The organism is Vibrio sp. FF266, from assembly GCF_041439695.1.
Taxonomy (GTDB): Bacteria; Pseudomonadota; Gammaproteobacteria; order Enterobacterales; family Vibrionaceae; genus Vibrio; species Vibrio tasmaniensis_A.
In genome coordinates this window covers 1-57,671 of the sequence record NZ_JBGOOO010000016.1, presented here as the reverse complement: position 1 = coordinate 57,671, position 57,671 = coordinate 1, and the positions used below count along the sequence as shown (strand labels likewise).

At 42.6% G+C, this 57,671-nt stretch carries 57 protein-coding genes and 2 pseudogenes; 44 read left to right on the top strand and 15 right to left on the bottom strand.

The annotated features are described in order from the left end of the window. The first annotated feature begins 17 nt into the window (after positions 1-17). The 3 genes from ACED59_RS13615 to ACED59_RS13605 all read left to right on the top strand — a co-directional run bounded on the left by ACED59_RS13615 (position 18) and on the right by ACED59_RS13605 (position 1,913). Positions 18-911 carry a helix-turn-helix domain-containing protein gene (locus ACED59_RS13615; RefSeq protein WP_017097624.1) on the top strand — a complete coding sequence of 298 codons (894 nt, stop codon included), beginning with the start codon at positions 18-20 and terminating at the stop codon, positions 909-911. 321 nt (positions 912-1,232) lie between these two features. Continuing rightward, positions 1,233-1,406, top strand: coding sequence for a winged helix-turn-helix domain-containing protein (locus ACED59_RS13610; RefSeq protein WP_240798054.1), 174 nt, complete (start codon positions 1,233-1,235; stop codon positions 1,404-1,406). A 171-nt stretch (positions 1,407-1,577) separates the two neighbouring features. Further along, a complete protein-coding gene (locus ACED59_RS13605; protein WP_012600601.1) occupies positions 1,578-1,913 on the top strand; it encodes a winged helix-turn-helix domain-containing protein in 336 nt (111 codons plus the stop codon). A 153-nt stretch (positions 1,914-2,066) separates the two neighbouring features. Here the strand turns inward: ACED59_RS13605 and ACED59_RS13600 are convergent, their stop codons facing one another. Then, positions 2,067-3,218: an MFS transporter gene (locus ACED59_RS13600; RefSeq protein ID WP_017097622.1), complete on the bottom strand. Its 1,152-nt coding sequence runs from the start codon at positions 3,216-3,218 to the stop codon at positions 2,067-2,069. Between ACED59_RS13600 and ACED59_RS13595 the strand changes: the two are divergent. Together ACED59_RS13595 and ACED59_RS13590 are read left to right on the top strand one after the other, a co-directional pair. Then, positions 3,218-3,426 (top strand): annotated as a pseudogene (locus tag ACED59_RS13595) (hypothetical protein). The gene ACED59_RS13600 and the pseudogene ACED59_RS13595 sit on opposite strands and share 1 nt — an antisense overlap. A gap of 241 nt (positions 3,427-3,667) precedes the next feature. After that, a complete protein-coding gene (locus ACED59_RS13590; RefSeq protein WP_017097620.1) occupies positions 3,668-5,317 on the top strand; it encodes a GMC family oxidoreductase in 1,650 nt (549 codons plus the stop codon). A 145-nt stretch (positions 5,318-5,462) separates the two neighbouring features. Here ACED59_RS13590 and trxC read toward each other — a convergent pair whose 3' ends face one another. Continuing rightward, entirely contained in the window at positions 5,463-5,897 is a 435-nt protein-coding gene (gene trxC, locus ACED59_RS13585) for a thioredoxin TrxC (protein WP_017097619.1), read from the bottom strand. A gap of 122 nt (positions 5,898-6,019) precedes the next feature. Here trxC and ACED59_RS13580 point away from each other — a divergent pair, with 122 nt between their 5' ends. From ACED59_RS13580 to ACED59_RS13560, 5 genes are all read left to right on the top strand, one after another. Further along, positions 6,020-7,117, top strand: a complete 1,098-nt coding sequence (locus ACED59_RS13580; protein ID WP_017097618.1) for a ketoacyl-ACP synthase III — start codon at positions 6,020-6,022, stop codon at positions 7,115-7,117. 22 nt (positions 7,118-7,139) lie between these two features. Next, positions 7,140-7,604 carry a GNAT family N-acetyltransferase gene (locus ACED59_RS13575; RefSeq protein WP_029223895.1) on the top strand — a complete coding sequence of 155 codons (465 nt, stop codon included), beginning with the start codon at positions 7,140-7,142 and terminating at the stop codon, positions 7,602-7,604. Positions 7,605-7,703: 99 nt separating this feature from the next. Beyond that, complete coding sequence (locus ACED59_RS13570; RefSeq protein ID WP_017097616.1) at positions 7,704-8,936, top strand: glycosyltransferase; 1,233 nt, start codon at positions 7,704-7,706, stop codon at positions 8,934-8,936. Between the two features lie 198 nt (positions 8,937-9,134). Continuing rightward, positions 9,135-9,611: a YeeE/YedE family protein gene (locus ACED59_RS13565; RefSeq protein ID WP_371705003.1), complete on the top strand. Its 477-nt coding sequence runs from the start codon at positions 9,135-9,137 to the stop codon at positions 9,609-9,611. Then, on the top strand, positions 9,611-10,042 hold the full coding sequence (locus tag ACED59_RS13560) for a YeeE/YedE family protein (protein ID WP_017097615.1): 432 nt from the start codon (positions 9,611-9,613) through the stop codon (positions 10,040-10,042). The genes ACED59_RS13565 and ACED59_RS13560 overlap by 1 nt, the downstream gene beginning before the upstream one ends. A 147-nt stretch (positions 10,043-10,189) precedes the next feature. On the opposite strand, the gene ACED59_RS13555 is transcribed toward ACED59_RS13560, so the two are convergent. Then, complete coding sequence (locus tag ACED59_RS13555; RefSeq protein WP_012600610.1) at positions 10,190-11,065, bottom strand: endonuclease/exonuclease/phosphatase family protein; 876 nt, start codon at positions 11,063-11,065, stop codon at positions 10,190-10,192. Between the two features lie 301 nt (positions 11,066-11,366). Here ACED59_RS13555 and nrdD point away from each other — a divergent pair, with 301 nt between their 5' ends. Together nrdD and nrdG are read left to right on the top strand one after the other, a co-directional pair. Further along, complete coding sequence (nrdD, locus tag ACED59_RS13550; RefSeq protein WP_371705004.1) at positions 11,367-13,487, top strand: anaerobic ribonucleoside-triphosphate reductase; 2,121 nt, start codon at positions 11,367-11,369, stop codon at positions 13,485-13,487. Positions 13,488-13,642: 155 nt separating this feature from the next. After that, positions 13,643-14,113 carry an anaerobic ribonucleoside-triphosphate reductase-activating protein gene (nrdG, locus tag ACED59_RS13545; RefSeq protein ID WP_012600613.1) on the top strand — a complete coding sequence of 157 codons (471 nt, stop codon included), beginning with the start codon at positions 13,643-13,645 and terminating at the stop codon, positions 14,111-14,113. A 114-nt stretch (positions 14,114-14,227) separates the two neighbouring features. On the opposite strand, the gene ACED59_RS13540 is transcribed toward nrdG, so the two are convergent. Next, positions 14,228-15,655 carry an MATE family efflux transporter gene (locus ACED59_RS13540; RefSeq protein ID WP_017098262.1) on the bottom strand — a complete coding sequence of 476 codons (1,428 nt, stop codon included), beginning with the start codon at positions 15,653-15,655 and terminating at the stop codon, positions 14,228-14,230. A 90-nt stretch (positions 15,656-15,745) separates the two neighbouring features. Between ACED59_RS13540 and ACED59_RS13535 the strand changes: the two genes are divergently transcribed. The 4 genes from ACED59_RS13535 (at position 15,746) to ACED59_RS13520 (ending at position 20,619) form a co-directional block, all read left to right on the top strand. Next, a complete protein-coding gene (locus tag ACED59_RS13535) occupies positions 15,746-16,585 on the top strand; it encodes an AraC family transcriptional regulator (protein ID WP_017098263.1) in 840 nt (279 codons plus the stop codon). A gap of 251 nt (positions 16,586-16,836) precedes the next feature. After that, positions 16,837-18,021 carry an amino acid aminotransferase gene (locus tag ACED59_RS13530; RefSeq protein WP_029223980.1) on the top strand — a complete coding sequence of 395 codons (1,185 nt, stop codon included), beginning with the start codon at positions 16,837-16,839 and terminating at the stop codon, positions 18,019-18,021. A gap of 11 nt (positions 18,022-18,032) precedes the next feature. Beyond that, on the top strand, positions 18,033-18,719 hold the full coding sequence (locus ACED59_RS13525; RefSeq protein ID WP_012600617.1) for a RimK/LysX family protein: 687 nt from the start codon (positions 18,033-18,035) through the stop codon (positions 18,717-18,719). A 292-nt stretch (positions 18,720-19,011) separates the two neighbouring features. Further along, positions 19,012-20,619, top strand: coding sequence for an ABC-F family ATPase (locus ACED59_RS13520; RefSeq protein ID WP_081326743.1), 1,608 nt, complete (start codon positions 19,012-19,014; stop codon positions 20,617-20,619). A gap of 232 nt (positions 20,620-20,851) precedes the next feature. Here the strand turns inward: ACED59_RS13520 and ACED59_RS13515 are convergent, their stop codons facing one another. The 3 genes from ACED59_RS13515 to ACED59_RS13505 form a co-directional block, all read right to left on the bottom strand. Continuing rightward, positions 20,852-22,738, bottom strand: a complete 1,887-nt coding sequence (locus ACED59_RS13515) for a methyl-accepting chemotaxis protein (protein ID WP_371705006.1) — start codon at positions 22,736-22,738, stop codon at positions 20,852-20,854. Positions 22,739-23,028: 290 nt separating this feature from the next. Continuing rightward, positions 23,029-23,553: a hypothetical protein gene (locus tag ACED59_RS13510; RefSeq protein WP_017098266.1), complete on the bottom strand. Its 525-nt coding sequence runs from the start codon at positions 23,551-23,553 to the stop codon at positions 23,029-23,031. A gap of 112 nt (positions 23,554-23,665) precedes the next feature. Then, positions 23,666-24,079, bottom strand: a complete 414-nt coding sequence (locus tag ACED59_RS13505; RefSeq protein ID WP_012600619.1) for a YgiW/YdeI family stress tolerance OB fold protein — start codon at positions 24,077-24,079, stop codon at positions 23,666-23,668. A 262-nt stretch (positions 24,080-24,341) separates the two neighbouring features. Here ACED59_RS13505 and ACED59_RS13500 point away from each other — a divergent pair, with 262 nt between their 5' ends. From ACED59_RS13500 to modC, 4 genes are read left to right on the top strand one after another with little or no spacing between them, the layout of a single operon-like run. Beyond that, positions 24,342-25,808, top strand: a complete 1,467-nt coding sequence (locus ACED59_RS13500) for a cobyric acid synthase (protein ID WP_017098267.1) — start codon at positions 24,342-24,344, stop codon at positions 25,806-25,808. 57 nt (positions 25,809-25,865) lie between these two features. Beyond that, positions 25,866-26,624 (top strand): molybdate ABC transporter substrate-binding protein, encoded by a 759-nt coding sequence (gene modA / locus ACED59_RS13495; protein ID WP_017098268.1) that lies wholly within the window; start codon positions 25,866-25,868, stop codon positions 26,622-26,624. Continuing rightward, entirely contained in the window at positions 26,625-27,323 is a 699-nt protein-coding gene (gene modB / locus ACED59_RS13490) for a molybdate ABC transporter permease subunit (RefSeq protein WP_017098269.1), read from the top strand. Positions 27,324-27,328: 5 nt separating this feature from the next. Next, positions 27,329-28,435 (top strand): molybdenum ABC transporter ATP-binding protein ModC, encoded by a 1,107-nt coding sequence (gene modC / locus ACED59_RS13485; RefSeq protein WP_029223981.1) that lies wholly within the window; start codon positions 27,329-27,331, stop codon positions 28,433-28,435. A gap of 447 nt (positions 28,436-28,882) precedes the next feature. Here the strand turns inward: modC and ACED59_RS13480 are convergent, their stop codons facing one another. Beyond that, entirely contained in the window at positions 28,883-29,320 is a 438-nt protein-coding gene (locus ACED59_RS13480) for a DUF3069 domain-containing protein (protein ID WP_017098271.1), read from the bottom strand. Between the two features lie 152 nt (positions 29,321-29,472). Here ACED59_RS13480 and ACED59_RS13475 point away from each other — a divergent pair, with 152 nt between their 5' ends. Continuing rightward, positions 29,473-30,423: a diguanylate cyclase gene (locus tag ACED59_RS13475; protein WP_032499905.1), complete on the top strand. Its 951-nt coding sequence runs from the start codon at positions 29,473-29,475 to the stop codon at positions 30,421-30,423. A 77-nt stretch (positions 30,424-30,500) separates the two neighbouring features. Continuing rightward, entirely contained in the window at positions 30,501-31,511 is a 1,011-nt protein-coding gene (locus ACED59_RS13470) for a Solitary outer membrane autotransporter beta-barrel domain (RefSeq protein WP_029223982.1), read from the top strand. A gap of 79 nt (positions 31,512-31,590) precedes the next feature. Here the strand turns inward: ACED59_RS13470 and ACED59_RS13465 are convergent, their stop codons facing one another. Continuing rightward, positions 31,591-32,832 carry a GGDEF domain-containing protein gene (locus ACED59_RS13465; RefSeq protein ID WP_012600626.1) on the bottom strand — a complete coding sequence of 414 codons (1,242 nt, stop codon included), beginning with the start codon at positions 32,830-32,832 and terminating at the stop codon, positions 31,591-31,593. A gap of 392 nt (positions 32,833-33,224) precedes the next feature. Between ACED59_RS13465 and ACED59_RS13460 the strand changes: the two genes are divergently transcribed. The 5 genes from ACED59_RS13460 (at position 33,225) to ACED59_RS13440 (ending at position 38,350) form a co-directional block, all read left to right on the top strand. Beyond that, the gene (locus ACED59_RS13460) at positions 33,225-33,593 is read left to right on the top strand and encodes a late competence development ComFB family protein (protein WP_009845358.1); all 369 of its coding nucleotides are present in this window, start codon (positions 33,225-33,227) and stop codon (positions 33,591-33,593) included. 38 nt (positions 33,594-33,631) lie between these two features. Next, a complete protein-coding gene (locus ACED59_RS13455) occupies positions 33,632-33,913 on the top strand; it encodes an HlyU family transcriptional regulator (protein ID WP_012600627.1) in 282 nt (93 codons plus the stop codon). Positions 33,914-34,212: 299 nt separating this feature from the next. Then, the gene (pntA, locus tag ACED59_RS13450) at positions 34,213-35,760 is read left to right on the top strand and encodes a Re/Si-specific NAD(P)(+) transhydrogenase subunit alpha (RefSeq protein ID WP_017098274.1); all 1,548 of its coding nucleotides are present in this window, start codon (positions 34,213-34,215) and stop codon (positions 35,758-35,760) included. 10 nt (positions 35,761-35,770) lie between these two features. Then, entirely contained in the window at positions 35,771-37,168 is a 1,398-nt protein-coding gene (pntB, locus tag ACED59_RS13445; RefSeq protein WP_017098275.1) for a Re/Si-specific NAD(P)(+) transhydrogenase subunit beta, read from the top strand. Positions 37,169-37,339: 171 nt separating this feature from the next. Then, complete coding sequence (locus ACED59_RS13440; protein ID WP_017098276.1) at positions 37,340-38,350, top strand: TIR domain-containing protein; 1,011 nt, start codon at positions 37,340-37,342, stop codon at positions 38,348-38,350. Positions 38,351-38,370: 20 nt separating this feature from the next. Here ACED59_RS13440 and ACED59_RS13435 read toward each other — a convergent pair whose 3' ends face one another. Beyond that, the gene (locus ACED59_RS13435) at positions 38,371-39,093 is read right to left on the bottom strand and encodes a helix-hairpin-helix domain-containing protein (RefSeq protein WP_017098277.1); all 723 of its coding nucleotides are present in this window, start codon (positions 39,091-39,093) and stop codon (positions 38,371-38,373) included. A 188-nt stretch (positions 39,094-39,281) separates the two neighbouring features. Between ACED59_RS13435 and ACED59_RS13430 the strand changes: the two genes are divergently transcribed. The 10 genes from ACED59_RS13430 to ACED59_RS13385 all read left to right on the top strand — a co-directional run bounded on the left by ACED59_RS13430 (position 39,282) and on the right by ACED59_RS13385 (position 45,311). Continuing rightward, positions 39,282-39,872, top strand: coding sequence for a recombinase family protein (locus tag ACED59_RS13430; RefSeq protein WP_017098278.1), 591 nt, complete (start codon positions 39,282-39,284; stop codon positions 39,870-39,872). Between the two features lie 127 nt (positions 39,873-39,999). Further along, entirely contained in the window at positions 40,000-40,299 is a 300-nt protein-coding gene (locus ACED59_RS13425) for a hypothetical protein (RefSeq protein ID WP_017098279.1), read from the top strand. Between the two features lie 294 nt (positions 40,300-40,593). After that, positions 40,594-41,325 (top strand): hypothetical protein, encoded by a 732-nt coding sequence (locus tag ACED59_RS13420; protein ID WP_017098280.1) that lies wholly within the window; start codon positions 40,594-40,596, stop codon positions 41,323-41,325. A gap of 864 nt (positions 41,326-42,189) precedes the next feature. Beyond that, entirely contained in the window at positions 42,190-42,537 is a 348-nt protein-coding gene (locus ACED59_RS13415; RefSeq protein WP_017097600.1) for a hypothetical protein, read from the top strand. Then, entirely contained in the window at positions 42,534-42,860 is a 327-nt protein-coding gene (locus ACED59_RS13410) for a hypothetical protein (protein ID WP_017097601.1), read from the top strand. The genes ACED59_RS13415 and ACED59_RS13410 overlap by 4 nt, the downstream gene beginning before the upstream one ends. Next, positions 42,790-43,206 (top strand): hypothetical protein, encoded by a 417-nt coding sequence (locus tag ACED59_RS13405; protein ID WP_241820646.1) that lies wholly within the window; start codon positions 42,790-42,792, stop codon positions 43,204-43,206. Before ACED59_RS13410 ends, ACED59_RS13405 begins: the two co-directional genes overlap by 71 nt. Then, positions 43,207-44,376 carry a hypothetical protein gene (locus ACED59_RS13400; protein WP_017097603.1) on the top strand — a complete coding sequence of 390 codons (1,170 nt, stop codon included), beginning with the start codon at positions 43,207-43,209 and terminating at the stop codon, positions 44,374-44,376. Beyond that, positions 44,366-44,602, top strand: a complete 237-nt coding sequence (locus ACED59_RS13395; RefSeq protein ID WP_017097604.1) for a hypothetical protein — start codon at positions 44,366-44,368, stop codon at positions 44,600-44,602. Before ACED59_RS13400 ends, ACED59_RS13395 begins: the two co-directional genes overlap by 11 nt. Continuing rightward, entirely contained in the window at positions 44,599-45,054 is a 456-nt protein-coding gene (locus ACED59_RS13390) for a hypothetical protein (RefSeq protein ID WP_371705007.1), read from the top strand. Before ACED59_RS13395 ends, ACED59_RS13390 begins: the two co-directional genes overlap by 4 nt. Further along, complete coding sequence (locus ACED59_RS13385; protein ID WP_017097885.1) at positions 45,051-45,311, top strand: hypothetical protein; 261 nt, start codon at positions 45,051-45,053, stop codon at positions 45,309-45,311. Before ACED59_RS13390 ends, ACED59_RS13385 begins: the two co-directional genes overlap by 4 nt. Positions 45,312-45,335: 24 nt before the next feature. Here the strand turns inward: ACED59_RS13385 and drt4 are convergent, their stop codons facing one another. Further along, on the bottom strand, positions 45,336-46,946 hold the full coding sequence (gene drt4 / locus ACED59_RS13380; RefSeq protein WP_017097886.1) for an antiviral reverse transcriptase Drt4: 1,611 nt from the start codon (positions 46,944-46,946) through the stop codon (positions 45,336-45,338). A gap of 135 nt (positions 46,947-47,081) precedes the next feature. Continuing rightward, entirely contained in the window at positions 47,082-48,548 is a 1,467-nt protein-coding gene (locus ACED59_RS13375; RefSeq protein ID WP_371705008.1) for a hypothetical protein, read from the bottom strand. A gap of 146 nt (positions 48,549-48,694) precedes the next feature. On the opposite strand from ACED59_RS13375, the gene ACED59_RS13370 reads away from it, so the two are divergent. Both ACED59_RS13370 and ACED59_RS13365 read left to right on the top strand, forming a co-directional pair. Continuing rightward, positions 48,695-49,114 carry a hypothetical protein gene (locus ACED59_RS13370; RefSeq protein WP_139137224.1) on the top strand — a complete coding sequence of 140 codons (420 nt, stop codon included), beginning with the start codon at positions 48,695-48,697 and terminating at the stop codon, positions 49,112-49,114. Positions 49,115-49,336: 222 nt separating this feature from the next. After that, the gene (locus ACED59_RS13365; protein ID WP_139137223.1) at positions 49,337-49,552 is read left to right on the top strand and encodes a hypothetical protein; all 216 of its coding nucleotides are present in this window, start codon (positions 49,337-49,339) and stop codon (positions 49,550-49,552) included. Positions 49,553-49,953: 401 nt separating this feature from the next. Here ACED59_RS13365 and ACED59_RS13360 read toward each other — a convergent pair whose 3' ends face one another. Beyond that, complete coding sequence (locus ACED59_RS13360) at positions 49,954-50,796, bottom strand: hypothetical protein (RefSeq protein ID WP_139137222.1); 843 nt, start codon at positions 50,794-50,796, stop codon at positions 49,954-49,956. Between the two features lie 190 nt (positions 50,797-50,986). After that, positions 50,987-51,841 carry a recombinase family protein gene (locus tag ACED59_RS13355; protein WP_081326744.1) on the bottom strand — a complete coding sequence of 285 codons (855 nt, stop codon included), beginning with the start codon at positions 51,839-51,841 and terminating at the stop codon, positions 50,987-50,989. 437 nt (positions 51,842-52,278) lie between these two features. Here ACED59_RS13355 and vxrA point away from each other — a divergent pair, with 437 nt between their 5' ends. The 5 genes from vxrA to ACED59_RS13330 are packed head-to-tail and all read left to right on the top strand — an operon-like array spanning position 52,279 to position 56,671. Continuing rightward, on the top strand, positions 52,279-53,751 hold the full coding sequence (gene vxrA, locus ACED59_RS13350; protein ID WP_009845362.1) for a sensor histidine kinase VxrA: 1,473 nt from the start codon (positions 52,279-52,281) through the stop codon (positions 53,749-53,751). Beyond that, positions 53,726-54,385, top strand: a complete 660-nt coding sequence (vxrB, locus tag ACED59_RS13345) for a response regulator transcription factor VxrB (protein WP_009845363.1) — start codon at positions 53,726-53,728, stop codon at positions 54,383-54,385. Before vxrA ends, vxrB begins: the two co-directional genes overlap by 26 nt. Further along, positions 54,385-55,263, top strand: a complete 879-nt coding sequence (locus ACED59_RS13340) for a DUF2861 family protein (RefSeq protein ID WP_017098137.1) — start codon at positions 54,385-54,387, stop codon at positions 55,261-55,263. The genes vxrB and ACED59_RS13340 overlap by 1 nt, the downstream gene beginning before the upstream one ends. Positions 55,264-55,322: 59 nt before the next feature. Further along, the gene (locus ACED59_RS13335) at positions 55,323-56,477 is read left to right on the top strand and encodes a conjugal transfer protein TraF (RefSeq protein WP_012600631.1); all 1,155 of its coding nucleotides are present in this window, start codon (positions 55,323-55,325) and stop codon (positions 56,475-56,477) included. A gap of 41 nt (positions 56,478-56,518) precedes the next feature. Continuing rightward, positions 56,519-56,671, top strand: coding sequence for a YoaH family protein (locus tag ACED59_RS13330; protein WP_004731009.1), 153 nt, complete (start codon positions 56,519-56,521; stop codon positions 56,669-56,671). A 764-nt stretch (positions 56,672-57,435) separates the two neighbouring features. On the opposite strand, the pseudogene ACED59_RS13325 reads toward ACED59_RS13330, so the two are convergent. Next, positions 57,436-57,615: pseudogene (locus ACED59_RS13325) on the bottom strand (diguanylate cyclase domain-containing protein); the annotation flags it as partial. Positions 57,616-57,671: the final 56 nt, after the last annotated feature.

The window sequence follows — 57,671 nt, the reverse complement described above, 5'->3', positions numbered from 1 at the left end:
TTGAGCGAAGTAACAACATGTTTAAAAAACAACAAAACCTGTGCGAATCCGTCATTGATACCATGGAGCCTAAATCAACGTGGCAAGATGATGTTTTTCTCGCGGAACATTGCAAAGAACGTTTTTTGACCGTTGAAGATATCCCAGAGATGAAAAGCTTTGGTGTCTATATGGGCGGTATGGCAAAACTATACGATGGTTATTGGGTTGAGCGAGAATCCGTTAATGTTCATACGTTGATTTTCACTATGGAAGGTGGCGGCATTCTAACAACCACGACATCAGTACAAGCGATTACACCGTATACGCTGGTGGTTCTTCCTGCCGGAACCCCATTTCGTTTTGAACTCGATCCGCAATATAACTATTGGAAAATGGCGTGGATGTTGACCCCCGATACTAAGCAGTGGCAGCACATAGCAAGTTTAGGTCAGGGGATTGTGCCTTTTGGAGAGTGTGAGCAGATCTGGTCATTAATGAACTTGGTTTACTTTGAGATAGGGGGCCGAGCCAGTTACCGTAAGTTACTCTTGAGTGAAATAGTCCGAACGTTGACGGGGTTTGAACCCAAATCAACAAGCACCACCGCTCGTGTTCAAGCGCTCTATAATGAGATTGAAAGTAGTCTGCATCAACCATGGACAGTAGCAGGTATGGCTCAAAGGGTGTTTATCAGTGAAGAGCAGCTTAATCGAGTCACCAAAACGCTTTTCGACCTATCACCACGCAGCAAGTTGATTCAACTAAGAATGGATAAAGCGACCAGCTTGTTAAAATATCAAGATTGGTCGGTATCGATGATTGCCAACCGCTTGGGTTACAAAGATCCTTATAACTTCTCACATCGCTTTAAAAAGCATTTTGGTTTATCTCCAAGCCAATACCGTAAAAGCCATCGACTTACCGGGTAGTACTGGTTGTCCACTAAAAATTCGTTTCTTAGAACAATTCCACAAGATCAATTTTGCAGTAAATGTACGGTATTAAGTGATCTATCAATTTAGTATTTTTGTACCATTCGATAATATTGGAAATATCTTAAAAGACGACTGCTTATGAAGCGTGAGGAATCCATACCAAAAATAGCGAATCACGTAGACGATTTTAAACTTCCGTCTAAGTGGGTTCTAAATAAAAAAGAGTTTCAATCTGATACGAGGATCGTCCGAAAGCAGGAGTGTGGCTCGATAATAGGGACGCTTTCAGAGCCTCATCGTAAGGTTCTTTTTTACTTGTATCAAAATAAAGGACATGTGATCAGTAAGCGAGTTTTGAAGCGTGTAGGTTGGGCGGGTAAAGCCGTGACATCAGCTTCAGTATTGGTTGCTATCTACGAGATAAGAAGGATCTTAGACTGTCGTTGTATAAAAACGGTTTCCAACGAAGGTTATGTACTGGAGGATTAATTACCCTTTATTGATATCCTGTTCATATATTAATAATAAAAATTTAATCTCTTTACCGTATACGCTGCTTTCATTATCTTCGATTTTAAACGTCCACTTATAAGCGACGTTATACAAAAATGACGGAATTTAACTTTGTTGCTGGCTATATCGTAAGGGAATTGTATAAAAATGGACGCCTATCCTGTAATAGATACTCACCACTCTGAACACAACGTAATACTTGAACTCAACGGAAAAATAGTTGAACTCGACACCAAACTCATACGCAATGTTGAAAACGGCTATGTTCTGGCTACCATGCCTTTAGCGTATCGTAAGATCATTCTGTTTATGAATCAAAACCGAGGGAAATTGTTCAGTGTCGGGCAATTGAAGAAGATTGGCTGGGAGAATGGGTCAGTCACTAACTCGTCAGTGATTGTTGCGATATCTGAGATCAGATCACTATTCGGGGATGGCCTAATCATTACCATTACTGGTGAAGGCTACATATTTCAGCCTTAACCTGAAGAACACCTCTATTTCTAGTATTGATGCTTTTTGTCGACTTTTGCTCAGAAGTCATCAAACAAAAAGAGCTCTTCGTTAGACGGAAAGTCATAACTAAGAGCTCTAGAGGCAACTATCCTACCTGAGGAGGATAGTTGCCATTCGAGCTTACTCGCCTGCAATCTGTAGAGGAGAGCGTTTTAAGCTAGCAATCAACATGTAGATCGTTGTAGCGAGTAAAGACGCGAACAGGTAAGTGAATAATCCCGCTTGTGAATCCATAAAGCTATCCGCGACCAATGGGCCAGCGACTGAACCGATGCTGTAACACAACAGCATAACCTGAGTCACTGACACTAGATAGCTTGGGTCTAAGTTACGACAACCCAAGTTAATCGCGATTGGGTAAAGTGCAAAAGTCGCCATACCTAACACAAACAAGCTCATACCAAGAACATAAAAATCATGGTTAATCGTTAGTACACCAATGCTTGCAACCCCTAGTAGGCAGAACAGAGCCATTAATAACACTTGTCCTATGTGGTGAGATAACCATGTCACCATCGGCTGAACAGCCATACCACCCATAATCACTAACGCCATCAAACCGCCAATATCTTGATGTGCGATGTTGCGTTGAGCGAGCTCAACAGGCATCAGTCCGTAAATAGATCCAAGTGTTAATCCAGATACAATACAGCCAATCAAAGCGCTGTGGCTCAGTTTGCTGATTTGCTTTAATGATAAAGACTGCGCATCGTGAATTTGTGGTGCTGTCGCTTGTCCGTACATCAACACAATGATTGCACCAAACAACAAGGTGAACATTGCGATGAAAGGTACGCCACCTGTAATACCAAGGTAACCGATGCCGAGTTGGCCAACGGCAGAGCCGCCGTATAGCGAACACATGTAAACGCCTAAGCGTTTCGCGCGCTGAGATTCGTCACCGCTCATTAACCAAGACTCTACAATCACGAAGATACCTGCAACCGCTACACCAGCGACAAAGCGGGCTAATAACCATACCGCTTGATGTGGGATGAGTGGTAACACAAGGATCGTTGCGATAAAAATAGCCAGAGCGATAACAAACGCATCTCTGTGACCAACACGTGCGATCGCACGTTCAATCAATAACGTACCGGCTAAAAGCCCTGCATAGAATGCACTCGCCAACCAACTCGATAGATTTTTGTCTAAGCCATACTCAGACAACATTAATGGTAATGAACTCATTAAATAGCCTGAAGCGATCGCGTAAAAAGACAATGCAATAACCGGAACAGTTATGCGAGTTGTTTGTTGGATGTTGTCCAATGCAGGAGCCTCTAAATAGTGGAAGAAACGATGAATTTTCCGCGACTATGGGGGAGAAATTGAATTGGGTAAAACGAATAAAAATAGTCGTTAAGATAAAAGAAATTTATCGAGATCTTGAGCTAAAATACCATAGCGGAATTTACGATTTGGCGAGATTTTATGCGGTCAAAAAGCCACTAGGATTACGTTCATTATGGTTTTGTAAGCGATACAGTAATCCGCGTAGGTCATCCGTGATGGTTGTTGATCATAACGATAATTCAAGCGAAGAAAGTTAAGCTCATTGGTGCTTCATGAACATACGTAACGTCATAGATCAGGCCAGAGAGGAAAGGTGTTGTGTTCAACTTGATGATTACAAATACCCGCGTAAAATGTTCATTCGTATGGTGTTATCAATTATGGCAATAGCGTAAACGAGAGTTACACCCAATGGAGATAGGCAAATGGATAGTTATGATTTTATTGTTGTTGGCGGGGGCTCGGCAGGATGTGTAATGGCTGCAAGGCTGTCTGAAGATCCCAATGTCACGGTTTGCCTATTGGAAGCAGGTGGTAAAGACACAAGCCCATTAATCCATACACCCGTAGGTATAGCCGCGATGATGCCAACTAAGCTAAACAACTGGGCCTTTGAGACCGTTGAACAGCCGGGTTTGAATGGTCGTAAAGGTTATCAACCAAGAGGTAAGACACTTGGTGGGTCCAGTTCTATCAATGCGATGATGTACGCTCGTGGCCACCGTTACGACTACGACACTTGGGAAAGTTTGGGTAATGCAGGTTGGAGTTATGAATCATGCCTCCCTTACTTTAAGAAAGCCGAAAATAACGAAGTTCACCAAGATGAGTATCACGGCCAAGGTGGTCCTCTGAACGTGGCTAACCTTCGATCGCCAAGTGCGATGTTGGAACGTTACTTAACGGCGTGTGAGTCGATAGGGGTTCCCCGTAGTGAAGACATCAACGGTGCTGCTCAGTTTGGGGCGATGCCGACGCAGGTAACCCAGCTGAATGGCGAACGGTGCAGTGCTGCCAAGGCTTACTTAACGCCAAATCTTTCGAGACAGAATCTCACGGTCGTAACCAAAGCAACCACACATAAAGTTTTGTTCGAAGGTAAGAAAGCGGTCGGAGTCGAATATGGCTTTAACGGACAGCGTTATCAGATCCAATGCAACAAAGAAGTGATTCTATCCGCTGGCGCGTTTGGTTCTCCTCAACTGCTGTTATTGTCGGGTATCGGCGCGAAAGCTGAACTAGAGATGCATGGCATCGAACCGGTTCAAGAGCTACCAGGCGTCGGCAAGAACCTTCAAGACCATATCGACTTAGTACATTCGTACCAATGCAGCGAAAAGCGTGAAACTTTCGGTATCTCGTTGCAAATGGCGTCTGAAATAACCAAAGCTCTGCCGCTATGGCACAAAGAACGCCGTGGCAAGATGAGCAGTAATTTTGCAGAGGGGATAGGTTTTCTTTGTTCCCAAGATCATATCGCGGTGCCGGATTTAGAGTTTGTATTTGTGGTCGCTGTTGTCGATGACCATGCAAGAAAAATCCATACCAGTCATGGTTTTACGTCTCATGTCACCTTGTTGCGTCCGAAAAGCAACGGCAGCGTAACGCTCAATAGTAATGATCCTTATGATCCGCCTAAGATCGATCCTGCGTTTTTCAGTCATCCTGAAGATATGGAGATAATGATTAAGGACTGGAAGAAGCAGTATCAAATGTTAGAGAGTTCGGCGTTTGACGACATCCGTGGTAATGCTTTCTACCCAGTAGACGCCAGTGATGACGAGGCTATCGAGCAAGATATTCGCAACCGTGCAGACACTCAGTATCACCCAGTCGGGACCTGTAAAATGGGCCCTAACAGTGATTCATTAGCCGTGGTAGATAACAATCTGAAAGTCTATGGGTTGAATAACTTAAGAGTTATTGATGCTTCTGTGATGCCGACATTGATTGGGGCAAACACAAACGCGGCAACCATTATGATTGCCGAAAAAGTCGCAGATCAAATCAAAAAGGAATACAGACTAGGTAAGCAAGAGTCTAGTATTCGAGCGAAAGGCGAAGCTGTGGTTTAATTCAAGAAGTTAAGTGATAACCATAAATAAAACAGTAGGTTAGATAGTCTTTGGTTGATAAGACTCTCTAACCTATTTTTGTGTGCATACTTAGAATAAAGCAAAAGTTAATTCAATCGCTTAAACGATAGCTTAAATAATAGTGTTACTTGGTTAGAGCTTGATTAAGCCATTGATCAAATTGACCTTTTGGTAATGCACCGTTAATCGTATCGACACGTTTACCATCTTTAAACACCATCACGGTTGGAATGCTTCTGATTTGGTACATCGCGGCAAGCTGTTGCTGAGCTTCAGTATCAATCTTAACGAATCGAATATCTCCTGAACGCTCTTTAGCAACGTCACTGAACACTGGCGCAAAGCCAACACATGGGTTGCACCATGTTGCCCAGAAATCGACAACCACTGGCTGTGAACTATTCAAAATAGATTGGAAATTAAGTGACGTTCCCTCGATAGGAGCGCCATCGAGCAATGCTGTTTTGCATTTACCGCAGGTTGGGCTTTCTGAAATTCTTTCTGAAGGAACTCGGTTTACGCCATTACAAGAAGGGCAACGTGTGTTGAATGTAGACATAACTTTCTCTTTTTATTGTAACTCCGTGTCTAACGCGATTTACGAATCACGCACGGAGCGCTTATACTGTTTAAAACTAGAATACGATACTTAAATAAAAACAAACAATAAATAGGTAAATGATGACAAAATTTTACGCCGAGATTACGGGCTGGGGAAAGTGTCTGCCACCAGCCGTGTTGTCCAATGATGATCTAAGCACTTTCATTGATACGTCTGACGAGTGGATTCGAACTCGAACTGGTATCGAAAACCGTCGTATCAGTCATGTAAATACCTCTGAGTTAGCGACTGTTGCTGCTCAACACGCAATGGCGTGTGCTGGTCTTACTGCCGAAGATATCGACCTCGTGATCATCGCGACGTGCAGCCCAGATTCCCTTATTCCAAATACTGCGTCTAAAGTTCAACAGAACCTAGGCATCAAGAGCGCAGCGGCTTTCGACCTTAACGCAGCGTGTACTGGCTTCATCTATGGCGTTGAAACCGCAACTCGACTGATTCAAGCGGGCAACTACCGCAATGCCATTGTTGTGGGTGCAGAACGTCTTTCATTCTTCATCGACTGGACCAAGCGTGATACTGCGGTTCTATTTGGCGACGGCGCAGGTGCTGTGGTTCTATCTCGCACTGAAGAGCAGGTTGGCTTACAAGAAGCGCAAATCGGTTGTGACGCCGAAGGCCGTGACATTTTAGCGGTACCCAAATTCGGTACTTCTATGGATCGCTTTGCTGCAGATAATGGCTACTGGGACTTTGATTTCGTAGGTAAAGAAATCTTCAAGCGTGCAGTGAAAGGCATGGGCGCTGCGGCACACACAGTATTAAGCCGTACTGGCATCTCAACCGACAATATCGATGTTGTGATTCCGCACCAAGCCAACATCCGAATCATCCAGACCTTGTGTGATATGGCGGGTATTGAGCGCGAGAAAGCGTTTGTTAACATCCAAAACTACGGCAACACATCCGCAGCGACTGTGCCAATTGCACTGTGTGAATCATTAGAGCAAGGTTTTGTTAAACCTAACTCAAACATTCTTGTGGCGGCATTTGGTGCAGGTTTAACTTGGGGTGCTGGCCATATTAAGTGGGGCAGTCGTGTTGAACCGTTAGGTCAATCGGATGCGAAGCTTCCAGAAGCGGATAAATCTGCTTTGGAGCTTCTAGAAAGAGCCATTTTACACTGTAAAACGCGTCCTAATTCTGAAAACGAGTAGCAGCATTGTGCAAGTTCGTTTAATGACAGAAGCCGACCTCGATGGGGCGGCTTTAGTTCACCAAGCTACTTTTGTTCGACAGCAAAACTCAAAAAATTGGTTACAATGTAACTTAAATGCAGCACCACGCTTTCTTAACTTCGTTGCAGAGAACGAAGGTGAGATCGTGGGTTACATCATCTGGGTTCAGAAAAGCGGGTTTAGACCTGAAGCTGTTTTAGAACTAGAGCAACTTGCCGTGTTACCAAGCGCGCAGGGGCAAGGATTGGGTAAAACGCTGATTCTAGATTCCCTGCCGCAGGTAAAACAGCATTTGGCGGATCAAGGCTCGATGCTCAAACACGTGCTAGTGACCACCAGAGCAGACAACTTTGCACAAAAGCTTTATCAATCGACTTTGGGTGCAGAAGTCGAAACCACGATTTCAAACCTGTACTCTGCGGATGAAGTGCTTATGATAGCTCGCAATGTGGGTGAACGAATCTGATCGCTGAGTTCTTAGAACCAATTATAATCAGCGGTATAAATCGATTTACGTTTAATTAGGGACTTCTACAGTCCCTTTTGTTATTTCTTAGGAAGTGTTTTGAAGAAAGTTTTAGCAATTGGCTACGTTTGGCCAGAACCGAATTCATCGGCGGCTGGCAGCCATATGATGTCTCTTTTACGCCTGTTCAAGAGACAAGGTTGGTCCGTTGAATTTGCAACGCCAGCTCAAGAAACCGAGCACATGATCGATCTCTCTGAAGAGGGCATCACGAGCCAATCTATACAGTTAAATTGCGATAGCTTTGACCAGTACATTGAAGAGCTGCAACCCGATGTCGTGATGTTTGACCGTTTCATGATGGAAGAGCAGTTTGGTTGGCGCGTGGAAAAAGTATGTCCGAATGCCTTTAAGTTACTGGATACGGAAGACTTACAGTTCCTACGTAACGCGCGCCATGAAGCAGTTAAGAAAGAGACTGAACTGACCAAAGCGCATTTGTACAGTGACTTGGCTAAACGTGAAATTGCCGCAATCTTACGCTGTGATCTTTCGTTGATCATTTCAAGTTACGAGATGGATCTGCTTAAATCTGAGTTCAATATCGATCCAAAACTGCTTCATCACTTGCCGTTCATGGTTGATCTTAATACACTTCCTGAAAGCACGAAAAGCTTTGAAGAACGTAAGCATTTCATGACGATAGGTAACTTTAGACACGCACCGAACTGGGATGCTGTGCTTCAGTTACAGAAGATTTGGCCGAAGATTCGCAAGCAGTTACCTGAATCCGAACTTCATATTTACGGATCTTACCCGCCGCCGAAAGCAACGGCTTTGCACAACCCTAAAACCGGTTTTCATATAAAAGGTTGGGCTAAAGACGCTCAAGAAGTGATGGAGCAAGCTCGTGTGTGTGTTGCACCCCTACGATTTGGCGCGGGCATTAAAGGCAAGTTGCTTGATGCGATGAAGTTACAAACTCCGAACGTGACGAGTGAAATCGGCAGCGAAGGCATGTTACCACAAGGAGAATTGCAATGGCCGGGCGCAGTGGCTGATGACATCGACGAGTTTGTTGAACAAGCTGTCGGTTTATACAAAGATGAAGAGAAGTGGCTTAAAGCACAAAGCCAATGTCATTCAATCCTTGAAGCGCACTACGAGCAGAATCAACTCGGCGACACATTGATTGAGCGATTAACGGCGTTAGAGTCCGATCTTGAATCTCATCGACTGGATAACTTCTTTGGTTCGATGCTTAAGCACCACAGCATGGCGAGCACCAAGTATATGTCGCAGTGGATAGCTGAAAAGAACAAGACTAAGTAACTGACACAATAAACCGAATCAAATAATAAGCCCTTAGGTTAACGCCTAGGGGCTTTTTTCATGCAGGACGCTTATTAATTCCAGACTTACAAACCGAACATTCTAGTGTACATTAGCATTGACTAATTTATATTTATTAGTAAACTCTAATTTAAATTAAGGGTGATGAGTTAATCGACGTTATGAGAGAGGTCAGTGATGAGTTTAATACCTTGGAATGCATTGTTCGGTGGCATGTTGTTAGGCGCGTCGGCAATTATTCTTATGTTAGGAATAGGGCGAGTAGCAGGAATTAGCGGTATTGTTGGCCGCTTGTTACCGTCGAGAAAGAACAAAAGATTAGAATCAGGATCCGAATCGAACTCGGACTCCAGCATTGAGAAAACCGAAAAACATTGGCGACTTGCTTTTGTTGTCGGAATGGTCGTGAGCGGCTGGTTATTGATTCCAACAGGCTACCAACTTCCGCAATTAGAAGAGATCAACTTCGCAGTGGTTATCATAGCCGGATTATTGGTGGGCTTTGGTACCAAGATGGCGAATGGCTGTAATAGCGGCCATGGCATTGTGGGGATGGCTCGTTTGTCCAAGCGCTCAATTATCGCTACTTGTGTATTCATGGGTGTCGCGATGGCAACAGTGCTGGTTAAAAACCTGATTGGCTTGGGGGCATAATGAAAAACTCTTCATTTACTATCGTTATCGGTTTGCTCGCAGGTATTCTGTTTGGGTCAGGAATGATCATTTCAGGTATGGTTGATCCTAACAAGGTACTCGGCTTCTTAGACATTACCGGTAACTGGGACATTAGTTTGGCATTTGTTATGGGTGGCGCGCTATTGGTCTTCGCTCCGTTTTATCATCTGGTCATTAAAAAGCGCGCTCAAGCCGTCAATGGCGAACCGTTAGATAGCCGTAGCAATCCGTTGATAGACAGAAAGCTGATTCTAGGTTCTACAGCGTTTGGCTTAGGCTGGGGGATTGCAGGCTTTTGCCCGGGCCCTGCAGTAACCAGCCTTAGTGGGGGTAATCCCACGGTATGGCTGTTCGTCTTAAGCATGCTGGTGGGAATGTGGTTGGCGGTTCGTACGAACAAAACCTGTTAGTAGCAAGCTTACCGCTGATTACATTGGCTTTGACGTTATTCGTTCTGAACTGACCAAGCAGAGAGGTTGACTCGCTTTTAGCAAAAAAGCCAGTCAGCCTCTTTCTATATCTACCGTTAGCTATGATCTGCCGTTATCTAAAATCTACTATTTAATAGTCGTTGAAACTGGGCAATGGTCGCTAAGTTTGTAATCAAGCACATCTTGCGTTTCAAAGACCTTCTGTTTAGCAGGAGAGGCATCTAAGGATTTGCTCACTACAATATGATCAATCACAGAACGGAACTGGTGTGTGCGATGGTTATTGCGGTTAGAGCGTACCTTACAATCTGCTCGAGTTTTTCTTGTCGCCAACTGAGCATCGGCATTTTGAGTTAAGTCTTTCCACATCCAATCTCTTGAGTAAGAAAGGTTATGGTTGAAATCGCCTAATATTGCGTAATCCTGACCTTGGCGTTCTCTTTGCTGTATCCACTTATTAAGTTGTTGCGCTTGGTCTTTGAGCCTTGAACAGTCACGGTTCGACTTATAAGCGCCGCTGCAACCTGCCTTTAAATGCACAGACAGCATGTGAATTGGTTTTGTATCCGTTTCCACAACCATATAACTGGCAAATCTAAGCTTGCTGTTAGCGCCCGATTCGAGAGGAAAGTCAGCGTAGTCGGTGAGTATGATTCCTTTACGAACCGCGAAGCCTGTGTATTGGTTTACTTCTTTGAACTGATGGTTGCTGTTTTCTGGTAATGCTCGGTCAGACATCAATATCTTGTATTGATCGCCAGCGATGCGCTGAATGGCATTGATGTCATCGACTTCTTGGAAAGCCAGCACATCCGAATTTAAGGATTGGAAATACTGTTCGAGCTTATCGAAATCCGCTTGATCACGTTGGTCAGAAAACTTATTCACAGCCTCATTGGTTGATAACCATTCGATATTCCAACTGGATATGGTTAAAGGTTCGCCAAATGCTTGGCTACTGAGTAAGCAGCCTAACATTATCCACTTTTGAAGTCGTTTCATCCCAAATATCCCTAATTTTGGTGTGCAATATAGTTGAGCCGTTATCCTACAACACTTACCGAAAATTCAACTCTTTTTAGCAGTTTTTTTATTGTTACATTGTTTCTTTTCGACTTGAGATCTCACGTAATAATATTGGATTTATCTTGTTCGGCGTGCCTATTTTATTGATCCAAATCAATACTCAATGTTGGTGGTTCTCGTTAAATACGCCACAATATCTAGTGTTAGTTAAACGATAAATCGCTCTATAGTGTGTTTGTGGATAAGTCTGTGAATACCTCAAGAGTAAGGAGAAGTGGTGAAATCAATCGTAATCAAGCGTGATGGCTCAAGAGCTCCATTCAGTAGAGATCGCATCCAAGCTGCAGTGGAAGCAGCATCAGACAAAACCGATAAGGAAATTGCTATTTATGCTCTGAATGTGGCATTAGCAGTTGAGTTGAAGCTCGAAGACTACGATGAAGTTCATATCTCTGAAATTCAAACCATGGTCGAGAACGAGCTAATGCAGGGACCATACAAGTCTCTTGCTCGTGCCTACATTGAATATCGTCATGACCGTGACATCGCACGTGAAAAGCAAAGCGCTTTAACTCGCGAGATCGAAGGTCTGATCGAAGAAAGCAATGTTGATCTGATCAATGAGAATGCCAACAAAGATGGCAAAGTTATCCCAACTCAGCGTGATTTGCTGGCGGGTATCGTGGCTAAGCATTATGCTAAAACTCACATTTTGCCGCGTGATATCGTACAAGCTCACGAGTGTGGTGACATTCACTATCACGATTTAGACTACGCACCGTTCTTCCCAATGTTTAACTGTATGCTTATCGATCTTAAAGGCATGTTAACGCATGGCTTTAAGATGGGTAACGCGGAAATCGACACACCTAAATCGATCTCTACGGCGACAGCGGTAACCGCACAGATCATCGCGCAAGTGGCAAGCCACATATACGGCGGTACAACGATTAACCGTATCGACGAGGTTCTCGAACCTTACGTAATGGCGAGTTACGAGAAGCACCTATCACTAGCGAAAGAGTGGGACATTCACAGCCCAGAAGCTTTTGCTATCTCTCGTACAGAGAAAGAGTGTTACGACGCATTCCAGTCTTTGGAGTACGAAGTAAACACGCTACATACAGCTAATGGGCAAACACCATTCGTTACGTTTGGTTTTGGTCTAGGCGAAAGCTGGGGTTCAAAACTTATCCAGCAATCTATCTTGAAGAACCGCATTGCAGGTTTGGGTAAGAACCGCAAAACAGCCGTTTTCCCTAAGCTGGTCTTTGCAATCAAAGATGGTTTGAACCACCAGAAGCAAGATCCAAACTATGACATCAAGCAATTGGCGCTTGAGTGTGCATCTAAGCGTATGTATCCAGACATTCTTAACTACGACAAAGTGGTAGAAGTGACAGGGTCGTTCAAAACGCCTATGGGTTGCCGTAGCTTCTTGAATACTTACGAAGAAAATGGTGAGTTGATTCATGAAGGCCGTAACAACTTAGGTGTTGTGAGCCTGAACTTGCCACGTATTGCGATTAACGCAAAACAAGATATGGCTAAGTTCTACGAACTGCTTGATGAAAAATTGAAGCTAGCTCGTCGCGCTCTAGAAACTCGTATTTCGCGTCTAGAAAACGTGAAAGCGCGTGTTGCTCCAATCCTATACATGGAAGGTGCCTGTGGCGTGCGCTTGAAAGCAGACGATTCTATTGCCGATATCTTCAAGAATGGCCGTGCGTCTGTTTCTCTTGGTTACATTGGCATCCATGAAGCGATGACAGCACTTTACGGCACAGACGTTCACCTGTATGACGACGGCGAAATGCGTACTAAAGCGCTTGAGCTGGTGGAGTACATGAAGCGTGAAGTGGAATCTTGGACAAAAGAGACAGGTTACGCGTTCAGCTTATACGGCACACCCAGTGAAAACCTATGCAGCCGTTTCTGCAGCATCGATACCAAAGAGTTTGGTGTGATTGATGGTGTAACTGACCGTGGCTACTACACAAACAGCTTCCACTTAGACGTGCAAAAGAAAGTGAACCCATACGATAAGATCGATTTCGAGATGCCTTATCCTGAAATCTCTAGTGGCGGCTTCATCTGTTACGGTGAATTCCCGAACATGCAGAAGAACATCGAAGCACTAGAAAACGTGTGGGATTACAGCTACACACGTGTTCCTTACTACGGCACCAACACGCCGATTGATGAGTGCTACGAATGTGGCTACAACGGTGAGTTCGACTGTACAAGTAAAGGCTTTACGTGTCCTAAGTGTGGTAACCATGACTCAACCAAAGTATCGGTAACACGCCGCGTTTGTGGTTACCTTGGTAGCCCAGATGCACGACCATTTAACTTCGGTAAGCAAGAAGAAGTTAAACGCCGCGTGAAGCACCTGTAGTAAGCTCTAAGATCATTAGCTAGCTTACTAAGAAGAGCTACGTTTCAAGAAATAAGATTGGTATCGGCGTTATGTCGATACCAATTCTTTTATTCCAGCTCTTACAGCATTTCGCTTCAAACTATTAAGCAATAACGAGTTTTCAAAACTGCTTTATGAACTACCATCAATATCACCCAATCGACGTTGTAAACGGCCCGGGAACACGCTGCACTTTGTTTGTGTCGGGTTGTGTGCACCAGTGTCGCGGGTGTTATAACCAATCGACGCAAAGGTTGGACTCAGGGCACTTGTTCACTCAAGAACTGCAAGACCACATTATCGCTGATCTGAACGATCCGCGAATCAAGCGTCGTGGCTTGTCGCTTTCTGGTGGTGATCCTCTGCATCCTGCAAACGTGTCTGAAGTGCTTAAGCTCGTTCAGCGTGTAAAAGCGGAGTGCGAAGGTAAAGATATCTGGATGTGGACGGGTTACGAGCTCGACGAACTGGATGAAAAGCAGAAGCAAGTGCTTGAATACGTCGATACTTTGATTGATGGTCGCTTTGAACAAGATAAAGCGGATCCAATGTTGGATTGGCGTGGCAGTTCAAACCAAATCATTCATCGATTTACTGACATATAACAGTCGTCGTGGCTTAGCACACTCGTAAAACGAAAAAGGGCGTCATGGTTAGCGCAATGCAACCAATCGGCCCTTGGGTGTGAGTTCTTTTCGTTTATTCGCTCAAACTACCATTCAAGCAACGACCTGATCTGGCTCTTCTATTAAGTTGTTGATCCATTTCTTAGAGTGAATCCGCTGGCTAGTTAAAGCTATCTTCGCTAACTCTTCCAGCAGCACAATCATCAAAACCCATTCTAGCGGCCAACCCAACACCAACGCAGTAAAGTAGGCAAGGGGAATACCGATTGCCCATTGGCCAAACAGGTCGATGAAGATGCTGTAGTTGATGTCTCCACCACTTTTCAGCACTCCGCCTATACCAACCATATTGAAGACTCTTAGTACCATACCGAGTGCCATTACTAAGGTAACGTTAACGGCCGTACCTTTGAGCTCTAAGTGAGTAAGATCGATCATGTATACGATCGCGGGTTTGGCGACAAAGCACATTAACGCCAGTAAAGCAGCAAGCCCACAACTCACTAACACATAGCCCCAAGCTGTATTCTCGACACGTTGATAGTTCTTCGCACCGATCTCGTTACCTAGAATGATGGAAGCCGCAACCGCAAACCCCAAAAAAGCAGAGATCAAAATGCTTTCGACAGGCGATAACAAGGAAATGATCGCAAGTTCTCCAACCCCCATTTGGCCAACGATAACGTTGTAAATAAGAATCCCGCCCGCCCACGCAGTGTCGTGAACCAACATAGGTATAGCCACCGTAAAGTACTTCTTTCTATGCTTCGGTAATAACGCATCTCGCCAATTGCTTAACGTCGGGAATAGGTGCGGGTAATGTTTTCTTGCCATAACAAGCAATGCAATGGTTTGAAAGAATCGAGATACTGTGGTGCCAATAGCCGCACCAACCACACCCAGTTCTGGAAACCCAAACAAGCCGAAGATCAATAGGGCATTGAGAATTGCATTGACGATAATTGCCCAGATACTGATTTTGGTGGGCAGCTTGGCTTCGCCAACAGAACGAAGTGCACTCTCTAGCGGCACAACTACGGCAGTACCAATAAGGCTGGCTCCTGTTATCCAAAGGTAATCCGTTGCCAATCGGACGTAATCAGGGTCTGAGGCCACCACAGACACCACTGATTCAGGAGCCAATGTATAGATGAATACAAAGGGGATTATGGCAAAGATCGAAAGTGCCCATGATTGCGCTAGTGTGCGTCGAATTCCGTTGAAATCACCGGCACCGAAATATTGCGAAGCTAGCACGCTCACGGCTCCACTAATCCCCGATACCATGATCAAGTTGAAGAAGAAGATACGGTTGCCAACACCAACCGCGGCGGTTGCAGAATCACCAAGCTGATTGACCATAAAAATATCGACCACGCCAAGCAGTGAAAACAACATGGTTTGCAACGAGACTGGTAAACCGATGTGTAATAGTTTTTGCCAAAATTCTTTGTCTAAATGACGATATGTCGAGAGCATCGCATTTCCCCGGTAGTGATTATGCGAGAAGTTTATCGGCATTTGTTTTCGCTGTATTCTTCAGACTCATCACAAACTTTTGCCAAACTATCCACTTTGATAAGTTGGCCAATTGAATGAGTTAGCAGTGATATGAGTGATAAACAAGAAAGGTATGAGATCTCTGAAAAGACGCACCAAGAGTTTGTCGATCAAAGCCATGTTTTGGCATTTGAAGAGCTCGGTATCGTTCAATGTGGGACGGCGTCGTGTCGAGACTTCTTTTCGGTGTATCGTAAGAACCAACAGAAACACATGCTGTTGTATACCGTGAGAGGAAAAGGTTGGTTAGAAAGTGGGGCGTGTCGTTACATTTTAGAACCGGGTTCGTGCATTACTGTTCCAGCAGGAATAGAGAATGGTTTTGGTATTGAAGAGGAAACATGGCAGATCGCATGGATCTTTCTCTCGCCCGACAAGCTATGGGAAAATGTCGTCAATGATGAGGTGAGTTATACGCTGTCTCCGGCGGCAGAAGTCGTCTCGTCGTGCATTCATACTCTGTTGAGAAGTATTGCCTTACCCATAGATTTAGGTGGAGCGATTGCCACTCACAGCGTTGCCCAAATAGAGTTCATGATTAATGCGCCGGTTCCGCAGCAGCAATCGCGCAATTTGATCCGCTTAAGACGCGTTTTCGATAATGTACAAAAGCAGCTCCATAAAGAATGGAACGTTCATGAACTCGCGAGCTTATTCCCGTGCTCAGAGCCACACTTCCATCGTTTGTGTCAGCGCTATTACTCGCACAGCCCTATGACTCATATCATGCGTATGAGAATGGAATACGCTGCACGGCTACTTAGATCGAGTGATTGGTCGATTCAACACATTGGTGAGATAGTCGGATATCCAAATGCCGCTAACTTTAGCACTCGGTTTAAGGCGTGGTCAGGAATGACACCAAGACAATTCAAACAAAGTGCCCAATAGCGATCTTTATAGGCGCATGCAAACATAAGACACATAGAAGCATAAGATACATAGAAATACAGCGCTTTGAATTGTGCAATTGGTTATTAGGTGTTTGAAATTTGCACTATTTATCCGTTTGAAATGACCAATCTCTGATTACTTCTAATTACTAATGGTAACTAAGCGCTTCTATTAAAAAATGTTTCTGATTTGTCTACGATAATGTTAACGTGAAACTCATACTTGAATTTCAAAGGGTTGTGACTTTCATGTTTTCACATCTACCAAAACCAACTTTAGATCCAATTCTATCTCTGTCTGTCGCTTACCGCGGCGATACTCGCACTGATAAAGTCGACTTAGGCATTGGCGTTTACAAAAACGACCAAGGTGAAACACCGATCATGAAAGCCGTCTCTAAGGCTCAAGATATCGTTGTTGAAACACAGAAAACCAAAGCTTATGTTGGCCTAGCAGGCTGTGAAGAGTTTAATCAGAGCATGGTTGATCTGTTGCTTAAAGGGACTTCTGCAATAGGTCGCGTTGCTGCGATTCAAACACCAGGTGCAAGTGGAGCACTTCGCATGTTGGGTGACTTGATGAAAGTCTCTCAACCAGACACAACGGTTTGGATTTCAAACCCAAGCTACGTTAACCACAAACCGGTGATGGAAGCGGCAGGCTTAAAAGTTCGATACTACAATTACTTTAGTCCTGAAACGAAGCAAGTTGATACTGCAAGAATGTTGGATGACCTTTCAAAAGCAGGTCCATCAGACGTGGTACTTCTTCACGGTTGCTGTCATAACCCAACGGGTGCTGACATTGATTTTGAAGCGTGGCAGGAAATTACTAAGTTATCGCAAAAGAATGGTTTCTTACCGTTTGTTGATATTGCCTACCAAGGCTTTGGTGATGGCCTAGAAGAAGACGCAAAAGGTCTTCAACATATGGCGAACAACGTAGAAGAGATGTTGATTACGACGTCATGTTCGAAAAACTTCGGTTTGTACCGTGAAAGAACGGGTGCCGCGATTGTTATCGGTAAGAACAGCGAACACGTAGGCAATGCTAAAGGTAAGCTACTGACACTGGCTCGTTCAACTTACACAATGCCGCCAGATCATGGTGCCGCGTTGGTTAAAACAATTCTTCAGAATCAAGAGCTAACGACGATTTGGAAACAAGAGTTGAGTGAAATGCAGCAACGTTTGTTAAATCTGCGCCAAAGTTTATGTGATGAATTGCGAAATACTTACAACACGTCACAATTTGACTTCATCGAAAGCCATAAAGGCATGTTTAGTGTACTAGGCTTTAAAGAAACTCAAATGAATCAACTACGTGAAGAATATGGAGTCTATGGTGTTGGTGATGGACGCATCAATATCGCGGGCCTTTCTGAATCCCATATTCCTTATGTGGCTAAAGCGATAGCCAACGTTTCAAAATAGAAGGTGACTGAATGTATAATTGGAAAGCGATTGTAGTTTTAATGCTAAGTGGTGGCCTGTTTGCTTGTTCGACGACGACTCAAGTTCCTGTCGAGCCAGAGCAAAAGCCTCAAGTAGAACAACCTGTTGTGGATGACTCTTCTAAGACTGACACAACGGAAGGTGAGAAAGTAACGGAACCTACAGAGAAGCCTGAAGAAGTAAAACCAACGGAACCAGAAGCGAAACCAAAGCCTGAACAAAAACCGACTGCAAAACCAACCAAGACAAGCGATGGCAAACTGATTCTTGGCGAAGAGGAGTGGGTGTTTGTTCCTGGTCTTAAAGAAGCGTTTAAAGCACGAGTTGATACAGGTGCAACAACATCATCAATCAGTGCCGTTGATATTGTTGATTTCGAACGTGACGGTAAAGATTGGGTTAAGTTCAAAATTGAACATGATGGCATCACAACTGAAGAGATCAGCTTGCCGGTAGAGCGTTGGGTTAAGATCAAGCAGTCGAGCGCGGAAGGCACACAACGACGTGCTGTTGTTGTCGCTTCAATTCAAATCGGCGATCTAAAAGATAAGACTGAATTTACGCTAGCAGATCGAACGCATCTTTCTTTCCCAATTCTGTTGGGGAGAAGCTTCTTTAGAGATGTTGCCGTTGTCGATGTTGGTCAAAAATACGTTCAGAAAAAAGTAACTAAATAGCGTCAATCGGTATTCATTCGAATTAGAGTCTGATGCTTTTATTGATGGGAAATGAAATCCCTACTAATGGAATTAGTGGGGATTTTTTCTTTTTATGATGTAATAACCGACGAAATACACTTTATTGTGCGTTGTTCTTCATTCGTTCACTGTTTAACCTCGACAATGTGATCCTGATCTCTATATAATCCGCGCTTCGTTTTATGTTTAATCCATACTTTCGTACTTCTTATTTTGGCTGATTGAAATAGCCAAATAATTATCTGTCAGTACACGCTTAGGAATTAGTTCTTTGATATCTACCGCGAACATCACAATGCAATTTGGCGCAGAGCCGCTGTTTGAAAACATCTCTGCTAAATTTGGTAACGGAAACCGTTATGGTTTGATCGGCGCCAATGGTTGCGGAAAATCAACGTTCATGAAAATCCTAAGTGGCGCATTGACGCCAAGTTCGGGCAACGTTTCGATCACTCCTGGAGAAAAACTGGGTGTGCTAAGCCAAGATCAGTTCGCTTTTGAACAGTACAGCGTTATCGATGTAGTAATCATGGGTGACAAAAAACTGTGGGAAGTAAAACAAGAACGTGACCGTATTTACTCTTTGCCAGAAATGAGCGAAGACGATGGTATGAAAGTCGCGGAGCTTGAAAGTGAATTCGCGGAAATGGATGGCTACACGGCAGAAAGCCGTGCTGGTGATATCCTAATTCAAGCGGGTATCGAAGAAGAGTTTCATTTCGGCCTAATGCAACAAGTTGCTCCGGGTTGGAAACTGCGTGTGCTATTGGCACAGGCACTGTTTGCAAACCCAGATATCCTGCTTCTTGATGAACCAACCAACAACTTGGACATTCACACGATTAACTGGCTTGCTGAAGAGCTAAACCAGCGTAAATGTACAATGATCATCATTTCGCACGATAGACACTTCCTTAACTCTGTATGTACGCATATGGCGGATATCGACTACGGCGAGCTACGTGTTTACCCGGGTAACTACGAGTACTTCCTAGAAGCGTCTGGTTTGATTCGAGATCAACTTCTAGCGAGCAATGCTAAGAAAGCGGCAGAGATCAGCGAACTTCAAGATTTCGTAAACCGTTTTGGTGCGAACGCTTCTAAAGCGAAACAAGCAAGTTCTCGCGCTAAGAAGATGGACAAAATCACGCTTGATGAAGTGAAGTCATCAAGCCGTATGAGCCCATCCATTGATTTTGGTGAAGGCAAGAAACTGCACCGTCAAGCGCTTGAACTTCAAGACCTTGGTCACGGCTTCGATGGCGAAACACTGTTTACTGGTGGTAACTTGCTGCTTGAAGCGGGAACTCGTCTTGCCGTTATCGGTGAGAACGGTGTGGGTAAAACAACACTATTGAAATGCCTAGTTCAAGAGCTTGAGCAAAACGAAGGTATCGTTAAATGGTCTGAAAACGCATCAGTAGGCTACTGCCCACAAGATAGCACGTCTGACTTTGATAACGACCTGAGTATCTTCGATTGGATCTCACAATGGCGTACAGTGAAGCACGATGACCTTATGGTACGTGGTATTCTAGGTCGTCTATTGTTTACTGCTGATGATGCGAACAAGAAAGCGCGTAACTGTTCTGGTGGAGAGAAAAACCGTTTGTTATTCGGCAAGCTAATGATGCAAGACATCAACGTGCTTGTAATGGACGAGCCAACGAACCACATGGACATGGAAGCAATCCAAGCCCTGAACGACGCATTGAAGGTTTACACGGGGACGCTTATCTTTGTAAGCCATGACCGTGAGTTCGTTTCTTCGCTAGCAACACACATCATTGATGTAAAAGACCAACAATTAGTGAGCTTCCAAGGTACTTATGAAGAGTACTTGGATCATCAGAAAAAGATGCTGATGGTTAGCTTATAACAGTCTTAGTCGGTCTATAACCGTATTGGTTGACCTATAGTTGCATTAGTTATTTGCTAGCAGCTAAGCGTTTATTTGCTAACTATAATAAGAAACTAATGAGAATAAGAAAGCCCCCGAACACAATAGTGGTCGGGGGCTTTTTGTCATTCTGATGTTGGTTCTAATTTTAAACGCGGTTAAACAACATTGTTTAACCGCGCTCAAGAGCTAGAACGAATTATCCGTACGTCTAGTATTTAAACAATTGAACTTGAGTATTCAACTGTTGAGCAATACCGCGCAACTCTTCAGACAAATGACGAGAGTTATCAGCCTCAGTAGACATGTTTTCTGATACATCATTAACCAACTGAATATTCTTACTGACTTCGCCGGTAACCGATCTTTGCTCAGAAGCAGCATTCGAGATATGTGAAGCCATCTCTGAGATCTGTTGAATCGATGTCGCGATCTCTTCCAATGCAATAGTCGCATTGTTTGCATCATCGACACTTGATTGCGCCAAGTCTTGGCTACGTTGCATTGATTCAACCGCACTGACGCTGTTTTTCTGAAGAGTCTCGATCATTTCGCGAATCTCGTCTGTAGAACTGTGAGTACGTTGAGAAAGAACACGAACTTCATCTGCCACAACCGCAAAACCGCGACCTTGTTCACCCGCACGTGCTGCTTCAATCGCTGCGTTTAAGGCCAATAGGTTAGTTTGTTCTGCAATATCAGAAATGGTTGATAGAATAGTGTTGATGTCTAACGCATTCTTCTCAACTTCTTGAATGATTCCTGAAGCGTTCTCAACTTGTTGAGCAAGACTAGTGATGGAATCTTGGTTACGAATGATGACTTGCTTACCTTGTTCACAATTCTCTGTTGAACTGATCGCTGAATCAGCCGTCATTTGCGCGTTGTTTGCTACTTCTTCTGCTGTTGCCGACATTTCATGTACGGCTGTAGCAATCTGAGAAATTTCGTGAAGTTGGACTGATAGACCTTCACTTGTTTGACGAGCGACATTGGTACTAATTTCAGACTGCTGATTAAGTTGGTTCGAAGAGCCCGCAATATCACGCACTATCTCTTGAAGTTTTGCTATGAACGCGTTGACGTGATGCGCTAGGGTGCCAATCTCGTCTTTACTATGAACAGTCATACGCTGTGTTAAGTCGCCGTCACCTTTGGACAATGCTTCCATTGCCGAGCTTAGTGTCGTTAATGGCGACAGTGCTTTCTTGATGATAAACATCGCAACGAATGCGATTACAGCAAGTTGTATTAGACCAAATATTACCGACTGACGAACTAATGAATAGTAAGAAGCAAAAGAGTGGTCTTTATCGATAACAACAGTGAAATACCAGTCTGTATGAGGAACTTTCTGAGCAGAAAGAAGGGAGTCGGTACCTTTAATCGTTAGCTCTTCAAATTCTGGATTTTGCGCAAGTGATTTGATTTTCTGAGCAGAAAGGTTGTTTGAAATATTAGAAACAGGCTTTAGCGTTAGGCTGCGGTCTCTATGGGCAACAATGTTACCTTTACCATCGACAAGAAAAGCGTAAACACCAGGTTGCTCAATACTTACAATATCATTGATGAGGGTGTTTAAGTTCAGGTCTGCACCAATAACGCCAGAGAACCCGTTGGCATTGAATGGGCTTGCAATTGTTACCACTAGGTCATTCGTAGCCACATCAACATAGGGTTCAGTGACGACTGTTTGACCTGCAGCCATAGGCGCTTTGTACCAATCTCGACTACGTGGGTCGTAATCTTGCGGTACTGGCAAATCACCACCTAGAAGAAAGCGACCGTCAGAAAGTCCTGCGTAGGCAATTTGGAACTTACCAGCACTCGTACTTTGAGTTAAATAGCTGGTTGGGTCATCGGTAAAAGTAAACGAATTTTTCGCTGCATTTACAACGTTGATTCGGCCTTCAATCCATTTTTCTATACCCGATACCGTTGTATCAGTTAGTGTATTTGAATACTGCTGAATGGAACGATAGGTTTCGTTAAGAAGTTGCTTACCTGTTACATAAGTCTGAATCATAGTCATTGCGAAAATAATGACAACAAACATTAATGTTAATTTGTTCTTGATTGAAATATTGCTAACACCCATTTACGGTACTTCACTCTATTAGAAATTTGGAAGAGAGTAGCAGTACGCCGTATTACCGTAAAGATATTTTATTACTGATTTCTATCAATAAGTGAATAGTATAAAAATGAGTTATAAACGGAAGTAACGAGAAAGGGTGATTTTCGAGGATTTTAAGCTAAATGTTTAGTTTTTAGTTGCAAAATCAGCCATTAAGGCCAATAGGTCACGAGACTATTAGCCTTTAAGTTACCGTTTAAACAATCGAATTTAACATTTGATCACTGATGGATCATAAGTGTTGAATAGACTTAAAAGCCAAATCGAGCTGACATTAAGAACTGGTGTCCGTAAGTACCGTTATTTCGAAGGTCTATACCTACTGAAAGCTGTTCTGTTGAGTGGAAGCGAGCCCCTACACCGACAATTGAACTCGTGTCGTCGCTGTCGACGAGTTGACCAAGGCGGGAGTTAACTTCAATGTTTGCCAGCAACCAAGCTCTTAAACCAATATTGATTTCAGTTTTAATGTGGTTACCATCATTACGTTCGATGTTGTGCAGTAACATCTGTCCAGTAATATCAGCCAACTGATTAATTGGGCCGTTGAACCCCATACCTACAGCCGCATCCCAATCCCCTTCAAATTCAGAATCGATTCGAGCAACAAAGTGTGAGTTTTGAGTGAACATTGTTGTGACTTCGCCACCAAATGTACTAGGGCTAATACCTGTGCGTAGCTCAAATGTATTGTAGTTAAAGTTGTTTGCATACGCAGAGAATGAACACAGTGTAACCAACCCCAAAAGGACCGTCTTGTTTGCGCTACCTAGCATGGTGACTCCATATTAATTATATTTTTCGGCATTATAATGCAAAAAAGCCTGCAATATGCAGGCCATTTGTTATAAATCATGTCTTTGAAGTCGACGGTACGGAGTTCGTATCTTACAAAACTTGAATATGATCTACTTCGATCTCTGGCGTTTTACCACCTTCGTATTCGCCAAATATACGAACTTTTGTATCTGCGGTGAGCGGTTGCGCTAGAAGGATATCGTCATCCAGTTCGATCTGAATTTCACTCTGACCATCAGAGAATACGAACGTATCGTTCTTTAGTTGACGAACAATCTTGCCATCTACGATTGCTTCTTGCTCTGCGAACATGCTGGTGTCTGCTAGTAGAGTCGCAACTGAAACGGTTTCAATCGGTCCCGTGTACGCAATAGCGCTCTGATGCTTGTGGTTACTGTCGCTATTGTTGTGATTACTGTTACTGTCGCTGTGATGGTCACTAGCCATTGCGAAAGTAGGAGCGAGGATAATAGTAGATGCGATAGCTAATACAGTTTTTTTCATGGTGAATCCCTTAATGTTGTTTTTATTAGAAACGTTTTTCTTAATTTGAAACGTTTCTTTTCGTGAGTGCGCTTATTTTGTTTGTAAGCTTCGTTTCGATGGAGCTATTAAACAACACTGGGGTTGAATCCAGAGTGAGTAACACATTCATTTTCCATTCATTTTATTGAGCATCTACACGACAATGACGTTAAGATGGAGGCAGAGAAATATTGCCCACAGCTATAAATTGAAAATTAAGAAATAAAGGATTTAAGTACAGATGCGATCACCGTTAAACGCCCTTATGGTTCAAGGGACAACGTCAGATGCCGGAAAAAGTGTTTTGGTGGCAGGTTTATGCCGTGTTTTGGCAAGGAAAAGCATCAAAGTGGCACCTTTTAAGCCTCAAAATATGGCGCTAAATAGCGCAGTGACAAAAGATGGTGGCGAAATTGGTCGTGCTCAAGCGGTTCAGGCACAAGCTTGTAATATTGAGCCTACCGTCCATATGAATCCTGTATTGCTAAAACCCAATTCAGATACGGGTGCGCAAGTGATTCTACAAGGAAGAGCACTGACGAATATGGAAGCGACCGGATATCACGACTACAAGAAAGTTGCGATGAATTCGGTTATCGATTCGTTTGATCGACTTTCTGAAGAATACCAAAGCGTGATGATTGAAGGTGCGGGCAGTCCCGCAGAGATAAATCTTCGAGAAAACGATATCGCGAACATGGGCTTTGCTGAAAAGGCAGACATCCCAGTGATCATCGTTGCTGATATTGATCGTGGCGGCGTTTTTGCACACCTCTACGGCACATTAGCTCTATTATCTGAATCTGAACAAGCGCGCGTAAAAGGCTTTGTGATAAACCGTTTTAGAGGCGATATTGCGTTACTTCAATCTGGTTTAGATTGGCTAGAAGAGAAAACAGGTAAGCCTGTGATAGGGGTTTTGCCTTATCTGCATGGTTTTAACTTAGAAGCGGAAGATGCCATTACCTCAGCCCAAGAGTCTGATGGAGAAGCTAAACTTAAGGTTGTAGTGCCAGTACTAACTCGAATCAGTAACCATACAGACTTTGACGCTCTGCGACTTAACCCGTCGATTGATTTACGTTACGTAGGCAAAGGCGAGCGCCTGAACAACGCTGATTTGATTGTATTGCCGGGAACAAAATCGGTAAGAGCCGATTTGGAATACCTAAAACAGCAAGGTTGGGATAAAGATATTCAGCGTCATCTTCGCTTGGGCGGGAAAGTGATGGGTATTTGTGGCGGTTATCAGATGCTAGGGAATATCATCCACGACCCAGATGGCGTTGAAGGGAAATCTGGAAGCAGTGAAGGGTTGGGGTATCTTGATACTGAAACGACACTAACACAGCAGAAAACTTTAACCAATGTGTGTGGAACCATGACACTTGATGGCAAAACTGCACAAGTAAAAGGGTATGAAATCCACGTAGGTAGGACTGATGTCAATGAAACGGTATTACCGGTTCAGTTAGAATCTGGCAGTGTTGATGGTGCTGTGAATCAAGATAACTCAATTTTTGGTACTTACCTGCATGGCGTATTCGATAACAGTGATGCATTGTCGCTTATTTGCGAATGGGCAGGCGCCAATGATGTGACAGCGATTGACCATGAACAGCTTAAAGAGTTGGGTATCAATCGAATCGCTGATGCCATCGAAGATCACTTGAACCTTGACCTGCTTTGGCCTGAATTAACAGCTTAGGCCGCAACTTAGAAGTTAGCTCAAGAATTTAAACGAACAATAGATTAAATGAGAATAATGAAAAAACGAGTCATCCTTTTAACTATCGTCTTAGTTTCAGCACTGAGTTCTACTCATCTTTTGGCTGCTGAAAAACTACGAGTTTATGCTGCATCGTCGATGACGAACGCGGTTAACTTGTTGGTTGAAGAGTTTGAGAAAGATCATTCTGTCGATGTTATTCCAGTGTATGCGAGCACGTCGTCTTTGGTGCGCCAAATTGAACGAGGTGCGCCAGCAGACATTTTTATCTCGGCAAACGAAAAATGGATGACGCATTTAGTCGATCGTCAATTGGTTTCTAGTGACAATGTCACAAACTTGTGCGAAAACGAACTCGTGTTAATTTCCCCGAAAGAGACGCTAATATCTTTGGACCTCTCAAGCGGTGACCAATGGGCTAAACTTCTAATGAATGAAAGACTTGCAGTTGGCAACACCATGTCGGTTCCTGCGGGTCTCTATGCGAAAGAAGCGCTAGAAACGTTAGGTGTATGGGATGATGTGAAGACTCGATTGGCACCAAGTAACAATGTACGTATGGCATTGGCTTTGGTGGAGCGTAGTGAAGCTAAGCTTGGCATTGTCTACAAAACAGATGCGTTGCTTTCTAAAGAAGTGAACCTAGTGTCGACGTTCCCATCAGATTTACATACGTCAATACGTTACCCTGTAGCTAAATTGAGCGATAAAGTCGTCGCAGAACAGTTCTATACTTTCCTAAAGAGCGAAAAAGCGAAGGACACCTTGAACAGTTTTGGATTTGAAGTGCGTTAAATGATGTATCTATCGGAATACGAATACCAAGCCTTAATGCTGAGCTTGAAAGTCGCTGGTTTTGCCATCTTGTGGCTTATTCCTATCGGCATCGGCTTGGCATGGTTGCTTGCTAAGAAACAATTTGTGGGCAAAAGCATTGTAGAAAGTATTGTCCATTTGCCTTTGGTGCTTCCACCCGTGGTTATTGGTTATTTGTTGCTAGTGATGATGGGCAGACAAGGCGTCATTGGCTCTTGGCTTAATGACGTGTTTGGTATTGTATTCAGCTTTAGTTGGAAGGGCGCTGCTCTAGCGTGTGTGGTCGTAGCGTTGCCTCTGATGGTACGTTCTATACGACTGAGCTTAGAAACCGTAGACAGTAAACTTGAAGAGGCCGCTGCTACATTGGGCGCTTCACCTTTTCGTGTGTTCTTCACTATTACATTACCGCTGATGATCCCAGGGATCATTACTGGCACCATGCTTTCATTTGCAAGAAGTCTGGGTGAATTTGGTGCGACTATCAGCTTCGTTTCAAATATTCCCGGTGAAACTCAAACCATCCCTTTAGCCATGTATACCTTTATTGAAACCCCAGGAGCAGAAATGGAAGCCGCACGTTTGTGTGTCATTTCTATTGTGATCGCACTGAGTTCACTGATGCTTTCTGAATGGCTCAACAAAAAGTCAGCAAAACGTTTGGGGGGCAACGCATGAGTCGCATGAGCGCTTTAGTCCTCCAATATCAGCAACAGCTTGGTGAAACGTTTTTTGATATTGACTTAGAATTGCCAAGTACTGGTATTACGGCAATTTTCGGTCGTTCTGGTGCAGGTAAAACTTCACTTATCAATGCCATTAGTGGTCTCAAACAACTAGATAGTGGCTTGATCAGCGTATCTGGAACCATTCTGTTCGATAGTGAAAATGGCATCAACTTACCAACGCACAAACGCAACGTCGGCTATGTATTCCAAGAATCGCGATTGTTCCCACACATGAAAGTCGCGGCGAATCTTAAGTACGGCATGAAAGGTGCTGACAAAGCGCACTTTGAGCAAATAGTCTCGTTGCTATCGTTGGGCTCGCTGCTTGATCGCTATCCAGCCCGTCTGTCTGGCGGTGAGAAGCAACGTGTTGCGATTGGCCGCGCACTGTTGTCTAAGCCCAGCATTCTATTGATGGATGAGCCATTGGCGTCTCTGGACTTACCTCGTAAGCGTGAAGTAATGCCGTTTCTGGAAAACTTATCTGAAACCGTTCAAATACCGATTATCTATGTCACTCATAGCCTCAATGAAATATTACGCTTGGCAAATCACCTTGTGATCATTGAGCAAGGCAAAGTTATTTCATCGGGGATGACGGAAGAGGTATGGGCATCGAGAGCCATGCAACCGTGGCAATCTTTTTCAGAGCAAAGTTCGTTGTTTGAAGCGACATTAGCGGAACATAATGATGATTATGCGTTGTCACGTCTAACGTTAGGTAAATCAACGTCACTTTGGGTTCAAAAGGTGTCGAGCGAGCTTGGCACTACGGTAAGGCTGCAAGTGAGGGCAAATGATGTCTCTATCACGCTACAGCAGCCGCAAGGCACTTCGATACGTAATATCCTTCCTGTCACTATTAAAAGGGTAGAGACGCACCAGCAAGGCTCGAATAAGCAGAGTGTCGCTGTCGAGTTAGAACTTGAGGCCGGATGCTACCTATGGGCGACTATTACATTGTGGGCGCTGGATGAGCTGAATTTAGAAATTGGACAACGTGTCTACGCACAAATTAAAGGCGTGAGTGTTGCGCAAAGAGATATTACGATAACGCACTAAACTTATGCACTAAGTTCATGCCGCAAGCTCATGCGATAAGATATTCAGATCTAGCGGTAATACATTAAGGCCCAACGACGTACTTGGTTTCTGGTTTCATTTTAGAACGGGTAAAACTCGAACTTGATTCTGTGACTCGATCTTGATTCCATAAATGACTACATGCGTCATTTTATACGGTGTAACTGCCAGTTTTGCGTCATACTGTATGAGTGTTAATGCACACCTTCCGTGCGATGAGAAAAGTTAGAATTCTAAGAGCCACAATGAGAATCCCTGCACTAACAAGAACCCAGACGTTACATTCGAATAATAGAAGAAGCGAGCAGAAAAAGAACGTATAGAAAAAGCTGCTGGTACAAAAAAGCCGCATGTTTTAAATAACATACGGCTTAATCATTAAGTTTTCCTTAAGCATTCAACCTAAATTTAGGTGCTCTGAATAGCTTAGCGGATGAAAACTTCTTTGAAATCACGCTTCAAGATAGCATCACGGCGCGCTTTCTTGATTTGCTTAGCCATGTCTTTTACACAGTTATGTAAAATTTGGTCAAGTAGTTGAGCTCGGTACTCTTCTTTTTCTTCATCAGTCATGCCTTCTGGAAGTTTAAGAGTAGGGAACTCCTCCATCATGTTTACGCCAGCGAAAGCTTGGCTAACAGAGATTAGAGCGTGGAATTGCTCAAAGTTGTCCAAAACATTTTGTGCGCTTGCTGGAAGGCTGCTCCAAGTTTCACGCACTGCTTCTTCAGACACTTCGTGAATAGAAGTAACCATGTTGTGCATCTCTTTAGGCACTTCATCAAATTCGATAACTTGGCGAAGCTCTGGTGAGATAGTGGTTAAATCGATTTCTTGTACTTCGTTGTTTGTAGCGTCTGACATAGTATTTCTCTTTAAAAAGAAACAATGCTAAAAAGATCTGTAAAAAAGTCAATATAATATAGAGATTAGGGCATGATTTAAGCCCAAATTTGAGCTACTTTGAATATTCAACACTAGATAAAGGTGATGTGATGATAGAAAAGGGATCTTCGATGCGCATATTGCTAGTTGATGACGTTCAACTGGATAGAATGCAACTCGCTATTCGACTCAAGCAACTGGGTCATGTTGTAGAAGCTGTTGGTAGCGGAAAAGAAGCCCTGAATGTTTATTCTGATTTTGATCCTGAACTCGTGTTATTGGATATCAGCATGCCAGACATGGATGGTTTTGAGGTCGCTAACGAAGTTCGTCGGCAATTCCCAGAATGGGTTCCGATCATCTTTTTGAGCGGTCATGAAGAGCCTGAAATGATCGCAAAAGCGATAGATGCCGGCGGCGATGATTATTTGATCAAACCGGTAAACAAAGTTGTTTTGAACTCTAAGTTGATTGCGATGCAGCGTATTGCGCACATGAGACGAGAGTTAAAACAGAGTACCGCCAAACTCGAAGAACTGAATATTTTACTGCAACAACAAGCCAACGAAGACGGCCTAACCAAATTGTACAACCGACGATATATGGATACTAAGCTTGAAGAGAGCATTGCGTGGCACGGACGACGTAATATATCCATGACCGTCATACTACTCGATGTTGACTTCTTTAAGCCTTACAACGATAACTATGGCCATATTCAAGGGGATAAGTGCCTGCAAGGGCTTGCCAATACTTTGAAAGAGCTCTTTGTTCGAGCTGGAGAGTTTGTTGGACGTTACGGCGGTGAAGAGTTCGTCATCATTCTGAGTGATACCGATAGCTTAGGGGCTAATTTACAGGCCAATCGTGTAAAAGAAGCACTGCATCAAATGAACTACGTCCACGACTACTCAGCAGTGTCTGACAGAGTGACAGCGTCACAAGGCGTATTGTCATTCGTGCCTGAAGGTGGTGAGGCTATCGCTTCTATTTACGAAAAGGTTGACCAAGCACTGTATCAGGCCAAGCAAAGCGGAAGAAATACCTACATACAACGCGATATTATGGAGCTTGAGCAATAGTTGACGAGCTTCGGTAGTAACCTGAATTATACTTCTAGTAGCTTATAAGCCAGGAAGTGACTTAAGTGATAAAAGAAATGCAGCATTCCAAGTCATTCGTCATGACTAACTCAAACAAAGGTCTTGTATTAACTCTGTTTGTTTCCGTGTGTCCAACAGCTGTTAACGCAGCTTCGCTCTCTGAATTGGTCAGAAAAGACATTGAACAAACCTTCGCAACGAGTGTTTTGCTCAATGATACGGATGTGTTTACCTTTGGCATAAATAATTTTGATCCCAACAAAGTCTTTAGTTTGGACAATGAAGATATTGGCTCTAATGACTCAGTAAGTCGCCGACAAAATATCGCTTCCCTCAGCCTTCCTTATACCTTTGAAGTGCCAAGTTATATTGAAGACAACCATCAAGAAGTAACACTTCGTTTATCTGCGTTGCGGATAGAGAAGGATGTTCAATATGCCACTTCAACGATAAGCGACTTTCAAAAAGAGTCTGTTGTTTCTGGTTACGTTGAGTATGCAAACGTATCCCAGTTGAACGAATACTGGAGTTTTAGTTCTGCAATTGGTAACCATATTTCCTATTATCGAAACGATTTTGAATATCGTTCTTCGTTGCTTGCACCAATTCAAGGTCAGCTGGATGGTCTTTATCTGAACACGGATGCTTGGGCATACATAATAGAGCCTAAGATAAAGTTGATGTTTGAAGATAAGAATGACTGGGGTAAATATAAACTCAGTACCAGTTGGCATTACTTTAATGGTATAGGTTGGGGAGAAGCCAATAACGGTAACATTGGTCACCCAGAAGGTTGGTACATAGCAAATGAAGCTAAGATCTTCTATGACTTAGTTCGTTGGGACAAAAACATCACATCTATGTATTCGAGTATAAGAAGAATAGATATTGGTGGTGATACTGTCGCGTCTATGGGCACTACAGCTTACTACGAAGGTAGTGTAGGTTGGTTGCTTAACCCAAATCTGTTTAATGACTGGGTCGACAATGTAGGAATAGGGTTTACTATCAATTACGGAAGTAGTTTGAAAGGAGGGAGCTTAGTCATCTTCTTTAACCAAGACTAGTCTAAGCACCAACGCTTTCGATGTTCACACCGTTAAATTACGATGTTCAGAGCTTTACATTCCAAGACTTTCAACGTCTTTAACTATCGACACACAGCTTGTTTCGGCCAGTTTCTTTTGCTTTGTACAGTGCGTTATCGGCAAGTTTCAAGACTTCTACGGGTTGTTTAGTGGTTCTACTATCAGACAGCCCAATGCTCACCGTTACGTTTACGACTTCAGTTGATTTGTTGCTCTGACCACGTTTTTTAATGCCGACTTCATGGTCGTCAGGGCGATCGTTGCTATTTCGAATCGTCATATCGTAGTTTTGTACTTCCGAAATGAGAACTTGAAGGTGCTCTTTAACCTGTTCCGAGTATTTGCCTTTAAAAATAATCGTAAACTCTTCACCACCATAGCGATAAGCTTTTGCACCACCGGTTGTTTCACTCAATATACGTGCTACCAACTTCAACACATCGTCGCCAATGTCATGCCCGTAGGTATCGTTAAATTTCTTGAAGTGGTCGATATCAACCATCGCCATTGAGTATTTTCGCCCTAAGTGCTTCATATCCACTTCTAGTGCGTGTCTACCTGGAATGTTAGTTAAACGGTCATTAAAGGCCATATCGTGGCTAGCAGAGACGACATAGATAATGAATAGCGTACCAGACAGCGAGAACATCGTACTAGAGATGTATTGCACATCAAAAAATATGAATGTACTAGTAGAAAGTAAAATTGCGCTGTATACGACAACATCAATCGCGCGGTTGTATACTAGAACTAAAATCGACGTAAGGCCAAGTAAACAAAGGCTATACAGCACTAAAACGAAAGGTAGCCTCGAGAATCCGTTAACGATAAACAGGATACCTTCGCTCCATGACTCAAATCCACCTGACTGGAAATGAGAAACAATTAATTGTGCCCATACCGTAAACAGAACGAGAACCAAAGCATATAGGAACATGGATTTCGAGTTAACGCCGTTATCTGGGAAGGCATACACCAGTAAGCATGTTACAGGAACTAAAGCGGTTAACAGAGACAGTTCTAATAGAGTGGTGCCTGTGTTGAGTGGCGTTTGTAAACGAACTTGAATGATGAGGTATGCGACGAGCATGGTTAAGGACACCATGGCCATACGACCTTGCTTAAATGTGTGGCACAGCAAAACCGCAACGCTCAATAGAATGTATGGGAGGTTGCTAGCAAACCCTAAGTTTGAATCCGTCACTAGGATGACGTTGTTCATACCTGCAAGTAATATTGCTAATAGAAGTAAGGGAAAGCAAAATCGAAATATGCTCGACGTGACGAAAGAAGATGTCATTTATGTGGTGAGCCTAACTATAATGATGATCTTATATTTTAATTTTATACGTAGGATACGGGTAAACAAGCAATTGCCAAGCTTTTTCATTAAATTATAGCAAAAACATGATCATAGCTCGCTAATTGTACAATTAAATTTATATGTGTTTCAGTTGCTATTAACCTAAGAACGAGCTAAACAGTATATATGATAAATGAAACAGCCGTTATTGATACTTAACTAAATTAAGGTAGTTTGTGCTTAAGAGTTAGGTGGTTACCTAAGTAGCAATGAACAGATGTTATACGCCTAACTGCAGAAGCGGTTAGCAACAACGGCAATTAGTTACAACAATGATTAGCTGTAACAACGATTAAACTAGAAACAACCGCTCAACATGGAGGTGTAATATGCAAATCAGTGTCGATGTCCATAACTATATGGAAACTTTGGTGGGAAATGTATTAGCGACAGAAGAGTATGTTTCTGGCTATACTAACGAACAGTTAGCCGATCTTGCGTGTTTGGCTTTAGGTCAGCTTAAACCCATCTATATTCGCTTCGATGTCGATTTTCTATCGGCATTGCCAGAGGATAAATTGGTGCTGTATAAACGAAATAGTGAGATCGCGGTCAAAAATGCAGAAAGTATGATCATTGACGACAGAAGGCGAGAGCGTGACGACAATGTACCCGTAATCTTTAGTCAACATAATTTTGATGATGACGTTGAATTACAATGGTATGAAAAGCCATTGTTGAGCGGTAAACAGTCATGATAGTTTACGGTTAATGCGGTCATTTAAGGAGTAAAAACGTGGGATTCTTTTCTAGATTATTTAGTGGCAAAGAAAAAACCGAACAAAAAGTAGAAATTGAGCCAGTCGAATACAAAGGCTTCAATATCTATCAAGATGCCATTGCTGAATCTGGTCAATACCGTGTAGCTGGGCGAATCGAGAAAGAATTTGATGGTGAAATCAAAACCCATCGTTTTATTCGTTCAGATGTTGTTTCAAACAAACAAGATGCCGATGAACTGATGCTTAAAAAATCGCAGATGTTCATCGACCAAATGGGCGATAGCATTTTTAGCTAACCAAATAGGGTTAGAATTGATGTTGGTCATAATTTAGAGAGCTTTCAGTGTATATGCTGAAAGCTCTTTTTAGTTTTAGGAACAAAGAACAGCTAGTAGGTTGTTATTTAAAGGAATATTTGCAAGTGGTTTGACCTCTTGGCTCAAAAGAGGCGTCATTTCTTCAAATGAAGTGCTCCAATTCCATCCAAATCGTTATAAGTAATAACTTTTCCTGTTCTTTGAATAAAACGCTTGAAGTATTAGTTGTCGTTAGATACAAACGAATAAGTCATTGTGCCAATAGTCAAGGAATAGCTATGCAAATTGGTGTACCAAGAGAAACACTCGCAGGTGAAACGCGAGTCGCTGCTTCGCCGAAATCGGTAGAACAGCTTCTAAAATTAGGATTTGAAGTTTGTGTTGAATCACAAGCAGGTGCGTTAGCAAGTTTTGAAGATGCAGTTTATGAACAAGCTGGAGCAAAAATTGTCACCGCAGATGAAGCTTGGAAATCCGATATTATTTTTAAAGTTAACGCTCCGATCGTTGACGAAACTAAAAATGAAATTGATCTTCTTAAAGATGGCGCAACATTGGTCAGCTTTATTTGGCCAGCTCAGAACCCAGAATTAATGGAACAATTGTCCACTCGTAATATCAACGTGATGGCGATGGATTCTGTACCTCGTATTTCAAGAGCTCAAGCGTTAGATGCATTGAGTTCTATGGCTAACATCGCGGGTTACCGTGCTGTTGTTGAGGCGGCGCATGAGTTTGGTCGATTCTTCACAGGTCAAATTACGGCGGCAGGCAAAGTTCCACCCGCGAAGGTACTGGTTGCTGGTGCGGGTGTTGCTGGCCTAGCAGCAATTGGCGCTGCGGGTAGTTTGGGTGCGATCGTTCGTTCGTTCGATGTTCGTCCTGAAGTAAAAGAGCAAGTTGAGTCTATGGGCGCTGAATTCTTGGAAGTGGATTTCAAGGAAGATACCAGCGCGGGCGACGGCTACGCAAAAGAGATGTCTGAAGCATTCAATAAGAAAGCTGAAGAACTGTATGCAGCTCAAGCTAAAGATGTCGATATCATCATTACAACGGCACTGATCCCAGGTCGTCCGGCACCTAAGCTGATTACCAAAGAGATGGTAGACAGCATGAGTGCTGGTAGTGTGATTGTTGACCTTGCGGCAGCCAATGGCGGCAACTGTGAATATACCGTTGCGGATCAAGTCATTACAACGGCTAACGGCGTGAAAGTGGTAGGTTACACAGATATGGTTGGTCGACTACCGACTCAATCATCTCAACTGTATGCAACGAACCTAGTTAACTTGCTGAAACTGCTTTGCAAAGAGAAAGATGGCAACATCAATATTGACTTTGAAGATGTCGTGCTACGCGGTGTTACCGTGGTTAAAGAGGGTGAAGTCACTTGGCCTGCACCACCAATTCAAGTTTCAGCTCAACCACAACAAGCTAAGGCCAAAGCGGTTAAACCGGAGCCTAAAGTTGAAGAGCCGGTTTCTCCAATTAAGAAAGTGGCAGGCATGGCGGTTGCTGTAGGTGCATTTGCTTGGGTAGCTTCAGTTGCTCCTGCTGCGTTCTTATCTCACTTTACCGTTTTTGTACTCGCTTGTGTGGTGGGTTATTACGTCGTTTGGAATGTAAGCCATTCTCTGCATACGCCTTTGATGTCCGTAACTAACGCGATTTCAGGAATCATTGTAGTCGGTGCACTGTTACAGATAGGACAAGGAAGTGGCGTTGTCACGTTCTTATCATTTATTGCCGTATTAATTGCAAGTATCAATATCTTTGGTGGCTTTACCGTAACCAAACGTATGCTTGAAATGTTCCGTAAAGACTAAGGAGTGACAGATGTCTGAAGGATTAGTACAAGCAGCTTATATTGTGGCTGCTGTATTCTTTATTATGAGCTTGGCTGGGTTGTCGAAACAGGAATCTGCGCGCGCAGGTAACTATTACGGTATCACGGGTATGGCAATCGCGTTGATCGCGACGATCTTTGGCCCACATTCTGCAGGTATTGTATGGATCATCATTGCTATGGTGATCGGTGGTGGTATTGGTATCCACTACGCAAGAAAAGTAGAAATGACTGAAATGCCTGAGCTGGTGGCAATTCTGCACAGCTTCGTAGGTATGGCAGCAGTACTTGTAGGTTACAACAGTTACATTGATCCACCTGCTACTGTTTCTATCAACCCTGCTGATATTCATGCAGAGCACGTGATCCACCTAGTGGAAGTGTTCCTTGGCGTGTTTATAGGTGCGGTGACGTTCACGGGTTCTATTGTTGCGTTTGGTAAGCTTCGTGGCGTTATCTCTTCGTCTGCATTGAACATTCCTCATAAGCATAAGTGGAACCTTGCGGCGATCGTAGTTTCTACACTACTGATGATCATGTTCGTTAAAGCGGACGGCAGTATGTTCGCGCTAATGGTTATGACTCTTATCGCATTCGCATTCGGTTACCACCTAGTGGCATCGATTGGTGGCGCAGATATGCCAGTGGTTGTCTCTATGCTGAACTCGTATTCTGGTTGGGCAGCAGCAGCGGCAGGTTTCATGCTTGCGAACGATCTGCTTATCGTAACCGGTGCATTGGTTGGTTCGTCAGGTGCAATTCTTTCTTACATCATGTGTAAGGCGATGAATCGCTCTTTCATCAGCGTTATTGCTGGTGGATTCGGCCAAGACGTGGTTGTGTCTGATGGTGATGAAGAGCAAGGTGAACACCGCGAAACATCAGCTGAAGACGTGGCTGACATGCTTAAAAACTCAAAGTCAGTCATCATCACTCCTGGATATGGCATGGCAGTAGCTCAAGCTCAATACCCAGTGCATGAAATCACTGAGAAGCTGCGAGCGCAGGGCATCAATGTTCGATTTGGTATCCACCCAGTTGCTGGTCGGTTACCGGGTCACATGAATGTGTTACTTGCTGAAGCAAAAGTACCTTACGATATCGTTCTTGAAATGGACGAACTCAACGATGACTTCAATGAGACCGATACTGTTTTGGTTATCGGTGCAAACGACACAGTGAACCCTGCAGCACTTGAAGATCCAAATAGTCCAATCGCTGGCATGCCAGTACTTGAAGTTTGGAATGCTCAGAACGTTATCGTATTCAAACGTTCGATGAACACAGGTTATGCAGGTGTGCAAAACCCGCTGTTCTTCAAAGAGAATACGCAGATGTTGTTTGGTGATGCTAAGTCAAGCTGCTTACACATACTTGAGCATCTTTAGTGGGTAGTTCGTTAAGTTAATAAAAAAGCCCGTCGTAATGACGGGCTTTTTGTTTGAGTGTTTTTTATGCTAAAGCAATCGGTTAGGGGATTTGTTTTATTAAAATCCGTGTGTGAGTTACTAGTCTAATTGGATGATAGTGATAGAATATCCGCATTATAAGGAGATTTTATGGCAACACTGGCAAAAAGAGATATCAGGCTTTTAGAGAAGTACTTACAAATGGGTGGCGGTCATTTACTTGATTTCTCACACAGGACACTAGCTGAGTTCTTTGAAGATTACGGTATCGATATTGATGAGCCACAATATCAAGTAGGCTCAGGCTCTAAAGCAAATCGTATGCGAGGCTTTTGGCAGGTTAGTAGCGATATGGTCGTAGGTCGTGTTCTGAACGGGCTTATTGAATATTACGACGAGAAACGTGCGTCTGGTTCTTACTTTGACACTGCTGATTACAGCGATGAACTGCGAGATAAATGTTTAGTAATTGCTAACCAGTTAAGCCGTGGTACTTACTCAGCTCAATTAGGCGGTCCGTCAGCTCAAGTAGCACCGATAAAGCAAGCGATACGAGATGCGATGCAACAACCTTTGCAAACCCCTGTTCGTACTCCGGCACAGCAAACGACTCAACAGCCGACACGAGCACCAGTACAACAAGCCTTTCAACAGGCTGTGCAAGCAAGGTTTCAACAACCAACATCAACGGAACAACCAATGAACCCAACTCCACAAACTAGTAAACAGAAAGTGTTTATTGTTCACGGTCATGATGAGCATTTGAGAATGGAGGTTGAGCTTTTTGTTCGAACTGTTGGGTTAGAGCCTATCGTACTTATGAATCAAGCTAGTGGTGGCAATACTATCATTGAGAAAATCGAAGAGTACGGTCAGGCTGATTATGCGATTGTTCTCTACACACCTTGTGATGAGGGGCGAAAGAAAGGTGAACCAGACCTTAATGGGCGAGCACGTCAGAATGTTGTGTTTGAGCATGGGTACTTTATTGCACGGCTTGGCAGAGATAAAGTAGCTGCGATGGTTAAACCAGGGGTTGAGATTCAAAACGATATTCAAGGTGTTGTTTATATCGGTGTTAAATCTGACTGGAAAACGCAACTACTAAGAGAATTCAAAAAAGCAGGGCTCTCGTTTGATATGAACGCACTAATCGCATAGATAGCTAAGCCCTGATGGGCTTAGTTTTTACTCAGTGTAGTAACTATTTTCTGCGCACTGACTTTACCAATTCCCTTGATTTTGACTAAATCACTTTCAGTCAATACAGACAGTTCTTTGATTGTGGAAACACCTGATTCTTCTAGAGCAGATGCTACTTTTTTGTTTACTCCATCAATCAGAGTCAATCGATTAGGTTTATCAAAGTAGTACACCATACGTTCTGAGTCGCTAATGAACCTTGCCATAACATCTATAATATTCGATTCGTTGTAGTAGTTTAATAATCCTTGCTCGATTCTGCTCTTAGCATCATCACGTCCAGAATAGCCAAGTACTTCGTTCATCTTTTCATTAATGGGCTTATCTGACTCTAAGATAGTTCGAAACCCAATAGCATAAGAAATGTACTCATCTGTATTGATTGGACCTGCGTCTGATGCAGACGTTCGTCCCTCCGATAGAAAATCATACTCTCCCGATAGCTTAGGAATCCAGATTCCGTCCTTTGGTTCACCGTATGTTGGTGGTTCACCGTCACCCCTATAAATCTCACCATGTCGTTTTAGAACTGATAGTGGAGTGCGTAACTGACATGTGGCGTGAAACTCCAACCCGTCTGTAACGTCTGAGTTTTGCGTTGCGATATCTCGATACTGTTGCGGAGCTTGCTTAACCTCTTGTATCTGCTGTTTAGTCTCTTGTTTTGGTTTCTTACCAAAAATGAAATCGAATATACCCATTACCTAGCCTCAATATATTTTTATTAAAAATACCATATTGTTAACGGTAGAGAAGTGCGTCAGTTTGGGTTTTTGTTATCAACAAACCACACTCTGAAGATAAGATGATAAGTTTTATCAAAACATCACTTAAATAGGTTACATGATAGTGTTATCATGTAACCCTAGTTTTGATAATGGATAAGAGAATGAAATACATTTATGCGCGTGTTAGTACTAAAAACCAAAACCTACAGACACAATTAGACTTGCAGGCTGCTTACCCTGATGCGGAGTTAATCAGCGAAAAAGTTAGTGGTGTTAAATCTGTTAATGACCGCCCCGAGTTCTCCGCTTTGGATAAGAAGCTAGAGAAAGGTGATTCAGTTATCGTGTATGACCTATCAAGGCTTGGGCGAAATACGGCTGAATTACTCTCGCTGGTGGAGGATTGGAAAGGCCGCGGTATAGGGTTGGTTGTACATAACCTAGGTGGGCAGTCTATTGATACTCAAACAGCCACTGGTTATATGATGTTTACGGTACTTGCAGCTGTTGGTCAAATGCAGCGTGATTTACAGCGAGAAAAAGCGCAGGCGGGAATGGCTATTGCTGTAGCTGAGGGGAGGATGAAAGGTGGCCGCCCACATAAGACCAAGCAAATAGAGAAAGCTCTTAAACTGATTAATGAAAATGGACTAACGAAGCAAGAAGCTGCAAAGGCTGTGGGCATTGGCGTTGCTACGGTGTATAGAGCATTGAAAAAACCGAAGGTTAACCCTGCTTCAAGCTTAAATTAGACAATTTCATTTGTTGCATCGACCACCCGAAAAAAATATTTTTGCAAAAAGTTTATCACCTCAAAAAGCCGTGCAATCATAGCTTCAGAAGTTGGCCAATCGGTCATCAAAACTTAGGTAAACTGAAGTGAAAAAAGAACACAAAAAACTACTCGATAAATTAGTTAGTGAATCAATTGATAAGAAACTGTCTACAGGTGATATCACCACAATCATCGATAAACATATCAACTCAATCTATCTGTATATCCATGATTACAATAATAGAATAACGGTCAACCCTGAACCGTTGATTGGTAAACTCGTTGAACTAATAGGTAAACAAGTAACTTCTATGTTGGTAGATGACACAATTAAGAGATTACGAACCAAAGTGAAATCAACAAGAGGTTCTTCAACTGGAAGTCTCGATTTTCTTGAAGTATAACCAAGAACCCCGAAAGGGGTTTTCTTGTATCTGAAAGCCCTGAAATCGAAATTAAAATGTTTACTTTCCAGTAGTTCAGCACTAAATACAGTTTGTTTATCAGGCTATAAAGCGATGATAAAATATACAGAGTTGAATAACTCCGTGGTTACACCCGTTACCCCTACCAAAATCAACACGCCACAAACTCCATAGAGAAACTTATTCTTGTTTCGCAGTCGCTGGGATTCTCCGATAAGGGGTTTCTCTATGGGGTTTATTGTTTAGCGACAAGGCCCAACCAAGAATAAGAAAATGGACTTAATAAAAAACTATACCGTGTTTGCCAATGGCGAACAGGTTAAGCACAAGTGTAAAAACGGTGATTGGATTTCACGTTATGCACTGGATAGTGTGAATCTCAAAGATGAACTATCTAACGAAACAATCCCTTTTATCCCTGAAGAGAACAAGAAGCTCACCAAACGACTAGCCGAGTATGGTTACAAGACCAACGGTAAGGGTCAGCGATTGGCTAAACGGATTACCAAGCTCTTAAAAGAAACAGGTACAGCCAAGAAAGATTGGTCACACATTGTTTACCCTACAGAGAGCGGGATTGATGTGTGGTTAACGAACCTTGAATACCTTAGTTTCGATAAGGTAATGCACGGTGACGTGGTTCTATTCCGAATGATAGAGAAGACAAAACAAGTTGAGGTCATTAAGTACACGGACACCATACAGGAGCATAGGAAAACTACGATTGATGGTCGTCTGTACTTTACCCCAACAGAGAGGAAAGGCGGTGGTCGTTACCATTCCTTTAATAAGAAAGATGGCAATAAGCCTTTTGTATGGAAGCTAGAACTAATGAAAAATGAAAACCGTGGCTGGAAGCTAGGCAAGCTCAGACAAGATGCAACACTGGATGAGAACACAGTCAAAACAAATGAGATTGTTGACGTAGTGAACAGTCAGGTTGACGAACTAGAGATACTAAGACAAGAGATTGCAGCTTTAAAAGCTCAACTCAAAGTAGCTTAATCAAGCACCCTACGGGGTGCTTTTTTTATGTCTAAACCGAAATAAAAATGTGTCACTCTATTGCAAAAAATGTGTCACTTTATCGGGGCTTAGCCCAGTGATAGCAAGGGTGAAGCGTGTAATACTAATGCTATACGTCCGAAAGAGTAAACGAACTAAAGGTGCTGCGCACCACTCAACGCTACGCGTTTCGAATAGAATCCTTATTGAAAGGATGACGAGGCGCAGCCGAGTAGCCCGCAGGGCTTAAGCGTAACCAACGTAACCAATCCAAACACATCACTTAGAAAGAGATTGACGCCTACGGCGTTGATGCCTGCGGCATCCCAATACCGACTAGTAAGTTAAACGTAATAGATTGTGCACAACGTAATCTGTAAAAAATAATCCTTATAAAGAAAGAACTTTATTTTACAGTTTTATTCATTCGAACTTATCGCCTACGGCGAAAGCGACTGCGCCGCTAATCACTTTGATAAAGATTCTTTCGAACACTTATCACTTGAATCTAGTACGCCTGAACGTTCAGATTCAACCTACTAAATAGATGTATACGAGCGTCACTCGTTACCCGTGCTGGACACCACCTTAAACTGTCTCATTACTTTCCTACATTGTTTACACAATGAGTGTGGCGACACTTAAATCACGCACTTCCATTTTTGCTAGATATTTCTAGTGGTGCGCTCTCACCTAAACGAGCACTTTTCGACGTTCTCCATTATCTGGCGTTCGATTCCTCAATGTCATGCAATAACGTTGAGTGTGTGGCGGCACATTAAAAACGCATCTATTCAATACGTCTGACCTCTGCACCTGTGACCTGTTTACCCACTCGCAGAGGTCAGCTATTCCGAGGTTCAAATGACCAAATCCAAGAAAGAAGAAAACAAAGCTCATTACGAGAAAAATCGTGATGTTCTTATAGAAAAAGCACGCCTACGAAGAGTAGAAGCAAAGAAAGAAAAGACCTTTGCAGAACTGATGAAAGAGTTTGCGGACAACATCCAACTAGCCGAAACACGTTACTTAGAATCCGTTATTGAAACGACTCAACTAACCCCGTTACAAGTTGCGACTATCTACAAACAGATGCGTGATGACCTGAAACTCACAGACCACCAGCGTTTGCACATCCACAATAATGCACCAGTGAAGAAGTTATTACGTCAACGTCTTAAGCGCGAGCACCAGATAGGTGAGTTGATATGAGAGGCAACACATTACAAAAGCTTGCTCATCACTATAAAACCAATGTTAAGCACAACGAACAGGCCGAGCGCGACTACGTAGAAATCCACACAGACAACGACATTTACTTTGCTGTTTGTAATGACGTGGCTCACGAGAACACGTTGCTAATAGCTACAGATAAGCACAATGACTATGTGAAGGTGAAGAATAACCACAAGTCGTTTGAAGCACTTATCACCTTATTCGACGAACAAATAACAGAGTCAGTAGATGGAACAAGACCAAAAGAAAGACCAAAGAAAAAAGCTGTTGAGTTGTTTGGGGAACTTTACGAAATCTGATACACCGAGCTTAGAGCAGTTTGACGAACTCAACACATTAAGCCTTATCACAAAGCCAGACAGCCACATTATGCCAGTTGAGCTTGAAAAAGCTTTCAACCACTTTATTGAAAAAGCTTATGACTACAAGGTTGAAAAAGCTGGCGCACACTACGTGAATCAACTGATAAGAAGCAATGGCAGTAAGACAGAGACAAACGTCACTTTAGCCTCTATCACTGGCTTACAAACTCACGTGGTGAACACGCTAATAAGGCAAATGCTTATCGGCAAAATGAATGAGCTAGCCGATGACACACAACGAAACAACAACGGAGAGTGCTTTGATAAAAGCATTATTTTTTAAATGAAAGTAGAACAACACACAGCCCAGATGACACCAACACATGACCAGATTGTTTTTGCAAATGAACACGACGCTAAACAGCGTGACCTTAGCAAAGCAATCGGTCGATTTGATGCACCACGTAAAAGCATTATCTTTGTCGATGACAATAGCATTGGCACAAAATACAAAGCATTAATGGATAACGGTTTTCAAATCCACTTAGCCAAAGATGATAGAAACAACTACTACATTACTGACCTACTAGACAACATTAGTAAAGCAGGTGAGAACCTTGGCGTGCATGAGTCAGTTGATACGGGTGAAACCGCAGACATTGAGAGCACAGACAACAACACAGACGAGCGACCAGAGCTTACTTTTAAAGAAGAGAGTGAGTTCTTAGAGCAAGACATTGATTCTGCAATGGACTTGGATTTCACGACAGAGAGCCTGAACTATGAGCACCGTGTTGGCTTATACAACGAGGATTCAAACATGTACACATTGCGCGAGGATGTAAAAGACCTCTTAGATGAGTTTGAGTTCAACATTGATGAGAACGAAGACGGGGTAATAGCCAGAATCGCACCTGAATCTATCAAAGGTCGTAAACTGTTAAAACTTGTAAATCTACTGAAGAAACAAGAGCAGGACGACGATGCAGAGCTAAAGGAAGCTATTGAAAGTGGGCGTGTTCAGTTCGATTCACTTGCGACAGTAAAGCAGTTGTTACGCAGACTGGCGTTAGCTCAGAAGCACGGTGATATTGAAGAGAGTGATGAAGCGGAGGTTGAGCTAAATGAGCTTATCAATACCTATAAACAAGCCAATCCACCAGCGGCGGGCATCGAGAAAGTAGAAGTGGAACGTGATGAAATCCTTACCCCTCAAGTTGATGAGAGTGCAAAGAAACAGTCAAAGCCGAAAGTTTCTAAGCCAGCTAAACAAAGTTCATCCCCTAAGAAATCAAGTGTTGGCAAGACTGTAGATAGAGAGTTAGGAAAGCACAGCAGTACTTATCGTAAAGGTAAGAAAATCGCTAAGTCTGTTTCTAACATTGCAAAGTCTATTACCAAGAAAGAGACGTTAGACGAGAAGCTAAAGGCTGACGCTGAGAAACAACGTTATGCAGAATCGATTCTTGAAAGCTGTGGGATTCAAGTTCGAGGGCAACAGCATGTCGTTTAAGAATCGCTACATCATCAACATGCAAAGCCATAAGGCATACAAACTCAATGACATTCCATTCAAATCAAACGCGCTTTACACACGGTTTAGCCATAGTGAACTTAATCAGTTACCAGAACACGCTTACAAGCTTATTACTAACGATTTGCAACCTAGTGATGTTCTGCTGGTGGACACCTTAACGAACCCAAGTGAGCGAGCTTTGTATGAGGTGATTGAACTATGAGCACCGCTACCGAGCCGCTACAACAAACAAATAGCGGTTGGTTCAATACGGATTCAGCAAAAGAAGCTCAACTTAAATCAGCCGACAAACGTAGCGAAAACACTCGTAGGCGAAAAGAACTACTATCCCTTGCGAGTGATTTTTCATTAAGTGACCTGTTTTCTGAAAATGAGTTAAATGTGAACCTGAAGAATGAACAAAAAGCAGAGATAAAGATTCATGTTCTTAAATCAGCTTTAACCTTATTGGCTCATGAGAAGATTAAACATAAGAACAAGCTAGTTGAGATGTGTGTGCAGAACGAGCTGGAAGAGATTCTAAAGCAACAGCCAGAGAAACAAATCAACCTAACAAGTGGAATGAGCGTATACGAAGCCTTGAAAGCGGGTGTACTTGATGAGGATAGAGTCTCAATTGATGACCTGAATCTCCTAAGAGGGTTTATCTCATGAGTTACTTAAACAACTTCTTTAAACGAGCTTTACCTGATGATGAGCTATTTGAAACACCCTCGGATTTCAGCACAGTAGATATGCTAACAAACAGCTTCTTCTATCATGTTAAATCTGAAGCTTCGGATACTGAACTCAGGAAGTATAAAGAACTCGCTAGGCTCGCGGATGACCCTATGGATTTCATTGAGCAGATTAAAATGACGCCTGTTCAATCTGCTATTAAAGAGCTTAAACTATTAAAACCGACTCATTGAGTCGGTTTTTTGCCATTTAAAGCACTAAAATTCAAGCTGCTCAGGCTGTTTGCGTTTGCCAAATCGTTTGGCTATATCTCCAAAGATAAAACCAGCATCCACACTCGCGCACTTTTGCTCCGCTTGGGTCTGTACTTTGCCAGGAATAAAGTTCACATCAAAGCCTAAAAGAGTGTCGAATATTTTAATGTTACCGTAAGCATTTTTAATATCACCATCTCTAAACAATTGATAGAGCAGTAGCCAGTATGTGTCGATATAGTAGTTATCACCTGATTTGATGACCGTGTTTGCGAAGTTGATGATTTGCTTGTTGCCAATAAGCATGGAATTCAAAATGGTTAAGCTCACGCAATCTTCGATATCAATGATGGCATCAATAGTTTTATCGGCAGGTGCAATTTCGAGCTTTTTCATTATATGTAAAGGCCAGCAAATGCCATCAGAACGGCGATGTTTGCAGTTTTCAATGATGAGTGCATTTAGGTGTTTATCAATCTCACCTCTATTGATACTGGACTTTTCAATCAGCTCATCCAGATACGGAATTAAAATAGGATAATGCCAAGATAAATTTAGAACACTGCTATAAACGGTCGCTGGCGCTTGCTCGTCAAGAAAGTGGACTATCAATTGAATGGCATACTTCAATACACTACCATCTGGTGTTTGCTTGTTTACAGTGAGTGCATGGTTGATGAATGTAATGGCTTCAGCTGCTGTGAGCTTTGGGTCATCATTATGACCTTTGTTTAATCGACTTGGCAGGCTGCCAAGTAATTCCAATACCCATGCATCTTGGTCTGGTGCAGGCTGTTCGATTATCTGTGTCTTTTGAATGTTTAAAGATAGCTTGTATTTGGCGAGTGACTTACCCAGCAAAAGTAAGAATTGATGCGCGGATTCATTTGTTTCACAGTAGCAACTGTAATCATCAACATATCGATGAAAACTATAACCGGCGGTTCTAAGTTCTTCATCTACTTTGCCTAGAATGATTTCCAAACTGATGTTTGAAGTAGCCGAGCCGATTGGAATTCCTTGAGTCTCATTCCTTTTGCATTTTCTTTGGTACTTATCTACTTCATTGAACCACAAGTGCTGCTGACGATTCGCTTTTGCATGGTCGAATCCAACTAAACCCCATGAAATAGCATGTGAATAAATGCTATTGAAGCAGTTTGATATATCAGCTTTAACTAGAAATCTTTTACCAAAGCTTTCAGTCAGTGCTCGTGTTGTTTTCTCAATAGGGTCTTCATAGTTCATTACCATGATTCGACCATCTTCTCGCTCTTCGGGTTTAATAATACTACTTTCGCTGGTGGTGAATGGCTCTATCTTATCCCAGTGGTCGTGTAGGTGCTTGGCGAGCAATGAGTATGCCTTAGGGTGAATCAGTGACAATTCACGAAATGCGTTGTTATACCTAGTCGCATTGTAAGTCACTAAATCATAGCCACTGCCTTCACGAGTCTTAGATTCATTGAGAGTTGCTAATGCTTCACAAACCTCTGGCGTAAACTGTCTAGTGTTGAGTAGGGGTGGTAATTCACCGATGTTTGATTTCTGATTAGGAAAGTAATTGTAGCGAGTTAGTGCCTTGTAGAGTTTTCTTTTTTTATGAGCGTCCATCATGAGACCATTAACTTAGTTGAATAACATAATCATGCCATAAAAATGATGGTAAAAATGCCGACTTTAACTTAATTCTGAAAACCTGACCTGTGTTGATTTCTAAAGAAAAACCGCCTTCCGGCGGTTTGATGCTTACTTTGAGTTCATGGCTTTTAGTGCTTCGATTATAATATTGCTCTTATCGATTTCAGGCTCACCTTTTGAGAATACCTGCATTATCAGCTTGATTTTAGTGTCTCGCTTGAACTGAAGAATATCTTCTTCTGTCATGCCTTTACACTCTAGAGAGTTGGTTATTTGCTCAGCTAGGATACCTGCCTTTAGCATCGTCATCTTCTCTGTGTTGAGCGATACGATATGTTTAATTAGGAAGAAAAAGACACCAGATAAACCGCCTATAATAAGGGTCGTAGCGGCGACTAGGGGTAGTCTGCTCAGTAGAATATCCCATGCGCTCACATGTACCAAGTAAGGCAGTGTTTCCATAAAGTTCTGACCATTTCGGTAGACATAAATGGCCATACCGACTAAACCTAAAAATGTAATAGTAGCGAACCAATAATAAGCTACTAATTGAGTCTTTGTTTCAGCTGTGTGCCCTGCTGTATCAAAAGTAGTTAGGTTTTTCTCTCGCCGTGCAATGGCTAGCTCTTCTTGTAAACCCTGTAAGGTTTCACGCTCACCAATGATATTAGTCTGGATTTGCTGGACTCTAATCATGGCTTCGTCATGTTCTTTCTTACTTGTGGAAAGTTGTTTCTTGAGTTTATCTAACTGTTGATTGGCTTTGCTCAGTTCAATTGTGACGTTATCGTACTCTTCTGAAATCGCCGCTGTATCGCTACTTACTTTCTTCAATGTCTTTTGGCTGTTTTCAAGAGCACTCTGAGTATGCGATTGTTTTTGCACCAACGTTTGAACGTCGAGTTCAATTGCTTCAAATTTATCTCGCCTAGCGTTGATAATTGAGTTGATATCATTGAATTTTTGTACAATTTTCTGAATTTGAACCTGTGGAGCTCGGTTGGCTTTTTGAAGTGCTTTCTCTGTTTTCTCTAGTTTCTTTATATCAGTATGTAGGGCGCGAAAATTGACTAGCTTTATCGACAGCAAATTACTGCGCTTTGGTAGAATCAAGCCGTAAACCACATCATGTAATTTGTATGTTGTAACGGGAACATTGTGAGCACGCGATGTGACGGTTCTATTCGTTGTAATCTTCTTGTCTGAAGCGATATTGGATATTAACCTAATAGCTGCTTCGGTTTCGTCAGTAGGAGCTTTATCGAATCGCATTTCGGATACGATTACTGGCTCGGAGAATAAAACAACGTGCTCACCCCTTAGTGCGTTTTCGTCATAGTTAGCAGCTCTAAGGGAGCCTGTGATAAACGCAATGGTGGACTGGTCTAAAGATTCAGGCTCGAAATCTTCAATAACCCTCATAAGACCTGAACTGCTATCTGCCCTGTAAGTGGTGTAGAACGAGCTTAGGTTTTCTAGGTACTCATCTAGCGGGCGGGTGATACTATCCGCTTCAATATCACCAAACATCTCATTTAAATCGATGTCTTCCCAGCCTTCTCTACGGTTGCTCATTCTGCCCTCTGAAATTTAGTATTATTCAATTGCATAGAGTGTACCAGAATCAGCAGGAGTGTTGCATATCAATACCTTAAACGCTCACTGTTTATTAATTGCTTCGATTTCTTGGTTATGATGAGAGCTATCTAACTGATGCGTATGTGAATCAGAATGTTCTTGATGTTGTATATCAAACTGTAACGCGAACAGCCATACGTGTTCATGATGATAATAGAGATTGTAAGTTCTTTGTTCCTGACATGAGAGCGGCTAACTGGTTGGCAAATAGGCTACCTAATGCAGTGATTGATGATACTCAAGCCATTACTCTAAAAGATAAAAATGGTGGTCAAGTTGGGAACAAGGGAAATACCTCACAGCGTGGTTGTTCTGTGATTCGAGCTTTAGTTGAGAAGTATGCAACCAAACCCAAAGCTAAAAGGCTGGTGGATAAGTTTGAGAAAGCCAATGGTTTCTATCCAAACATTGATGAGCCAAAACATATGCTCAGATTGTTCAAGGCTAATGCAATGAAGAGAGTGCCAAAAGACTTTAATTTTGATATTTCGGTGAAAGCATGAGTGTAGAACAATATGGTCACTGGAAGTGTCGAGGGGAGTTTGTCCCGAACTGTGTTGCCTTTCTTTATGTCATTCGCTTTCCAAGGCTAGATAAGAAATACATTAGCATAAAAAATAACCGATAAGTTAGTTAGACGAGAAACCACCGTATACAACAGCACGGTAGTATCGAAAGTGCCTAACTGGTGGCATTACACAAGTAGCAGTCCGCTCGGCAATCATTTGTTAAAGAGTGAGGCTGCGGAGTTTGAAATACTGCGGAGCTTTGATATTTGGGCGAAGAAAACCAATAAACCGACATGTATGGATGAAGTTGGCGCAATGCAATACGAGCATAAAGCGATAGAAAGAGCTAAAGAGCGGTATGGCGACTCTATTCTTAATGGTACAACGTTGGATTCATGGCTAAGTGATAACTCGTTACTGACGCATCTATAAGTGGGAAACGTTACCAAACTAGTCTATTAAGAACCCTATAAAGACCAGTTGAGTAACACTTATTGAAAGGATGACGAGGCGAAGCCGAGTTGCCCGCAGGGCTTAAACGTAATCAACGTAACTAATCGGAATGAATCCTTTAGAAAGAGATTGACGCCTGCGGCGTTGATGCCTACGGCATCTCAATACCGACTAGTAAGTTAAACGTAATATTGTGCACAACGTAATCTGTAAAAAATAATCCTTATAAAGAAAGAACTTTATTTTACAGTTTTATTCATTCGAACTTATCGCCTACGACGAAAGCGGCTACGCCGCTAATCACTTTTATGCCATGATATGACGTGAAAGCGTAGCCGAAGGCAGAGCGTAAATCCTCTTTGGCACAAGTAGTAGATGCGTCAGTTACATTTAATCCCACCTAGCATGTTTAAAATCTCAGCTTCATCCCATTCTTTGTAGATGACAGTTTTTTGCTGTTTAGTGTAATGCTGCGTCGTCAATGTTATCTCACGTTTAGTAAACCCGTATTCACTAACATCGCTATCTTTATACATTTGCCATTGGGTGCTTGTGGCACCAGCATCGATAATTGGTTTCCGCTTCCACTCATATGCGTTACCTTGTAACAAAATAAAGAATTCAGCTTTCTTATCAATGGGTTTTTCTAATTGTCTGAGCCAGCCTGTGATTTCGTCAGACCAAACCTGATGGCTATTAAGCTTATCTTGAGTTGTGGTTTTAAAAGCTAGTAGGGGCTCTATACTAACAATCTCGTCATATATACTGTTATCTACAACACGAATAGGTGACCAATAAGCAATACGTTGTTTAGCCTGATTTCGCTGTTTCGCTAATTGACCATAAAGGATGTCACTACTTTCAAGCTCAATTTTGATGAGGTAGTTTTCGTTAATGCTAATACGTTTAACTACTTTTTGAACTGCGTCTTTTATTTCTGTTAGCAGGTCATCATTATCAGATTCTAAGTATGTTTTTATTAACTTAGCCCACTCATGGTAGCTTTCTAAGGTTAAGTCGTTAGGCTTGATTTTTATCTTATTAATTTCATCAACTAGTTGTTGAATATCAGATTTCTCTTTCTCAAGTAATGATTGCAAGTCATTCATTAGCTCAGGATTTTCAAATACAAGTATCTGGCGCTTTCTGAATATTGTTTGTTTATTCTCTAGCTCAGTATTGAGCGCAAGTAGCTCGTTGCTGTCATCCTCAGCTGTAAACACGTGATGCTGAATGCTTTCTAGAACAACTCTATTAACGTGTTTTTGCTGTAGGGCAGGGAAGCAGTTTTTCTCACCACGCTGAGAGGCTGAACAGCGATAGTAGCTGTTACCCTGTGACGTAACCACGCACATACTAGAGTCACAACACTGACAGTAGAGCCGACGAATACCACCTAAGATGCTTACACGTTTACGATTGCCTACTGCGTACGTGCGTTGCTCTTTGATACCACGAATCTGATACCACTCTGATTCTGAACACACAACCAATATAGCCTTCTAAGCTATATTGGTTGTTCTCTAGAGTCACATTTAGACGACCGAATAAGTATTCAGAGCGAAAGAACTTTGCTACTGATGACCAACTCAATACGACGCCATTACGCTCTAAAAACTGCTTACATTTCAATACACCTTTGCCAGCTAAAGCCATTTCTATACACGAACGTGCAAGCTTGAATTTTTCATCATCAACTTGGCAGATTTTGTTTTCAATCTTCATATACCAAGGATGGCGACCAACACCTATATCATAAGCTGTGTCTGGGCTAGGGCGTTCACCACGTTTGAACTGGTTTATACGATGCAATGCGTATTGATTGGTTAGATAGCTTTTCTTCGCACTTTCTTCGTTTGCAGTTTTAAAAGCTAATGTTTTCAATACTGAAGACATTACGCAATCTTTCTTGTATACGTGATTATCTATAGTTGTAAGGATACGAACACCAGAACTTACGATAGTGTTGTATAGGTTTTCAGATGCCGTGAGAGTTTGTCGGCTTAGTCTGTCTAAAGCACGCATAACGATTATCGAACCACTGGCTATTTGACCTGATTCGATGTGTTTAATAATTAGGTTTAGTTCGCCTTCTTTGGCGTTCTTTCCCTTGTAAGAACTGATACCAGCATCATTATAAGCTCGTCCAATAGGCATACTGTGTTCTTGGCTTAGCTGCTCCAGTAAACGACTATCGCCTTGTATGCTCATACTGAGTCCAGAAGTCTGTTTCCCTGTAGAAACCCTGCAATAAGGATAAAGCTTCATACGCTGCCACCAAAATTAAAGATATGAGTGTAACAGATTATAGTTTAGTGATGCGAAACAGAGCTGTCTCGGTATTCTAGAGCATCTATAGGAAACACTTTTTAAGTATTTTCTAAGCAAAAGCATTAAGTCGTAACTAAATAAGGAGCTCATTAGAGCTCCTTTTTTTTGTTCATCTGAAAGTCGCTGTATCCTAAAGCAACAATCTATGACCCATAAGCAGCAATCTATGGCCCATAAGCAATAAGCCCAGTCCGATAGACGGCCGTAAAAATCATTTGAATGAAGTTATAACGACTCAAACGATTAGCGAGTACAGCTGTGCAACATAGCCTTAATATGATCGAATTTGTCGCTATAACTCGTCATTAGCACGGTTTTTCATGCGGTTATAAATTTATCTTTGATAACGAATGGTATATATTTGATTGATCTATATGAATTTGCGTTGGTTTGTGATCATCAAAAGAACATTTACTCTGCTTATCGCTACATTATCAGTTTCAGTGAACGCGTTTGCTGACTCTTTACCTGAGCGTATCGATAACTTCACTAAACTTTTTGATCATGAAATGGCAATTGAATCTTATGATATTCGACTGCTTCAGGCTGATTACCCGACTCGCTTGATCATGCCGTCTTCTATGCTGCCGCAAACTGCTGAATACCCACTAAAAGACATCCAACGCTTATACCGGTTATCAAAAACATGCAGCGGAAAGTTGCCTTTAAGCCCTCTAATCACAGAGCCTTTGGTCTTTACTCGTGCAATGTGTAAAGGAACTAAACTTTCTGATCGTTGGTTTACTCGAAGTGGTTTGATTCATCCCGGTGGCGGTTCATATGCCGCACGCTACGTTGAGTTATACCCAGAGAAATTTGACTCGTTGAAGCGCTACATGCACATTCAAGAGCGACCGAACACCGAACACGATGAACTACTGTCTCGTCTACAGAAGATGGACAATGAAGCCATAACAGCTTTGCTAGCGGGTGCGAGTATGTTTGTTGAGCTTGATGAAATGTGGGTCAAGCGCGGTGATAGATATTACCTGTATAAAGAATCAGTTTGGAACGAAAACGCTACGCTCGCGGGCTTATCCTTTAGTTTGTCCTCAGAAGGCAACAGCTGTTTCGTCCAACGCGGCAATGTATGTTGGGAAATAGAAGATCATTCAGAGCTTCTGCAGATCGCCATGTTTATTTTGGTGATTGCCAATATCCTACTCGTGTTGGGGTGGGCGGTTTACCGTTGGAACAGTAAAAAACAAGAGATGAAGAGCCGCATGCTGGTTCTTCAAATTCTAACGCATGAATTAAGAACACCGATTGCGAGTTTGTCATTGACGGTTGAAGGGTTTAGGCGAGAGTTCGAACACTTGCCAGAATCGGTATATGATGAATTTCGTAGGTTGTGTGAAGATACACGCCGTTTAAGGCAGTTGGCAGAAGCAAGTAAAGACTATTTGCAATCAGACAACCAACCGCTTGCAACAGAGTGGGTGCCAAGTGTTGAAGAGTGGCTTCAATACAAAGTTGAAGAAGACTTTGCTCCGGGCATTGAACTCCGCGTAAACAAAGATATTGCTGCAAAAGTAAACGTATATTGGTTAGGAACGTGTATCGATAACCTGATCAGAAATGCAGTGAAATACGGCGTTGCCCCGGTGATACTAGAACTGAATACTTCTGACAAGAAGCTGACATTCAAAGTTATAGATAATGGAGACTTGTCTCGCAAAGATTGGGGGCAACTAAGAAAGCCATTCGTAAGTAAGAGTGGACTCGGTTTAGGTCTGACGATAGTAGAATCTATGGTCGGAAAAATGGGCGGTCACATGACGCTTATCGGCCCCCCAACAACATTTATTTTGGAGATACCTTGTGAAACAGACATTGCTTCTCGTTGAAGACGATAAAAATTTAGCTGACGGTTTATTAGTTAGCCTTGAGCAAGCTGGATATGAATGTTTACATGCCGAGCTGATCTCTGAAGTTGAAGGCTATTGGGAACAAGCGGATCTTGTGATCCTAGACCGTCAACTTCCTGATGGTGACTCAGTAGATTCACTTCCCGGTTGGAAGAAAAAGAAAGACATCCCAGTTATTTTGCTAACGGCTCTGGTGACAGTAAAAGACAAAGTTGCCGGCCTAGACTCAGGTGCGAATGATTACCTAACGAAACCATTTGCAGAAGCTGAACTGTTTGCTCGAATCCGTGCACAGCTACGCCTACCTGATGCTGAAGATCAAGATGCATCAAAAGTGATGGCTCAAAACCTTGTCATTGACAAAGCAACACGTGAAGTGTTTTTTAACGAACTGGAAGTCACGTTAACGCGTACGGAATTTGATCTATTGCTATTCTTGGCAAGTAATCTTGGTCGAGTGTTTACTCGTGATGAGCTACTAGACCACGTTTGGGGTTACAACCACTTCCCAACAACTCGTACTGTAGATACGCACGTTCTGCAACTAAGACAGAAGTTACCAGGTTTAGAAATTGAAACCTTACGTGGCGTTGGCTACAAGATGAAAGCGTAATGAAAAAAGCCTTACTTCCACTACTCATTTTATCAAGCGTCATCAATACTGCACACGCAGCCGATTGGTTTAAGGACAGTGATGCGCTGACACAAGTGCACAAGCACCTGCTAGATAATGATTTAGCATTGATGTTTGATTCACTAGTGGAAGTTTGGCAAATCAACGCTTCGCAATCTCGCGAAGATCATCTCAATCAGCTGTTCGAGCAAGCATTGAACAAAGATTGTGGGAAAACGCTCACCAAAAACACTTTACCGGACTGGATAAGCTCGGTCGTCGTGAAAAGACACATTATCCAAAGCCCAGGCAGGGAAACATTCCGTGTGGCGATTGACGTTGAATCGGAAAGCAACATCCAAGACATCACCTTTGAGAAGTGGGTCGACAAGGTCGTTTCGTCTGATAGTGAGTTCACCAAAGGTAACCCTGTAATCAATAACACTTCAGTGAGTGTATACAGCAAACGTTATAGCTTAGCGTCTCAACTCGATTCTGGACTTTATCGCCTGACTGTAAAAGGAAATAGCGGTAACTCCTGGAGCACTTGGGTCATTCTTGGTGAAGTGGTTATGCGTCAACAAGTTCGTTGGGCATCTAAAGACTCTTGGTTGATCGATAAAAAAGCACTGCTGAACCCGTACTGCCCATTACCAAAGTTAGACGTAGGTTTGTACGATTATGTCGATGAACGGTATAAGCAGGTGTGGGGTAAAAGTTATGAATCCGATTATCCGACCAATTTAACGGGTGAAGAACTGCCCAATGATCGTTATGTTTTAGCTGTTTCAATGGTACATTCGCGCTGGCAAGGTGACATAGCGATAGAGCAAGCACAAACTATCAGTAAAACTTATGATATTTCTAGCGAAGAGTAGCTAAAGTAATTTAGAATTGAGCCGTTAATAATGTAAGGGATCTAACAAAGATAAACGGCATGAAAAATACAACTAAACTACTCGCAGCATCAATTGCATTCGCCAGTCTTCCTCTTTCAGCAGCAAACTACGCCATTGAAGCGCGTGGTGATGCGATGGGTGGTGTTGGTGTTGTTTCAGCAAACTTCCTAACAGCTCCATTCTATAACCCAGCACTTGTTGCTATTTATCGTCGTAACGATGATATGGGTATGATCACGCCAAGTTTTGGTGGTAGTTATAATGACCCCCAAGACATGAAATCAAATATTGATTCCGCTCTGGCTGCGACAAACACTGCAGATTTAGATGCAGCTCTTAAAAAACTCGATGGTAACCAAGCTAATGTTGAACTTGGTGGTGTTGTCGCATTCGCTATCCCAAATCAATTTATAGCGGCGAACCTATTCGGCAAAGCCTATACAGAATCGTTCGCTACACCAAATGTTTACAACGAAGCGTCAGCGACAGATGCCGATAAGCTTGAGTTGTCGACGGTAGAAGCCGTTGCTATTGGTGTTACCGAAGTTGGATTAACTCTCGCTAAATATCAAACCTTTATGGGGCAGCATATTTCATTTGGTATCACGCCTAAACTTCAACGTATTTACACATACAACTACGTTGCTTCTGTTAAGAGCTACGATTTGTCTGATGTAAGAGACAATGGTGAAGGTGAAACTTCTTTTAATATGGATGCTGGCGCGCTTTGGTTCACAGGTCCATTTCGAGTTGGTTTTTCGGCTACCAACTTAATATCTAGAGATATCAATACCAAAGATACATCTCAAACTTTAACGAGCACGACCAGCGGTGTGACACACAAAGTCGGTGGCCAATACGCATACAAACTAGAGCCAGTATATACCGTAGGTGCTGGTATCGTAGCGGACTACTTCACGCTTAGTGTCGACTATGACTTAAATGAAACCGAAAAGTTTACTTCGTTCAAAGATAATGAACAGATGATTCGCGTTGGTACAGAAGTTGATGTTCTGCGTCAGCTACAGCTAAGGGCAGGGTACTACAAGAATTTGGCATACTCTGGTTCAGAAGGTACAGTCACTGCAGGTATTGGGTTGTCGCCACTCAATTTGTTCCAGTTAGATTTAAGTGCTAACTACACAAATGAAAATGCAATGGGTGCATCAATCAATTTCCTTGCTAGTTACTAACAGTCCTTATATAGTTCTGCTCCTAAATAAAGGAGCAGACTATGCTAAACGACTTACCAACCCTTTCTCACGAAGAACAACAGAAAGCTGTTGAACGAATTCAAGAAATGATGACCCAGGGCATCAGCACAGCACAAGCTATCAAAATCGTTGCTGAGCAAATTCGTGAAGAAATGAGTAATAAAGAAGAGTAGGGCATTAGCCCTTCTTTTTTAACACCTTAGCGCACTATAACTAAATATATTACCCTATAGTATATTATCTCGTACATACCAATTCTTTAGTTACCCTAAACCCCGGACTATTCAAAACCATTAAATGCCTTTCATTCAGTAAGTTACGTTAGAGTAATCCACTTATCAGGCTTTTCTTGGCTTCTATTTGTAATTAAATTACAGCGAGCTCTGAAAGCAATACAACTATCATTTTGGGTGTCAGTATTTATGTCACCATGTCTAAGTAGTTAAATCTATGGCGTTTTTTAAGGATAGTGACGTTGTGACTTCCATTTTTAGTGGATCAGAGTGCGTGATTAGAAGCGTGACGGGAGCAGAATAATAAGGATTTCCTCGAAGAGCAGCGCGAGATAAGTAACGACGGTAATGTTCAAAACCGATACCGCGAGTGACTTACGACTGCTTAGAGAAAGCTTTTACTAGCCAGATATGTGCGGTTTAGAACCAGTAGTTAGGAAGCTTAGAAACGATACATCTCAACCTGAGAATGCGATTAATGGCGTTACTACAGAATGTGTTATTACCGATGGTGAGAGCGCGCTTAGAGGCGTACATATCGATTAGAACCCTAATGAGACAGTAAAGCTTTTGGCTTCTTTAGTCTGCGTTGAAAATCTAACGGCGGCTTAAATGGACAGTAGATATCGACAGGGTATTAATGGCGTCTTGATTGGGTATTGGCAGAGAGTTGAACGTGTAACTGCAGTCTAGTCAAGCGAGCTTTAGTACAACTTTGCGACTTGGTTTCGTCCGTTGTCTTTCGCTTGGTAGAGTGCCTTGTCTGCACGTTTAATTGCAGAACGTATCGATTCATGTTGCTTAAGCTGTGTTACTCCAGTCGAAGTCGTTACTTTAAGCGCTTTAGGCCAAACGCTTTGGTCGATTGCTAGGTATAGATTATTGTGATCCGCACCAGAAGTTTTGGACACTGAGTTAAGTGAGTACAATCACTAACGAG

What these genes read in the sequence shown, in the direction of transcription:
- ACED59_RS13480 (WP_017098271.1), bottom strand. Translation starts at nt 29,320, where the DNA reads ATGTCAGACGCTACAAACAACGAAGTACAAGAAATCGATTTAACCACT.
- ACED59_RS13355 (WP_081326744.1), bottom strand. Translation starts at nt 51,841, where the DNA reads ATGAAGCTTTATCCTTATTGCAGGGTTTCTACAGGGAAACAGACTTCT.
- ACED59_RS13510 (WP_017098266.1), bottom strand. Translation starts at nt 23,553, where the DNA reads ATGCTAGGTAGCGCAAACAAGACGGTCCTTTTGGGGTTGGTTACACTG.
- ACED59_RS13375 (WP_371705008.1), bottom strand. Translation starts at nt 48,548, where the DNA reads ATGAGCAACCGTAGAGAAGGCTGGGAAGACATCGATTTAAATGAGATG.
- ACED59_RS13525 (WP_012600617.1), top strand. Translation starts at nt 18,033, where the DNA reads ATGTATAATTGGAAAGCGATTGTAGTTTTAATGCTAAGTGGTGGCCTG.
- ACED59_RS13505 (WP_012600619.1), bottom strand. Translation starts at nt 24,079, where the DNA reads ATGAAAAAAACTGTATTAGCTATCGCATCTACTATTATCCTCGCTCCT.
- ACED59_RS13500 (WP_017098267.1), top strand. Translation starts at nt 24,342, where the DNA reads ATGCGATCACCGTTAAACGCCCTTATGGTTCAAGGGACAACGTCAGAT.
- ACED59_RS13465 (WP_012600626.1), bottom strand. Translation starts at nt 32,832, where the DNA reads ATGACATCTTCTTTCGTCACGTCGAGCATATTTCGATTTTGCTTTCCC.
- pntB (WP_017098275.1), top strand. Translation starts at nt 35,771, where the DNA reads ATGTCTGAAGGATTAGTACAAGCAGCTTATATTGTGGCTGCTGTATTC.
- ACED59_RS13400 (WP_017097603.1), top strand. Translation starts at nt 43,207, where the DNA reads ATGAAAGTAGAACAACACACAGCCCAGATGACACCAACACATGACCAG.
- ACED59_RS13475 (WP_032499905.1), top strand. Translation starts at nt 29,473, where the DNA reads ATGCGCATATTGCTAGTTGATGACGTTCAACTGGATAGAATGCAACTC.
- drt4 (WP_017097886.1), bottom strand. Translation starts at nt 46,946, where the DNA reads ATGGACGCTCATAAAAAAAGAAAACTCTACAAGGCACTAACTCGCTAC.
- ACED59_RS13390 (WP_371705007.1), top strand. Translation starts at nt 44,599, where the DNA reads ATGAGCACCGCTACCGAGCCGCTACAACAAACAAATAGCGGTTGGTTC.
- ACED59_RS13605 (WP_012600601.1), top strand. Translation starts at nt 1,578, where the DNA reads ATGGACGCCTATCCTGTAATAGATACTCACCACTCTGAACACAACGTA.
- ACED59_RS13515 (WP_371705006.1), bottom strand. Translation starts at nt 22,738, where the DNA reads ATGGGTGTTAGCAATATTTCAATCAAGAACAAATTAACATTAATGTTT.
- ACED59_RS13385 (WP_017097885.1), top strand. Translation starts at nt 45,051, where the DNA reads ATGAGTTACTTAAACAACTTCTTTAAACGAGCTTTACCTGATGATGAG.
- vxrA (WP_009845362.1), top strand. Translation starts at nt 52,279, where the DNA reads ATGAATTTGCGTTGGTTTGTGATCATCAAAAGAACATTTACTCTGCTT.
- ACED59_RS13530 (WP_029223980.1), top strand. Translation starts at nt 16,837, where the DNA reads ATGTTTTCACATCTACCAAAACCAACTTTAGATCCAATTCTATCTCTG.
- ACED59_RS13410 (WP_017097601.1), top strand. Translation starts at nt 42,534, where the DNA reads ATGAGAGGCAACACATTACAAAAGCTTGCTCATCACTATAAAACCAAT.
- ACED59_RS13460 (WP_009845358.1), top strand. Translation starts at nt 33,225, where the DNA reads ATGCAAATCAGTGTCGATGTCCATAACTATATGGAAACTTTGGTGGGA.
- ACED59_RS13535 (WP_017098263.1), top strand. Translation starts at nt 15,746, where the DNA reads ATGAGTGATAAACAAGAAAGGTATGAGATCTCTGAAAAGACGCACCAA.
- ACED59_RS13340 (WP_017098137.1), top strand. Translation starts at nt 54,385, where the DNA reads ATGAAAAAAGCCTTACTTCCACTACTCATTTTATCAAGCGTCATCAAT.
- ACED59_RS13335 (WP_012600631.1), top strand. Translation starts at nt 55,323, where the DNA reads ATGAAAAATACAACTAAACTACTCGCAGCATCAATTGCATTCGCCAGT.
- modA (WP_017098268.1), top strand. Translation starts at nt 25,866, where the DNA reads ATGAAAAAACGAGTCATCCTTTTAACTATCGTCTTAGTTTCAGCACTG.
- ACED59_RS13415 (WP_017097600.1), top strand. Translation starts at nt 42,190, where the DNA reads ATGACCAAATCCAAGAAAGAAGAAAACAAAGCTCATTACGAGAAAAAT.
- nrdG (WP_012600613.1), top strand. Translation starts at nt 13,643, where the DNA reads ATGAACTACCATCAATATCACCCAATCGACGTTGTAAACGGCCCGGGA.
- ACED59_RS13590 (WP_017097620.1), top strand. Translation starts at nt 3,668, where the DNA reads ATGGATAGTTATGATTTTATTGTTGTTGGCGGGGGCTCGGCAGGATGT.
- ACED59_RS13580 (WP_017097618.1), top strand. Translation starts at nt 6,020, where the DNA reads ATGACAAAATTTTACGCCGAGATTACGGGCTGGGGAAAGTGTCTGCCA.
- ACED59_RS13555 (WP_012600610.1), bottom strand. Translation starts at nt 11,065, where the DNA reads ATGAAACGACTTCAAAAGTGGATAATGTTAGGCTGCTTACTCAGTAGC.
- ACED59_RS13615 (WP_017097624.1), top strand. Translation starts at nt 18, where the DNA reads ATGTTTAAAAAACAACAAAACCTGTGCGAATCCGTCATTGATACCATG.
- modB (WP_017098269.1), top strand. Translation starts at nt 26,625, where the DNA reads ATGATGTATCTATCGGAATACGAATACCAAGCCTTAATGCTGAGCTTG.
- pntA (WP_017098274.1), top strand. Translation starts at nt 34,213, where the DNA reads ATGCAAATTGGTGTACCAAGAGAAACACTCGCAGGTGAAACGCGAGTC.
- ACED59_RS13540 (WP_017098262.1), bottom strand. Translation starts at nt 15,655, where the DNA reads ATGCCGATAAACTTCTCGCATAATCACTACCGGGGAAATGCGATGCTC.
- ACED59_RS13430 (WP_017098278.1), top strand. Translation starts at nt 39,282, where the DNA reads ATGAAATACATTTATGCGCGTGTTAGTACTAAAAACCAAAACCTACAG.
- modC (WP_029223981.1), top strand. Translation starts at nt 27,329, where the DNA reads ATGAGCGCTTTAGTCCTCCAATATCAGCAACAGCTTGGTGAAACGTTT.
- trxC (WP_017097619.1), bottom strand. Translation starts at nt 5,897, where the DNA reads ATGTCTACATTCAACACACGTTGCCCTTCTTGTAATGGCGTAAACCGA.
- ACED59_RS13395 (WP_017097604.1), top strand. Translation starts at nt 44,366, where the DNA reads ATGTCGTTTAAGAATCGCTACATCATCAACATGCAAAGCCATAAGGCA.
- ACED59_RS13405 (WP_241820646.1), top strand. Translation starts at nt 42,790, where the DNA reads ATGGAACAAGACCAAAAGAAAGACCAAAGAAAAAAGCTGTTGAGTTGT.
- ACED59_RS13565 (WP_371705003.1), top strand. Translation starts at nt 9,135, where the DNA reads ATGAGTTTAATACCTTGGAATGCATTGTTCGGTGGCATGTTGTTAGGC.
- ACED59_RS13435 (WP_017098277.1), bottom strand. Translation starts at nt 39,093, where the DNA reads ATGGGTATATTCGATTTCATTTTTGGTAAGAAACCAAAACAAGAGACT.
- ACED59_RS13440 (WP_017098276.1), top strand. Translation starts at nt 37,340, where the DNA reads ATGGCAACACTGGCAAAAAGAGATATCAGGCTTTTAGAGAAGTACTTA.
- ACED59_RS13330 (WP_004731009.1), top strand. Translation starts at nt 56,519, where the DNA reads ATGCTAAACGACTTACCAACCCTTTCTCACGAAGAACAACAGAAAGCT.
- ACED59_RS13560 (WP_017097615.1), top strand. Translation starts at nt 9,611, where the DNA reads ATGAAAAACTCTTCATTTACTATCGTTATCGGTTTGCTCGCAGGTATT.
- ACED59_RS13420 (WP_017098280.1), top strand. Translation starts at nt 40,594, where the DNA reads ATGGACTTAATAAAAAACTATACCGTGTTTGCCAATGGCGAACAGGTT.
- ACED59_RS13470 (WP_029223982.1), top strand. Translation starts at nt 30,501, where the DNA reads ATGCAGCATTCCAAGTCATTCGTCATGACTAACTCAAACAAAGGTCTT.
- ACED59_RS13575 (WP_029223895.1), top strand. Translation starts at nt 7,140, where the DNA reads ATGACAGAAGCCGACCTCGATGGGGCGGCTTTAGTTCACCAAGCTACT.